Annotated in this window: 52 protein-coding genes (2 of these 52 only partly in view); 31 read left to right on the top strand and 21 right to left on the bottom strand. The window is 70.9% G+C overall.

The features are described from left to right. On the bottom strand, window positions 1-219 hold the 5' portion of the coding sequence (locus tag ACIBVP_RS19550) for a hypothetical protein (protein ID WP_396107569.1). It extends 432 nt beyond the left edge of the window; only the first 219 of its 651 coding nucleotides appear in the window; its start codon is at window positions 217-219; its stop codon lies off the left edge, out of view. A 106-nt stretch (window positions 220-325) separates the two neighbouring features. Here ACIBVP_RS19550 and ACIBVP_RS19555 point away from each other — a divergent pair, with 106 nt between their 5' ends. From ACIBVP_RS19555 to ACIBVP_RS19595, 9 genes are all read left to right on the top strand, one after another. Continuing rightward, window positions 326-586, top strand: coding sequence for a hypothetical protein (locus ACIBVP_RS19555; RefSeq protein WP_396107570.1), 261 nt, complete (start codon window positions 326-328; stop codon window positions 584-586). A gap of 17 nt (window positions 587-603) precedes the next feature. Beyond that, complete coding sequence (locus ACIBVP_RS19560) at window positions 604-744, top strand: hypothetical protein (RefSeq protein ID WP_396107571.1); 141 nt, start codon at window positions 604-606, stop codon at window positions 742-744. Between the two features lie 52 nt (window positions 745-796). Continuing rightward, window positions 797-982, top strand: a complete 186-nt coding sequence (locus tag ACIBVP_RS19565; RefSeq protein ID WP_396107572.1) for a PspC domain-containing protein — start codon at window positions 797-799, stop codon at window positions 980-982. A gap of 194 nt (window positions 983-1,176) precedes the next feature. Then, window positions 1,177-2,370, top strand: coding sequence for an ROK family protein (locus ACIBVP_RS19570; RefSeq protein ID WP_396107573.1), 1,194 nt, complete (start codon window positions 1,177-1,179; stop codon window positions 2,368-2,370). 149 nt (window positions 2,371-2,519) lie between these two features. After that, a complete protein-coding gene (locus tag ACIBVP_RS19575; RefSeq protein WP_396107574.1) occupies window positions 2,520-8,243 on the top strand; it encodes a ThuA domain-containing protein in 5,724 nt (1,907 codons plus the stop codon). A gap of 59 nt (window positions 8,244-8,302) precedes the next feature. Further along, window positions 8,303-8,944: a hypothetical protein gene (locus ACIBVP_RS19580; RefSeq protein ID WP_396107575.1), complete on the top strand. Its 642-nt coding sequence runs from the start codon at window positions 8,303-8,305 to the stop codon at window positions 8,942-8,944. Continuing rightward, complete coding sequence (locus ACIBVP_RS19585; protein ID WP_396107576.1) at window positions 8,941-9,450, top strand: hypothetical protein; 510 nt, start codon at window positions 8,941-8,943, stop codon at window positions 9,448-9,450. Before ACIBVP_RS19580 ends, ACIBVP_RS19585 begins: the two co-directional genes overlap by 4 nt. Window positions 9,451-9,515: 65 nt before the next feature. Next, window positions 9,516-10,478, top strand: a complete 963-nt coding sequence (locus ACIBVP_RS19590) for an anti-sigma factor RsbA family regulatory protein (RefSeq protein WP_396107577.1) — start codon at window positions 9,516-9,518, stop codon at window positions 10,476-10,478. Between the two features lie 177 nt (window positions 10,479-10,655). Then, window positions 10,656-11,042, top strand: a complete 387-nt coding sequence (locus ACIBVP_RS19595; protein ID WP_396107578.1) for a hypothetical protein — start codon at window positions 10,656-10,658, stop codon at window positions 11,040-11,042. Between the two features lie 67 nt (window positions 11,043-11,109). Here the strand turns inward: ACIBVP_RS19595 and ACIBVP_RS19600 are convergent, their stop codons facing one another. From ACIBVP_RS19600 to ACIBVP_RS19615, 4 genes are all read right to left on the bottom strand, one after another. Next, entirely contained in the window at window positions 11,110-12,357 is a 1,248-nt protein-coding gene (locus tag ACIBVP_RS19600; protein WP_396107579.1) for a cytochrome P450, read from the bottom strand. 22 nt (window positions 12,358-12,379) lie between these two features. Beyond that, window positions 12,380-13,138: an N-acetyltransferase gene (locus ACIBVP_RS19605; protein ID WP_396107580.1), complete on the bottom strand. Its 759-nt coding sequence runs from the start codon at window positions 13,136-13,138 to the stop codon at window positions 12,380-12,382. 107 nt (window positions 13,139-13,245) lie between these two features. Then, entirely contained in the window at window positions 13,246-14,235 is a 990-nt protein-coding gene (locus ACIBVP_RS19610; RefSeq protein WP_396107581.1) for an ABC transporter ATP-binding protein, read from the bottom strand. Further along, window positions 14,228-15,211, bottom strand: coding sequence for an ABC transporter ATP-binding protein (locus tag ACIBVP_RS19615; RefSeq protein ID WP_396107582.1), 984 nt, complete (start codon window positions 15,209-15,211; stop codon window positions 14,228-14,230). The genes ACIBVP_RS19610 and ACIBVP_RS19615 overlap by 8 nt, the downstream gene beginning before the upstream one ends. A 170-nt stretch (window positions 15,212-15,381) precedes the next feature. Here ACIBVP_RS19615 and ACIBVP_RS19620 point away from each other — a divergent pair, with 170 nt between their 5' ends. The 9 genes from ACIBVP_RS19620 (at window position 15,382) to ACIBVP_RS19660 (ending at window position 26,948) form a co-directional block, all read left to right on the top strand. Continuing rightward, on the top strand, window positions 15,382-16,590 hold the full coding sequence (locus ACIBVP_RS19620) for a dipeptidase (protein WP_396107583.1): 1,209 nt from the start codon (window positions 15,382-15,384) through the stop codon (window positions 16,588-16,590). Continuing rightward, window positions 16,587-18,206, top strand: coding sequence for an ABC transporter substrate-binding protein (locus ACIBVP_RS19625; protein ID WP_396107584.1), 1,620 nt, complete (start codon window positions 16,587-16,589; stop codon window positions 18,204-18,206). Before ACIBVP_RS19620 ends, ACIBVP_RS19625 begins: the two co-directional genes overlap by 4 nt. A 16-nt stretch (window positions 18,207-18,222) precedes the next feature. Next, on the top strand, window positions 18,223-19,188 hold the full coding sequence (locus ACIBVP_RS19630; protein WP_396107585.1) for an ABC transporter permease: 966 nt from the start codon (window positions 18,223-18,225) through the stop codon (window positions 19,186-19,188). Next, window positions 19,185-20,069 (top strand): ABC transporter permease, encoded by an 885-nt coding sequence (locus ACIBVP_RS19635; protein WP_396107586.1) that lies wholly within the window; start codon window positions 19,185-19,187, stop codon window positions 20,067-20,069. Before ACIBVP_RS19630 ends, ACIBVP_RS19635 begins: the two co-directional genes overlap by 4 nt. Then, window positions 20,066-21,244, top strand: coding sequence for a M24 family metallopeptidase (locus ACIBVP_RS19640; protein ID WP_396107587.1), 1,179 nt, complete (start codon window positions 20,066-20,068; stop codon window positions 21,242-21,244). The genes ACIBVP_RS19635 and ACIBVP_RS19640 overlap by 4 nt, the downstream gene beginning before the upstream one ends. Window positions 21,245-21,253: 9 nt before the next feature. Further along, entirely contained in the window at window positions 21,254-22,135 is an 882-nt protein-coding gene (locus ACIBVP_RS19645; RefSeq protein WP_396107588.1) for an alpha/beta fold hydrolase, read from the top strand. Beyond that, on the top strand, window positions 22,132-23,154 hold the full coding sequence (locus ACIBVP_RS19650; RefSeq protein ID WP_396107589.1) for an Lrp/AsnC family transcriptional regulator: 1,023 nt from the start codon (window positions 22,132-22,134) through the stop codon (window positions 23,152-23,154). Before ACIBVP_RS19645 ends, ACIBVP_RS19650 begins: the two co-directional genes overlap by 4 nt. 95 nt (window positions 23,155-23,249) lie before the next feature. Continuing rightward, window positions 23,250-25,649: a polysaccharide lyase family 8 super-sandwich domain-containing protein gene (locus tag ACIBVP_RS19655; protein ID WP_396107590.1), complete on the top strand. Its 2,400-nt coding sequence runs from the start codon at window positions 23,250-23,252 to the stop codon at window positions 25,647-25,649. 39 nt (window positions 25,650-25,688) lie between these two features. Continuing rightward, a complete protein-coding gene (locus ACIBVP_RS19660; RefSeq protein WP_396107591.1) occupies window positions 25,689-26,948 on the top strand; it encodes an MFS transporter in 1,260 nt (419 codons plus the stop codon). Here ACIBVP_RS19660 and ACIBVP_RS19665 read toward each other — a convergent pair. The 6 genes from ACIBVP_RS19665 to ACIBVP_RS19690 all read right to left on the bottom strand — a co-directional run bounded on the left by ACIBVP_RS19665 (window position 26,945) and on the right by ACIBVP_RS19690 (window position 33,456). Then, window positions 26,945-27,700: an ESX secretion-associated protein EspG gene (locus ACIBVP_RS19665; protein WP_396107592.1), complete on the bottom strand. Its 756-nt coding sequence runs from the start codon at window positions 27,698-27,700 to the stop codon at window positions 26,945-26,947. The genes ACIBVP_RS19660 and ACIBVP_RS19665 overlap by 4 nt on opposite strands. Further along, window positions 27,697-28,068, bottom strand: a complete 372-nt coding sequence (locus tag ACIBVP_RS19670; RefSeq protein ID WP_396107593.1) for a hypothetical protein — start codon at window positions 28,066-28,068, stop codon at window positions 27,697-27,699. The genes ACIBVP_RS19665 and ACIBVP_RS19670 overlap by 4 nt, the downstream gene beginning before the upstream one ends. Before the next feature lie 9 nt (window positions 28,069-28,077). Then, window positions 28,078-29,391, bottom strand: coding sequence for a hypothetical protein (locus ACIBVP_RS19675; RefSeq protein ID WP_396107594.1), 1,314 nt, complete (start codon window positions 29,389-29,391; stop codon window positions 28,078-28,080). A gap of 119 nt (window positions 29,392-29,510) precedes the next feature. Then, entirely contained in the window at window positions 29,511-31,589 is a 2,079-nt protein-coding gene (locus tag ACIBVP_RS19680; RefSeq protein ID WP_396107595.1) for an MMPL family transporter, read from the bottom strand. Window positions 31,590-31,666: 77 nt separating this feature from the next. Beyond that, on the bottom strand, window positions 31,667-32,356 hold the full coding sequence (locus tag ACIBVP_RS19685) for a response regulator (RefSeq protein WP_396107596.1): 690 nt from the start codon (window positions 32,354-32,356) through the stop codon (window positions 31,667-31,669). Then, window positions 32,353-33,456, bottom strand: coding sequence for a sensor histidine kinase (locus ACIBVP_RS19690; protein ID WP_396107597.1), 1,104 nt, complete (start codon window positions 33,454-33,456; stop codon window positions 32,353-32,355). Before ACIBVP_RS19690 ends, ACIBVP_RS19685 begins: the two co-directional genes overlap by 4 nt. Before the next feature lie 286 nt (window positions 33,457-33,742). Between ACIBVP_RS19690 and ACIBVP_RS19695 the strand changes: the two genes are divergently transcribed. The 3 genes from ACIBVP_RS19695 to ACIBVP_RS19705 all read left to right on the top strand — a co-directional run bounded on the left by ACIBVP_RS19695 (window position 33,743) and on the right by ACIBVP_RS19705 (window position 35,824). Then, window positions 33,743-34,330, top strand: coding sequence for a hypothetical protein (locus tag ACIBVP_RS19695; protein ID WP_396107598.1), 588 nt, complete (start codon window positions 33,743-33,745; stop codon window positions 34,328-34,330). After that, window positions 34,323-34,733, top strand: coding sequence for a hypothetical protein (locus tag ACIBVP_RS19700; RefSeq protein ID WP_396107599.1), 411 nt, complete (start codon window positions 34,323-34,325; stop codon window positions 34,731-34,733). Before ACIBVP_RS19695 ends, ACIBVP_RS19700 begins: the two co-directional genes overlap by 8 nt. Window positions 34,734-34,963: 230 nt before the next feature. Continuing rightward, window positions 34,964-35,824, top strand: a complete 861-nt coding sequence (locus ACIBVP_RS19705; RefSeq protein ID WP_396107738.1) for an MHYT domain-containing protein — start codon at window positions 34,964-34,966, stop codon at window positions 35,822-35,824. A gap of 34 nt (window positions 35,825-35,858) precedes the next feature. Here the strand turns inward: ACIBVP_RS19705 and ACIBVP_RS19710 are convergent, their stop codons facing one another. After that, window positions 35,859-36,491 carry a TetR/AcrR family transcriptional regulator gene (locus ACIBVP_RS19710; RefSeq protein ID WP_396107600.1) on the bottom strand — a complete coding sequence of 211 codons (633 nt, stop codon included), beginning with the start codon at window positions 36,489-36,491 and terminating at the stop codon, window positions 35,859-35,861. Window positions 36,492-36,590: 99 nt separating this feature from the next. On the opposite strand from ACIBVP_RS19710, the gene cysD reads away from it, so the two are divergent. Together cysD and cysC are read left to right on the top strand one after the other, a co-directional pair. Beyond that, window positions 36,591-37,487 carry a sulfate adenylyltransferase subunit CysD gene (gene cysD / locus ACIBVP_RS19715; RefSeq protein WP_396107601.1) on the top strand — a complete coding sequence of 299 codons (897 nt, stop codon included), beginning with the start codon at window positions 36,591-36,593 and terminating at the stop codon, window positions 37,485-37,487. Continuing rightward, a complete protein-coding gene (cysC, locus tag ACIBVP_RS19720) occupies window positions 37,487-39,289 on the top strand; it encodes an adenylyl-sulfate kinase (protein ID WP_396107602.1) in 1,803 nt (600 codons plus the stop codon). Before cysD ends, cysC begins: the two co-directional genes overlap by 1 nt. On the opposite strand, the gene ACIBVP_RS19725 is transcribed toward cysC, so the two are convergent. The 4 genes from ACIBVP_RS19725 to ACIBVP_RS19740 form a co-directional block, all read right to left on the bottom strand. After that, window positions 39,268-39,732 carry an SRPBCC family protein gene (locus tag ACIBVP_RS19725; protein WP_396107603.1) on the bottom strand — a complete coding sequence of 155 codons (465 nt, stop codon included), beginning with the start codon at window positions 39,730-39,732 and terminating at the stop codon, window positions 39,268-39,270. The genes cysC and ACIBVP_RS19725 overlap by 22 nt on opposite strands. Then, complete coding sequence (locus ACIBVP_RS19730) at window positions 39,729-40,505, bottom strand: SDR family oxidoreductase (RefSeq protein WP_396107604.1); 777 nt, start codon at window positions 40,503-40,505, stop codon at window positions 39,729-39,731. Before ACIBVP_RS19730 ends, ACIBVP_RS19725 begins: the two co-directional genes overlap by 4 nt. Before the next feature lie 61 nt (window positions 40,506-40,566). Further along, window positions 40,567-41,694, bottom strand: a complete 1,128-nt coding sequence (locus ACIBVP_RS19735; RefSeq protein ID WP_396107605.1) for a sulfotransferase family protein — start codon at window positions 41,692-41,694, stop codon at window positions 40,567-40,569. Then, window positions 41,691-42,758, bottom strand: a complete 1,068-nt coding sequence (locus ACIBVP_RS19740) for a DUF1214 domain-containing protein (protein ID WP_396107606.1) — start codon at window positions 42,756-42,758, stop codon at window positions 41,691-41,693. Before ACIBVP_RS19740 ends, ACIBVP_RS19735 begins: the two co-directional genes overlap by 4 nt. A gap of 87 nt (window positions 42,759-42,845) precedes the next feature. On the opposite strand from ACIBVP_RS19740, the gene ACIBVP_RS19745 reads away from it, so the two are divergent. Continuing rightward, entirely contained in the window at window positions 42,846-43,967 is a 1,122-nt protein-coding gene (locus ACIBVP_RS19745) for an acyltransferase (protein WP_396107607.1), read from the top strand. Here the strand turns inward: ACIBVP_RS19745 and ACIBVP_RS19750 are convergent, their stop codons facing one another. From ACIBVP_RS19750 to ACIBVP_RS19765, 4 genes are all read right to left on the bottom strand, one after another. Next, window positions 43,968-44,735 (bottom strand): phosphotransferase, encoded by a 768-nt coding sequence (locus ACIBVP_RS19750; RefSeq protein WP_396107608.1) that lies wholly within the window; start codon window positions 44,733-44,735, stop codon window positions 43,968-43,970. 13 nt (window positions 44,736-44,748) lie between these two features. Next, window positions 44,749-45,774 carry an SPFH domain-containing protein gene (locus ACIBVP_RS19755; RefSeq protein WP_396107609.1) on the bottom strand — a complete coding sequence of 342 codons (1,026 nt, stop codon included), beginning with the start codon at window positions 45,772-45,774 and terminating at the stop codon, window positions 44,749-44,751. 2 nt (window positions 45,775-45,776) lie between these two features. Next, on the bottom strand, window positions 45,777-46,208 hold the full coding sequence (locus tag ACIBVP_RS19760) for an NfeD family protein (RefSeq protein WP_396107610.1): 432 nt from the start codon (window positions 46,206-46,208) through the stop codon (window positions 45,777-45,779). Window positions 46,209-46,284: 76 nt separating this feature from the next. Then, window positions 46,285-47,115, bottom strand: a complete 831-nt coding sequence (locus ACIBVP_RS19765; RefSeq protein WP_396107611.1) for a hypothetical protein — start codon at window positions 47,113-47,115, stop codon at window positions 46,285-46,287. A 103-nt stretch (window positions 47,116-47,218) separates the two neighbouring features. Between ACIBVP_RS19765 and ACIBVP_RS19770 the strand changes: the two genes are divergently transcribed. After that, complete coding sequence (locus ACIBVP_RS19770; protein WP_396107612.1) at window positions 47,219-48,472, top strand: cation:proton antiporter; 1,254 nt, start codon at window positions 47,219-47,221, stop codon at window positions 48,470-48,472. A 214-nt stretch (window positions 48,473-48,686) separates the two neighbouring features. Here ACIBVP_RS19770 and ACIBVP_RS19775 read toward each other — a convergent pair whose 3' ends face one another. Then, entirely contained in the window at window positions 48,687-49,886 is a 1,200-nt protein-coding gene (locus ACIBVP_RS19775; protein ID WP_396107613.1) for an ROK family protein, read from the bottom strand. A gap of 144 nt (window positions 49,887-50,030) precedes the next feature. Here ACIBVP_RS19775 and ACIBVP_RS19780 point away from each other — a divergent pair, with 144 nt between their 5' ends. The 6 genes from ACIBVP_RS19780 to ACIBVP_RS19805 form a co-directional block, all read left to right on the top strand. After that, window positions 50,031-51,494 carry a sugar ABC transporter ATP-binding protein gene (locus ACIBVP_RS19780; RefSeq protein ID WP_396107614.1) on the top strand — a complete coding sequence of 488 codons (1,464 nt, stop codon included), beginning with the start codon at window positions 50,031-50,033 and terminating at the stop codon, window positions 51,492-51,494. Continuing rightward, window positions 51,491-52,555: an ABC transporter permease gene (locus ACIBVP_RS19785; RefSeq protein WP_396107615.1), complete on the top strand. Its 1,065-nt coding sequence runs from the start codon at window positions 51,491-51,493 to the stop codon at window positions 52,553-52,555. The genes ACIBVP_RS19780 and ACIBVP_RS19785 overlap by 4 nt, the downstream gene beginning before the upstream one ends. Continuing rightward, complete coding sequence (locus ACIBVP_RS19790; protein WP_396107616.1) at window positions 52,552-53,556, top strand: ABC transporter permease; 1,005 nt, start codon at window positions 52,552-52,554, stop codon at window positions 53,554-53,556. The genes ACIBVP_RS19785 and ACIBVP_RS19790 overlap by 4 nt, the downstream gene beginning before the upstream one ends. Before the next feature lie 12 nt (window positions 53,557-53,568). Continuing rightward, window positions 53,569-54,771 (top strand): substrate-binding domain-containing protein, encoded by a 1,203-nt coding sequence (locus ACIBVP_RS19795; protein WP_396107617.1) that lies wholly within the window; start codon window positions 53,569-53,571, stop codon window positions 54,769-54,771. A gap of 19 nt (window positions 54,772-54,790) precedes the next feature. Beyond that, window positions 54,791-55,642, top strand: a complete 852-nt coding sequence (locus ACIBVP_RS19800; protein WP_396107618.1) for a sugar phosphate isomerase/epimerase family protein — start codon at window positions 54,791-54,793, stop codon at window positions 55,640-55,642. Between the two features lie 83 nt (window positions 55,643-55,725). Further along, window positions 55,726-57,671 carry the 5' end (the start) of a ThuA domain-containing protein gene (locus ACIBVP_RS19805; protein ID WP_396107619.1) on the top strand. 4,057 nt of this gene lie beyond the right edge of the window, so the window shows 1,946 of its 6,003 coding nt (coding positions 1-1,946); it begins with the start codon at window positions 55,726-55,728; the stop codon falls past the right edge of the window.

Consider the following 57,671-nt stretch of genomic DNA (forward strand, 5'->3'; position numbering starts at 1 on the left):
GTCGTCGGCCCGGCCTTTTCGCGCGGACTGTTTGCTCTGCGCCACCCGGGCGGTCGACACGTTCGCCGAGCCGACCGCGTCCACGGCGGACCCGCCGACTCCGGTGCCACCACCGATTCCGCTGGCACTCAACACGAGGGCAACGCCGACGACCACGACACCACCGCCCCGGGGCTCCCACTTGCCGTCCGGTCCCCGCGGTTGATCAGGCTTTCCCATTCAGATTCCCCCAAACAATCCAATAGGATGGTATCGACTCGGGAAGCCGATTCAAGGTTTGTCAACTTTTTGACCATTGCCGGGCTGGGGGAAGGAACGTAGGTCGATGTTCACAATTCTGGGGGCTGTTCTCGTTGCCGCCGGGCTCGTGTTCGCGCCCGCCACGGCCGGTGCCACCCCGTCGTCCGGGGTGACCGGGACGATCATCGCGCGGAAGACCGTCGGGCAGACCGACTACGTGTTGCGCGAGATCACGATCGCACCCGGCGGGTACACCGGCTGGCACTCCCCCGACGGGACGCTCTACGCGTACGTCCGCCAGGCACGCTCACCCGCACCATGGCCGACTGCGCCACAACCGAGGTGAGCCCTGCGGGCAGCACCGTGATCGAGCGCCCCGTGCACGTGCACATCGGGCGGAGCCTCGGGTCGACGCCGGTCGTCCTCGACGTCCTGTACATCCTGCCCACTGGTAGCCCGCTGTCCCAGGACGCACCCGACCCCGGGTGTGACGACCAGGGCTGATCTCAGGGTTCTCCACCATGCGGGACAGCTCCGTGCGGGGGACCGTGGAGTCATGACCACGTTGACCAGACCTCAGAGCAAGAAGATGATCGCGGGCGTCTGTGCGGGCATCGCGGAGCGGTACGGGTGGCCCGTCGGCCGGGTGCGGCTCCTGTTCGTGGTGTCCTGCGTCCTGCCGGGCCCGCAGTTCGTCGCCTACCTGATCCTCTGGGCGCTCATGCCCAAACGGGCCTCCTGATCAGCCGTTCGGCCCAACAGCGCCACTGCCGACCGGGCTACCTGGACGAAACTTCCGACCAACCCATTGACGGCGATTTCACACCGCCCTAATTTGTCCGGCTAACGGACAAATTAGCGGGGCGGTGCTGCCTTGTGAACGCGTCTCGACCAGCCGGGCGCACGACCGGGCGGCAACCTGCCGACCAGGTCACGATGCGCCGTAGCAACCTGGCGCTCGTGCTCCGCCATGTGCGGGACGCAGGTCCGCGCAGCCGTGCCCGCATCGCGGTCGAGACCGGCCTCAACCGCGGCACGGTGTCGAGCCTGGTCGCGGAGCTGATCGACCGCGGGCTGGTCCGCGAGGGCGTCGTCGAGCGAGGCGGGTCCGTTGGCCGGCCGGGACAGGCCGTCGAGCTGGACGGGCGGGGCATCGGCGGCATCGGCGTGGAGATCAACGTCGACTACGTGACCGCGGTCGTGCTGGACCTGACCGACGCCGTCGTGTTCGAGCACCGGGTCGCGCTCGACGTGCAGGCACTCCCGGCCGACGCCGTGCTGGACGCGGTCACCGAGCTGGCCATCCGCGCACTCGCCGCCTGCGACGAACAGGACATCACGGCCGTCGGCCTGACGCTCGCCGTTCCCGCGCTCGTCGACACCGACGACGGCGTGGTCGCGTTCGCCCCCAACCTGCACTGGAAGGACGTCGACGCCGTCGGCGGGCTGCGGCGCAGGCTCGACCGGAAGGGCTTCGCCGTCCAGGTCGACAACGACGCGAACCTCGCCGCGCTCGCCGAGTTCGCCATGGGCAGCCGTGCGGGCACCGCCGACCTGGTCTACCTCACCGGTGAGACCGGCGTCGGCGGCGGCGTGATGGTCGACGGGCGCCTGCTGCGTGGCGCCGCCGGGTTCTCCGGCGAGATCGGGCACATGCCGCTCAACCCCGGCGGTGACCTGTGTGGCTGCGGCCGCCGCGGCTGCTGGGAGACCATGGTCGGCCTCGCCGCGCTGCTGCGCATGGCCGCCACCCCCGACGACCCCGTCTGCGACCCGTCGCTGGACCTCGAGCAGCGCCTGAAGATGCTCTCCGACCGCGCCGGGGCCGGTGACCCGCGCGTTCTCGACGCGCTCACGCTGGTCGGCGAGGCGCTGGGGCTCGGCGCGTCGATCCTGGTCAACGTGTTCAACCCGCGGGTGCTGGTGCTCGGCGGGTACTTCGCGAGCCTCGGCGACCACCTCCTCGGCCCCATGCTGGCCGAGCTGCACGCCCGCGTGATCGCGCCGGACGCGTGCGAGGTCGCGCTCTCCACGCTGGGTTTCACGGCCGCCGCCCGCGGTGGCGCGCACGTCGCCCTCGAAGCGGTCCTCGACGACCCGACCCTCGTCGCGTTGCGACATACGCCCTGATCGGGCCGTGGTGCGAGGCGTGGCAGCGCCGCGCACCACGGCAGGTGCACCACGGACGAAAGGAGGGATACGGAGATCCACACCTGTCGGGGAAGCAACGCCTAGTCACACCCCCGCCCGATACCGGGCACCTCTTGGGAGGTTAGTAGATGTCCCTGACCAACAGGGCGAGATCGTGGTTACGCAGATCCGGCAGACCGCTGGTGGCGGCCGCGATCGCCACCGCGGTCGTGACCACCATGGCCTCGGCAACGCAGGCCGAGCCCGCGGCGGCCGCAGCCGACCCGTTGTTCAAGGCCCTGGTCTTCTCCAAGACCACCGGCTTCCGCCACGACTCCATCCCGGACGGCATCGCCGCGATCCAGAAGCTGGGACAGGAGCACAACTTCGAGGTGACCGCCACCGAGGACTCCTCGGTGTTCACCGACGCCAACCTGGCCCAGTACAACGTGGTGATCTTCCTGTCCACCACGGGTGAGCCGGTCGGCGAGACGGCTCAGCAGGAGGCGTTCCAGCGCTACATCCAGCACGGCGGCGGCTACGTCGGCGTGCACGCCGCGGCCGACACCGGATACGCCTGGGAGTGGTACGGCGGCCTCGTCGGCGCCTACTTCAAGTCGCACCCGGCGATCCAGCAGGCGACCGTGAAGGTCGAGGACCCGGCGCACCCGTCCACCGAGAGCCTGCCGACGCGCTGGACCCGCACCGACGAGTGGTACGACTACCAGACGAACCCGCGGGGCACGGCGCACGTCCTCGCCTCGCTGGACGAGAAGACCTACACCGGCGGGTCGATGGGCTTCGACCACCCGATCACCTGGTGCCAGGACTACGACGGCGGCCGCTCCTGGTACACCGGCCTCGGGCACACCAAGGAGAGCTTCGTCGAGCCGCAGTTCCTGTCCATGCTGCTCGGCGGCATCCAGACCGCGGCGGGCGTGGTCCCCTCGGACTGCACCGCGTCGCAGGACACGAGCTTCGAGAAGGTCACGCTCGACGACAACACGTCGAACCCGATGATGCTCGACGTCGCCGCCGACGGCCGCGTGTTCTACATCGACCGGCTCGGCGACGTGAAGGCGGTCCAGCCGAACGGGTCGGTCGTCGCCTCGGCGCACCTGAACGTGTTCACCGCCAACGAGTCCGGTCTGCTCGGCGTCGCACTGGACCCGGACTTCGCGACCAACAACTGGATCTACCTCTACCACTCGCCGGCCTCCGGCGGGGACGTCGACCGGCTGTCGCGGTACGCCGTGAAGCCGGACTCCACACTGGACATGGCGTCGGAGAAGATCGTCCTCGACGTGCCGGTCCAGCGGTCGCAGTGCTGTCACCACGGTGGCGGCATGGTCTTCGACCACGAGACCGGCGACCTGTGGCTCGCGCTCGGCGACAACACCAACCCGTTCGCCTCCGACGGCTACACGCCGATCGACGAGCGCGCGGGCCGGTCCGAGTGGGACGCGCAGGGCACCTCGGGCAACACCAACGACCTGCGCGGCAAGGTGCTCCGGATCCACCCGGAGGACGACGGCACGTACACGATCCCGGCGGGCAACCTGTTCGCGCCGGGTACGGAGAAGACGAAGCCCGAGATCTACGCGATGGGCTTCCGCAACCCGTTCCGCGTCGGCATCGACCCGAAGACCCACAAGCTGATGGTCGCCAACTACGGGCCGGACGCGGGCAACCCGAACCCCAGCAGGGGCCCGGAGAACACGGTCGAGTGGGACATCCTGAACGAGCCGGGCAACTACGGCTGGCCGTACTGCATCGGCGACAACGTCCCGTACAACGACTTCGACTTCGCCACCAGCACGTCGGGCGCGAAGTTCGACTGCGCCAACCCGGTGAACAACTCGCCGAACAACACCGGGCTGACCAACCTGCCGCCGTCGATCGCGGCGACGGTCGACTACCACTACGCGGCCAACCCCGCGTTCCCCGAGCTGGGTGGCGGCGGCGCGCCGATGGCCGGCCCGGTGTACCGCTACGACGAGGCGCTCGCCTCGGACCGCAAGTGGCCCGCGTACTGGGACGGCAAGGCGATCTTCGCCGAGTGGAACCAGAACAAGCTGTACTCGTTCCAGCTGAACGAGGACGGCAGCGAGCTGACGGACATCAACCAGATCCTGAAGACGTTCACGATGCTCAAGCCGATGGACATGAAGTTCGGTCCGGACGGCGCGCTGTACATGATCGAGTGGGGTTCCGGCTTCGGCGGCGACAACGCCGACTCCGGCATCTACCGCATCGACTACGTGCAGGGCAACCGGGCGCCGATCGCGCGAGCGCAGGCGGACACGACGTCCGGCATCGCCCCGCTGGCGGTGAACTTCTCCAGCGACGGGTCGCTCGACCCGGACGGCACGCCGGTCACGTTCGCGTGGGACTTCACCGGTGACGGCACCACGGACTCGACTGCCGCCAACCCGTCGTACACCTACACGGCCAACGGGAACTTCAGCGCCACGCTGACGGTGACCGACGCCGACGGGCGCACGGCGACGGCGAACGTGCCGATCGTGGTGGGCAACACGGCCCCGACCGTGCGGCTCAACCTGCCGCCGGACGGCGGGTTCTTCGACTGGGGCGACCAGGTGAAGTTCTCCATCACGGTCACCGACCCCGAAGAGGGCACGATCAACTGCGACGACGTCCAGCTGCAGTCGATCCTGGGGCACGACACACACGGCCACCCGCTCGACCAGTACACCGGGTGCGACGGGACCGTGCAGACCACGCTGTCGTCCGGGCACTCGGACAGCGACAACGTGTTCGCCGTGTTCGAGGCCAGCTACACCGACAACGGTGGCGCCGGCGGCTCCTCGCCGCTGACCGGGCGGGCCGAGGCCATCCTCCAGCCGAAGCACAAGCAGGCCGAGTTCTTCACCGCCACCGGCCGCACGGCCGACGGCGCGGGCACCGGTGACCCCGGCGTCCAGGTGGAGACCACCGGCGACACGCAGGGCGGCTTCCGCAACATCGGGTTCATCGAGGACGGCGACTGGTGGTCGTTCGACCCCGCGAACCTGTCCGCTGTGGACTCGATCGGGTTCCGGGTGGCGTCCAACGGTGGTGGCGGCACCATCGAGGTGCGGTCCGGTAGTACGACCGGCACGCTCGTGGGTTCGGTCGCGGTGCCGGTGACGGGTGACTGGCAGAGCTACACGAACGTGACGCTCCAGCTCGACAACCCGCCGACGGAGTCCGCGCCGCTCTACATGATCGCGCGCAGGCCGTCCGGTTCCACCAACACCGGTGGCCTGTTCAACGTCAACTGGGTCGACTTCAACGGCAAGGGTGTCACCGACAACCAGCGCCCGGTGGTCACCGCGACGGCCACGCCGACCCGTGGCACGGCACCGCTGACGGTGGCGTTCCACTCGGAGGCCACGGACGCCGAGGGCGACAACCCCCTGACGTACCGGTGGAACTTCGGCAACGGCACGACGGCCGCCACGCCGGACGCGTCGTACACCTACACCACACCGGGCAACTACGCGGCGTCGGTCACCGTGACCGACTCGCGCGGTGCCGCGACGACCGAGCACGTCGACATCACCGTCGACAGCCCGAGCGTCACGTGCCTCACGGGCAAGTCCGACGACTTCCTCGGCACGTCGCTCGACTCGGGCCGGTGGAGCGTGGTGCGGCAGAACCAGGACCTCGCGGTCCGCGACGGCGCGCTGCACATCCCGACGTCCAACACCGACATCTACGGCACGGACAACAGCAACCCGACGCCGAACCTGGTCCTGCAGCCCGCACCGAGCGGGGCGTGGCAGGCCACGACGAAGGTGTCGCTGACCGCGCGGGACGCCTACCAGCAGGCGGGTCTGATCCTCTACGGCGACGACGACAACTACGCGAAGATGGTGCTGGAGGGCCGCGGCACGAACGACGCCAACGCCCGGATCTTCCAGTTCATCCGCGAGGAGAACGGCGTCCCGAACGAGGTCGCCGAGTCCAACACGCCGAACCTCGGCGCGGGCTACCCGGACACCGTGTACGTGCGGCTGGCGAGTGACGGCACCCGCCTCACCGCGTCGTACTCGGCCGATGGCCTGTCGTGGACGAACATGCCGGAGACGGACAAGCTGATCGCGGGCATCACGAACCCGCGCATCGGCCTGGTGTCGCTGTCCGGGACGGGTACCCGCCCGGTCATCGACGCCGCGTTCGACTGGTTCCAGCTGCTGCCGGACGACACCGCCACCGCGGCCACGCCGAACGACGAGTTCGACGGGTCCGCTCTGGACGGTTGCCGGTGGACCACGGTGATCCGGCCGGACGCCACGATGACCAGGGTGACCGGTGGCAACCTGGAGATCGACACCAGCCCCGGTGACATCTACGGCGGCGACAACACCGGCCCGAAGAACTTCACCCTGCAGACCCCGCCCGCCGGGGACTGGACGGTGGAGACGAAGGTCGACGCCAGCGCGCTCAGCCAGTCCTACCAGCAGGGCGGCCTGATCGTGTACACCGACGACGCGAACTACGTGAAGCTGGACGTCGTGGCCGACAGCGCCACGGCCAAGCGGATCGAGCTGCGCAGCGAGATCGGTGACGCGGTGCAGGACCCGCAGCCGTCGGTGAACAACCTGACGCAGGGTGTCTGGTACCTGCGCCTGGCCAAGAGCGGGAACACCTACCAGGGTTCCTACTCGGCCGACGGTGTCACGTGGACCGACATGGCCCAGACGGTCACCAACGCGGCCGTGGCGAACGGGAAGGTCGGGCTGTTCGCCTTCGGCACCAGCGCGACCCAGCTGGTGACGGCGAAGTTCGACTACTTCCACGCGTCGTGGGCGCAGCAGGCCGACGAGACCGCACCGGAGACCACCGCGACCACGAACCCGGCGGCGCCGGGCGCGAGCGGCTGGTACACCGGACCGGTCACGGTCACGCTGGCGGCCACCGACGAGGGCAGCGGCGTCGACCGCACCGAGTACACAGTGGATGGTGGGGCCTGGACCCCGTACACCGCGCCGTTCGTGGTGAGCGGGGACAAGGACCACGCCGTCCAGTACCGGTCGGTGGACGTGGCGGGCAACGTCGAGGAGGCCGGGACCCTCGCGGTCAAGGTCGACGCGACCGCGCCGCTCACGACCGCGCAGTTCGCGCCACCCAACGACAACGGGTGGAACAACGGCGGGGTGCCGGTGACGCTGGCGGCCACGGACGCGGCGTCCGGCGTGGTGAGTACCGAGTACTCGCTCGACGGCGGCCCGTGGACGGCGTACACGCAGCCGGTCGACGTGTCCGGGGACGGCACCCACGAGGTGGCGTACCGGTCGAAGGACGCGGCGGGCAACACCGAGACCGAGAAGGCGGCCACGATCAAGATCGACGGCACCACGCCGACGGTCCTGATCTCCGGCATCGCCGACCGGCAGGTCTACGGCGACAGCCAGGACCTGCGGATCAGCTGGCAGGCCGTGGACTCGACGTCCGGGGTCAGGACGCTGACCGGTGTGCTCGACGGTGACGCGTTCTCCTCCGGCGCGCTGCTGCCGCTGTACACGCTGCCACTCGGCACGCACACGCTGACCGTCACGGCCACCGACGGCGCGGGCAACCGCACCGCCCAGACGGTGACGTTCGGCGTCGGCACCTCCACCCGCGACATCTCGAACCTGATCGACCGGTTCAAGGCGGTGGGTTGGCTCAACCAGGCCACCCAGAAGTCGCTGCAGGAGAAGCTGACCAAGGCGCGGCAGGCCGAGGCGAAGGGCAAGGACGCCAAGGCGGTCACGCTGCTGCGCGAGTTCCGGATCCTCGCGACCGACCCGGCGAAGGTCACGGTCGCGGAGGTGCGGGAGGTGCTGGCCAGGGACACCGACGACGTGATCGCCCGGCTGAGTTGACGGACGCGGGGTGCCCCGGGTTTCCGTTCGGGGCACCCCGCACTTCCCCAGGAGGATGCATGAGTCCCCGCACCACGGCGCCCGCCCGGCGCCGCACCCGGTCCTTCCGCCTCGGCGAACAGCAGGAGGAGACGCCGCTGTGGCGTCGTGTCCTGCCCGCCGTGCTGGCGTTCGTCGTGGGCGCCGTGGTGTTCGGGGTCGGCGGCTACCTGGTCGGCCGCCCGAGTGAGGAAGCACAGATGGCGTCGGACATCCGCGCGGCGGACGCCGCCCGCGACAAGGTGCAGATCAAGGAGCTGACCGAGCTGGCCCGCGAGACCAAGGACGACCTGGCACCCGTCGTGGCGGGGCTCGCGGCACACACCGGGGACGGGGCCGCCTGGCAGCGGACCGTCGACGCTGCCGCCAGGTCCTTCGACGACCCGCCGTCCGGCGCCACCGCGACGAACGTCGCCCGCGGCACGCTCACCACCGCGATCGACCAGCTCGCCCTCGCCGTCACCGCCCACCAGAAGGGCGACCACGACCTGGCGACCAGGCAGCGGGACCTGGCGGTGACCACGTGGTCGGTCGGCGCGACCCAGCTCGACCAGATCAACGTGGACGCGGGCTACGGCCACCAGCACGTGTACCTGCAGTCCGAACCGGGTGGGGAAGCCTTCACGCCGGACGGCGAACCGGAAGGACATGGACACAAATGATCCGCAGACTCGTGGTCGTCGCGGCCACTCTGCTCGCGGCGGTGCTGCTCGGCGCCACCCCGGCATGGGCCCACGGCGGGCCCATCCAGCTCGACGTCCGCGGCGACGGGGGGCAGGGCGTCACGGCGTCGGTCACGTACGTCAAGGACGGCCACGCCGTGCCGGGCGAGGTGCGGATGACGTACACGGCGGTCTCGTCCACGGACGGCACGGTCGTCGGACCGGTGGCCATGCGGGCCGCCGCGGAGGGGCAGGCGTTCTACCAGGCGCAGGAGCCGCTCCCGCTGGGCGAGTGGACGGTGACGGTCACCGCCACCCACCCGTCCGCGGCGACGAAGACCATCACCGTGAAGTCGGCGGAACTGCCCCAGCCTGCCGCGGCGAGCACCCCGGCACCGAGCGGCACCTCCACCGTGACGCTCGTCGTGGTGCCGGTCGCGGTGGCCGTCGTGGCCCTCGCGGTCACGTTCTACCTGCGCAGACGGCGGTTGGCGCGGGTCGGCTGAGCCCTCGTCAACACGGGGTGGCCGCGTGATGCGATCCTGGATGGCGTGCGTCACGTGGATGGCTTATGAGCACTGGGATGCTCTCGGGGCAGACCGGGTACTACCACGAGGCGCTCCGCTACGGCTCGGACGAGGAGCTGCTGGACGTCGTCGTCCCGTTCCTGCTGGGCGGGGTCGCCGCGAGGGAGCCCACGATCGCCGCGCTGTGCGAACCGAACGCGGCGCTCGTCCGCGAGGCGCTCGGCGACGACACCCCCGTGGTGTTCCAGTCCGGTGGCGACACGTACGCCCGGCCGGCCGCCGCCATCCGCGCCTACACCGACGTGTTCGCCGGGTACGCCGCGGACGGCGCGCGGCAGATCCGCGTGGTCGGTGAGCTGCCCCCGGAGGTGCTCGGGGCGACGTGGGACTGGTGGGCCCGCTACGAGTCGGCGATCAACGAGGTCTACGCCGAGTTCCCGCTGTGGACCGTGTGCGCCTACGACGAGCGGACCGCCTCGCCCGAGGTGCTGGCCGACGTGGCCCGTACCCACCCGCACGTCACGCGTCCCGGCGACACGCACCTGCCGAGCGCGGAGTACGTCGAGCCCGGCCGGTTCCTGCGCCACGACCTGCCGCCGGCTCCGGACCCGTTGCAGCACACCCCGCCCGCGGTGGAGCTGGTGAACCCGGTGCCCGCGCAGGCGCGGTCGGTACTCGCGGGTGTCATCGACGGGGTGCTGACCACCGACGCGCTCAACGACCTGCGCATCGCGGTCACCGAGACGGTCACGAACGCGATGACTCACGGCAGGGCACCGATCGTGGTCCGCTACTGGCCGGGCCCGGACCGTGTGGTCGTGACCGTGACCGACCGCGGCACGGGCCCGTCGGACCCGTTCGCAGGCCTGCGTGCCGCCGCGCACGCGCCGACCGGCGGGCTGGGTCTGTGGCTGACCCACCAGCTGTGCGACCACGTGTCGATGAACGCGGACGCCGAGGGCTTCACGGTCCGCATGATCAGCGGTAACCCGAACCACCGCGCCTGACGACGTTTCGTGCCTGTCCCGCGGACACGATAGGAGGACCGGACCCCGGTCGGCTCGCGAGGGCACATCCGACAGGCCCGGTCCTCAGCACACCGGAACGGCCCTGCTTCCGATCCGGCCACCAATGGCCTACCCGTTCACCCGCACGGGCAAACCGGGGACCGCTAGGTTTTGGGTATGGGGATACGGGGCAGGTGCGTGGCGGTGGTGTCGGTGCTGGCGTCGGTGCTGGTCGTGGCCGGTTGCGCGGAGGTCGGCGAGGCCGTGGACGAGGCGAACGCGGTGACCGACCGGGCAGCGGTGTGCGCGGAGGCGCTCGGTCTCGCGGACCTCAACCCGCTCGTGGACGAGGAGCGGTTGCGGCAGCGGGCGGAGGACAAGGAACGCAGACTGCGCGAGCTGGCGGACGACGTGGCCGACGAGGACGTGAAGGCGTCGCTCCTCGGGCTCGCCGACTCGTACCTGCAGGTGCAGAAGGAACGCCTGGACGACGCCGGGGTCGTCGCCCGCTGGGTGCAACGCAACACCGAACGCCTGGACGATCTCCGGGTGGCCTGCACCTGAGCCCGGCCACGCGACGAGACCCGTCATCACGCTGGGTGCGATGACGGGTTCTCGTGCGAAGCGACCGTCAGGCGGCCCTGGCGGCTTCGTGCCGGAGCAGCACCGGGAGTGCCGCCACGTCGTTCGCCATGAAGGAGCGCAGCGGGGGCACGTCCTCCGGGGCGACCGCGAGCGCCAGGCCGGGGTAGCGGGCGAAGAGCGCGGGCACCGCCACGTTGGCCTCGAGCCGGGCGAGGCGGGCGCCGGGGCAGAAGTGCGGGCCGCCGCCGAACGCGATGTGTTCCTTGTTCTCGCGGTCGATGTCGAAGACCTCCGGGTTCGGGAACACCTTCGGGTCGCGGCCGTGTGCCAGGTAGCTGATCATGATGGCGTCGTACTTCCTGATGACGACGCCCTCGCCGAGGTCGATGTCCGCCTTCGCCCACCGCATCGGCAGGTGCCCGACCGGGCACTGCAGGCGCAGGGACTCCTCGACGGCGTCCGGCCACCGGCTCGGGTCCGCCTGCACCTTGGCGAGCTGGTCGGGGTTGGCGAGCAGTTCGCGGACGGTGTGGTCGATGAGGGACACGGTGGTCTGGCTGCCGCCGCCGATCAGCAGGATCAGCATGTCGACCAGTTCCTGCTCCGACAGCGGCTCCTCGCCGTCGACGCGGGCGGCGATCAGGTAGCTCGTCAGGTCGTCGCCGGGCTCGCGGCGCTTGCCCTCGATCAGGGTCCGCATCGCGACGCCGATGTCGACGAACACCCGCGCGGACTCCTCCTCCGGCACGTTGTCGGTGTTCAGCACGATGCGCAGGATCCGCAGCACCTCGGGTCGCAGGTCCTCCGGCACGCCGAACAGGTCGCAGATCATCCTGGTCGGCAGCTGCTGCGAGAACCGGACGTGCAGGTCGACCGGTTCGTCGCCCGGCTGCGTCGTCAGGTCGTCGAGCAGCTTCTCGGCGATGGCCTCGAGGTGCGGTTTCATCAGGTCGATGCGCTTGGGCGTGAGCGCCGGCGCGATCAGCTTGCGCAGCCGCTGGTGCTCGCGGCCCTCCGCGGTGGACATGGACTCCACGTCCACCCACGGCGAGAGCCACGGCACCTCGCCCGGTACGTACATCGGCACGTTGTTCTTGAGGTTGCGGGACACGTCCGGGTGACTCAGCAGCTTCTTGACCACGTCACCACGGGTGATCGACCAGACCACGACGCCGTCGGGCAGCTCGACGGCCACCGCGGGCGCGGACTCGCGGAACCGGTCCAGCTGCGCGTACATGCACTTGCCGCCGCCGCTGTCGATCGTCTCGCTCGGCTTGGTGCTGAACGGGATCATGTCGTACTCCTCCGATGTCTACTCAGTTGCCGAGCCGGTGTCGGATCCACACGTTGGGTTCGACGTAGACCGCGCGGTCGTGCGCGACGTTGACCTCCACGGGGGTCAGCGCGCCGGGCACCACGACGGGACCGTCGGTGTCGAACGGCAGACCGGTCCACTCGCGCCACTGGGCGAGGCTGCCCGCGATCGCCATCGAGGCCGGGCAGATCCTGACGACCTGGCCGCCCTCCCGGACGTGCACCCGCAGCCAGGCGTCGGCGGGCAGCCCGTCCTCCCGGGTGCGCGTGGCGTACTCGGTGATCGGCACGTGGGGTTCGGCGTGCTTGTTGCTCGGCCGGACCGGCGCCACGAGGTCGGCGAAACCGAGGCGTCGCGCGTTGTCGTTGAGTGCCACGAGCGTCCGGCTGGACAGGTTCCGGTCCTGCCTGCCCGGCACGACGGCGATCTCGAGGGCACAGACGGCGGTCAGCTCACGTCCCGCGTAGGTGTCCAGCATGCTCTGGCGGAGCACCTCGTCCCAGCCGGTGTCCGGCAGGCTGTCGAGGTCGCCGTCCCACGCGAACGGCACGCTTGCCGCTCTCGCGATGACCTGCTCGTCGTCGCCCTCGCCGTCGAGCACGACGAGCTGGTGCTCGGCGTGCCGTTCGAACGCCCAGTTGACGAGCAGCGGCTCGGCCCGGACGTACGCGGGCCAGGTCGACTCCATGGTCAGCATCGCGGACGCCAGGTCGGGACGTTCGGCGAGGCTGACGACGCGCAGGTTCGTGACGACCGACATGGTGACTCCTTACGGCAGGGGGTCGTCAGGAAGTGTCAGCCGGCCGTCTTGCGGATCACCCGCACCGCACTCGTCGCGCGGGAACCGAGCGGGAACCAGCCGCTCACTCAGCCCTTCTGGGCCACCACCTCCGCGGCGGCGTCCTCCGCGAAGTGGCAGGCGGTCAACCGGCCGTCGACCTCCCGCAACGCGGGCACCTCCGTGCGGCAGCGGTCCTGTGCGAGCCAGCACCGCGGGTTGAACCGGCACCCGCCCGGCGGGTCGATCGGCGACGGCGGCTCCCCGCTCAACACCCGTCGCCGCGCCAACCGTCCCCGGGACGCCCGGTCCGACGACGGCACCGCCGACAGCAGCGCGCGCGTGTACGGGTTGGCCGGCGCGTCGTAGATCCGCGACGTCGGCCCGATCTCCGCGATCCGCCCCAGGTACATCACGGCGACCCGGTCCGCGAGGTGCCGCACCACCGACAGGTCGTGCGCGATGAACACGATCGCGACGTCCAACCGTTTGCGCAGGTCCGCGAGCAGGTTGATCACCTGGGCCTGCACCGACACGTCCAACGCCGACACCGGCTCGTCCGCGATCAGCACCGACGGGTCCAGCGCCAGCGCACGCGCGATCCCGATCCGCTGCCGCTGCCCTCCGGAGAACTGGTGCGGGTACCGGTTCATCAGCTCCGGCGCCAACCCGACCAGCTCCAGCAGCGACGCCACCTTCGCCCGTCGCGACGCGCGGGTGCCCTGGCCGGTCGCCGCCAGGGGCTCTGCCACGATGTCCAGCACCGTCATCCGCGGGTCCAGTGACGCGTACGGGTCCTGGAAGATCATCTGCACGCCACCCCGAAGCCGCGCGCGGTCGCCGGAGGTGACGTCGGTGCCGTCGTAGTGGAGCCGGCCCTCGTCCGGACGTTCCAACCCGACCAGCATCCTGGCGAGTGTCGACTTGCCGCAGCCGGACTCGCCGACGATGCCCAGCACCTCGCCCCGCCGCAGCGACAGGCTCACCCCGTCGACCGCCGACACGTGCCCACGGCGCAGGAGCGACCCCACCGAGTACCTGCGGACCAGCGAGTCCGCCACCAGCACGTCGTCAGACACCGAGCATCACCTCCGACTGGTGGCAGGCCACGGTACGGCCCGCCAACGGCACCAGTTCCGGCCGGACCGAGGAGCACTCGTCCACCACGCGGTGACAGCGCGGGTGGAACGGGCACCCGGTCGGCACGCGCGCCGGGTTGGGCGGCGAGCCGGGGATCGTGAACAGGTCCGCGCCGTGGTGGTCGAGCTCCGGCACGGACTTCAGCAGCGCCTCGGTGTACGGGTGGGACGGTCGCGACAGGACGGTGTCGGCGTCGCCCGCCTCCACGACCCGGCCCGCGTACATCACCGCCAGGTGGTCGGCCACCTCGCTGACCACCGCCAGGTCGTGGGTGATCAGCAGGACGCCCATGTCGAGCTGGGTCCGCAGTGAGCCGAGCAGGTCCAGGATCTGTGCCTGCACGGTCACGTCGAGTGCCGTGGTGGGCTCGTCCGCGATCAGCAGGTCCGGCTCGAGTGCGATGGCCATCGCGATCAGGATGCGCTGGCGCATGCCGCCGGAGAACTGGTGCGGGTAGTCGTCGACGCGTTTGGCGGGTGCGGGGATCCCGACCATGCCGAGCAGCTCGGCGGCCCTGGCGCGCGCGGCCTTCTTCGATGCTCCACTGTGGACCCGGAACAGCTCGCCGAGCTGGTCGCCGATCGAGAGGACGGGGTTGAGGGCGGACAGCGCGTCCTGCAGCACGAGGCTCATCCGGGTGCCGCGGAACTCGCGCAGCTGCCGCGCCGACGCGGTGCGCAGGTCGGTGCCCGCGACGGTGATCTCGTCGGCGGCGACCGTCGCGCCGGGACCGGCGAGGCCCATCACGGCACGCGCGGTCACCGACTTGCCGGAGCCGGACTCGCCGAGCAGCGCGACCAGCTGTCCGCGGGGGACGTCGAGGTCGACGTGCCGGACGGCCGCCACCGGACCGGAGTCCATCTGGAACGAAACAGACAGGCCGCGGACGCGCAGCGCCAGGGGTGGACTGTTCACGACTCCATCCTCACATGCGGCGGGTTGCCGATAAGTTTCATCTTGTGACCGATCCTGCCTGGTTCTGACACATGCATTGACAAGCATGCCGGATATTGATGACACTCTGCGGCATTCCACAGGAGACAGTCAACTGGTACCGCACACCACGCGGAGACAGGAGTGGCAGCGTGCTGGAGCCCGCATCCCGCTACACCGGCTACACGGCCTACGAATACCTGGAGTCCGGAAAGGACTACCGAGGGTTCACCTACGCCAAGCAGATCGGCCGTGTTCCCGCCTACGAGGGGCTCGGCCTGACAGGAGAGCAGGAGGAGCGGACCAGGCGGCTCCTCGCCGAGGAGACGGTGATCTCGCTGCACGAGCACGTGCAGGTGTTCCCCGAGGACATGACCGACCTGCGCGAGCACATCCGCCAGGGCCGCGAACCAACGGGCTACGAGGGCCTGTCGCGGTCCGGCCTGACCGCCGTGTTCGACAACGGCATGGACGGCACCTGCTGCATCAGCTCCGACGCGGGTTGGAAGTACCAGGACGTCCTGTTCGACCTCGGTGTCCGGATGGCCGACCTGGCCCACCAGGACTTCGTCATCAAGGCCGAGTCGGTCAAGGACATCGAGTACGCGGCGGAGACCGGCCGCATCGCCCACATCTTCGCGCTCGAGGCGGCGACCCCGATCGAGAACGAGATCGACCGGCTCGACGTCCTGTACGGGTTCGGCGTCCGGCAGATGGGCATCGCGTACTCCGAGGCCAACCTGCTCGGCGGCGGCCTGAAGGAGCGCGGCGACGGCGGCCTCACCTACCTCGGCGACCGCGCCGTGGAGCGGATGAACAAGCTCGGCATCGCCATCGACATCTCGCACTCGGGTGACCGCACCGGTCTCGACGTGATCAAGAAGTCGAAGGTGCCGGTGTTCATCACCCACGCCGGTTCGCGGACCGTCTGGCCGACGAACCGGATGAAGGACGACGAGACGATCAAGGCGTGCGCGGAGCGCGGCGGCGTGATCGGCATCGAGGCCGCGCCGCACACGACGCTGTCGCGCGAGCACCCTCGGCACTCGCTCGAATCCGTCATGGACCACTTCACGTACTGCGTCGAGCTGGTCGGCATCGACCACGTGAGCTTCGGCCCGGACACCCTGTTCGGCGACCACGTCGGGCTGCACGACACGTTCGCGGCGAACCTGTCCCTCGGGCAGGCGCACGGCGGGGTCGAGTTCCCGAAGGTCGAGTACGTCGACGGCCTGGAGAACCCGGCGGAGGGCTTCTTCAACATCATCGGCTGGCTCGTCAAGCACCAGTACAGCGACGACGAGATCCGCAAGGTCATCGGGGGTAACACGCTACGAGTCCTCAAGGAGGTCTGGGTTTGACGTCCCGTCCCCGGCTGACCGCGGCCAAGGCAGTTGCCGCCGCCGCGGTCTCGATCGCCACGTTCGCCGCCTGCGCGCCGAGCGCCCCCACCGAGGGTGGTGGGGGCGCGGCGGTCACCGACGCCACGCTGACCATCGCGACCACGACCGACGTGGTCAACTACAACCCGTTCGTCGGCAACAGCCGCAGCGACTACTGGATCACCAACCTGATGTACCCGCACCTGCTCTCGATCGGCGCGGACGGCGAGAAGGCGCCCGAGCTGGCCGAGAAGTGGGGCTACGTCGACGACACCACCGGCTTCTACGAGATCCGGTCCGGCATGAAGTGGTCGGACGGCAAGCCGCTGACCGCGAAGGACGTCGCGTTCTCGCTCAACGCGGTGAAGCGGGACAAGCCGGCGGGCACGCTGACCGGCCAGCTGACGAACTTCAAGTCCGCGACCGCGGTGTCCGACACGCGCGTGGAGATCACGCTGTCCGCACCGGACTCGACGCTGATCCCGGAGATCGGCTTCTGGGGCAACGTCGTGCCCCAGCACGTGTTCGAGCCAGCCGGTTCGGTCGCCACGTTCGCCAACGACGGGAAGAACGGCGGCTGGGTGAGCGCCGGTCCGTACGTGCTCACCGAGGTCCAGCGTGGACAGAGCTACACGATGGAGCGCGTGGACAACTACCCGCTGGTCGAGGGCGGCAAGCCCAAGGCGGCCAAGGTCGTCTACCGCGTGTACCCGGACGTGAACACCGAGATCCTGGGCCTGAAGAACGGTGACGTGGACGTCATCGCGAACACGCTGCCGCCCTCGCAGGTCAAGGGGTTGCAGAACACGCCCGGCATCACGGTCGAGGAGGTGCCCGGCCTCGGCTACGCGCACATGACGTACAACATGACCAAGCCCGACCTGGCCAAGAAGGAGGTCCGGCAGGCGCTCGCGCACGCGGTCGACTACGAGGCCATCCGCAAGGTCGTGCTGCAGGGCCAGGCCGTGTCGACCGGGTCGAGCCCGATCATGCCGGTGCTGAAGGACTTCCACGACGACGCCATCAAGGAGTACGAGTTCGACGTTGAGAAGTCGAAGCAGCTGCTCACGGACGCGGGCTACCCCACCGACGGGTCGCTGAAGTTCCGGCTGATCTACTCGCTGCAGGACCCGGTGACCACGCAGTGGGCGGCGCTCGTGAAGGACAGCGCGGCCAAGGCGGGCATCACCATCGAGCTGCAGGGCCTGGAACGGAACACGTACCTGGCGAAGACCGACGCGGGTGACTTCGACATCTACGCGGGCAACTTCGCGATCATGGACGATCCGGCGACCAACATGGCGCTGACCTACCTGCCGGACGGCGTGATCAACTACACCCATGTGGACGATCCGCGGCTGTCGTCGCTGATCGAGCAGGCCCGGGTCACGTTCGAGCGCGAGGAGCAGCGGCCGCTGCTGCAGCAGGCGGCGAAGATCGTGCGGGACAACGTGTACGACAACGTCATGTACACGCAGAACCTGTACGTGGCGCACCGCAGCGACTGGAGCGGGTTCGTCGTGAAGCCCTCCGAGCTGTTGTCCATCGTCAACCCGATCTCGGTCGCCTCGGCGACCAAGTCCGAGTCGCAGTGAGAGCAGGGCCGCCCGGATGTCGTTGTTCTTGTTCGTGCTCAAGCGGGTGGGCCGCGGCCTGCTCACCATCTGGTTCGCCGTGACGGTCACGTTCCTGCTCCTCCGGTTGCTGCCGGGGGACCCGGTGCTGGCCGTGGCGAACCCGAACATGACACGGGAGACCCGGGCGGCCCTGCTCACCGACTACGGCCTGGAGGAATCACTCCCGGTCCAGTACGTGAAGTACCTGTGGCAGTTGCTCCAGGGCAACCTCGGCATCTCGTTCCACCAGAACACCGAGGTCACGACCGTCCTGATGGACCGGTTGCCGTGGACGCTGCTGCTGGCCGGGTCGTCGCTGCTGGTGACGGTCGCGGTGGGCATCCCGCTCGGGGTGCTCGCCGCGTCCCGGCGGGGCGGGCTCGCCGACCGGTTCGTGCAGATCGTCGCCGTCACCGGGCAGTCGTTGTTCGTGCCGAGCCTCGGCATCCTGCTGTTGTACGTGCTGGGGCTGAAGCTCAACTGGTTCCCGATCGGCGGCGCGTACACCGACGGCACCTACGGCGGCGAGTGGTACCTGTCGGTGCTCTCGCACCTCGTGCTGCCGTGCCTGTCGCTGGTGTTCGCCCAGCTCGGCGCGTACGTGCTGACCATGCGGTCGTCGCTGATCGACGCGCTCGGCGAGGACTACGTGGTGCTGGCGAACGCCAACGGGCTGCCCGCGCGGCGGGTGCTGTGGAAGCACGCGCTGCGCAACGCGTTGCTGCCGACCACGACGCTCGTCGGGCTGCAGCTCGGGTTCGTGGTCGGTGGCGCGGTGCTGATCGAGACCGTGTACGCCTACCCGGGCATCGGCCGCGGCATCTACGAAGCGGTGACACAGCTGGACTTCCCGGTGCTGCAGGGCGCGTTCCTGCTGCTCGCGGTGACCGTGGTGGCCGTGAACATGGTCACCGACATCGCCTACGGGATCCTCGACCCACGCGTGAAGGCGGCATCATGACCACCACGGAGGCACAGCTGGCGGAGGCCGTGTCCGTCGACGCGCCGCCCAGCGCGGCGCGGAACACGTGGCGCCGGTTCCGGCGGGAGCCGCTCGGCATGGCCGCGCTGGTCGTGCTGGTGCTGCTCGTGTTCGTCGCGGTGGCGGCGCCGCTGCTCGCCGCCTACCCGTCCGGGTACGGCGACACGGTGCTCGCGCCGCCGTCCGGCGCGCACTGGTTCGGCACCGACAGCCTCGGGCTCGACGTGTTCGCCGAGGTCGTGTGGGGCGCGCAGCAGAGCCTCCTGGTCGCGGCGGCCGCCTCGCTGATCGCGATCGTGTTCGGCACGCTGCTCGCCGTCATCGGCGCGTACTTCCGCCGGATCGACTCCGTGATCAGCGTGATCGTCGACCTCACGTTGTCGCTGCCGATCCTGCCGCTGATGATCCTCGTCGCCGCGCTCGTCGGCCCCAGCACGATGACGATCATCCTCGTGATCGCCGCGTTCTCGTGGCCGGAGGTCACCAGGGTGGTGCGCTCGCAGGCGCTTTCGGTCGTGCGGCTGCCCTATGTGGACGCGGCGCGGCTGATGACCGGCTCGCCGGTGTGGATCATCCGGCGGCACGTGGTGCCCGCGGTGATGCCGCTGGTGCTGGTGTCGGTCGTGCTCACGTCCTCGCGCGCGGTGCTGTCGGCGGCGGGGCTGGCGTTCCTCGGCCTCGGCGACCCGAACACGTGGTCGTGGGGCCGGATCCTCTACGAGGCGCAGCAGGCGGGCGCGATGTCCACCGCGTGGTGGCTGCCGCTGTTCCCGTCGCTCGCGATCTTCCTGCTCGTGCTGGCGTCGACGCTGTTGTCCACGGCGTACAACGACGCCCGTAACCCAAGGCGGAACAAGTGACGTTTTCCCAACGGCTCGACCGCGCGTTCTTCGAGCGCGTCCAGGACCGGGTGCGTGCCCGGGCGTCCGAAGCCGGGTTCGACGCGATCCTCACCGACGACCCCGAGGACGTCGCGTACCTGACCGGGTTCTTCCACCACCCGTGTGAACGGCCGGTCGCGGTGTGGCTGCCCGTCGACGGCGGCGCCACGCTGCTCCTGCCGGAGCTGGAGCGGGAGCACGCGGAGGCCCAGCACGCGATCGCGGACCTGGTGGCCTACCCCGAGTACCCGGGCGTGGTGCCGCCGTTCGCGGTGCTGGCCGGTGCGGTGGGTGCGGGGCACCGCACGGCGGGCCACACCACGTCGATGAGCTACGCCCGGCTGAGCGCGGCCGCCGCCGCGTTGTCCACTGTGGACCTCGTGCCGACGGACATCGTGACGGTCACCCGTTACGTCAAGGAACCCGGTGAGATCGCGCTGCACCAGGAGGCCGCGCGCATCACCGACGTGATGCTGACCGAGGGCGTCGAACTCGTCACCGACGCGCTCGCCACCGGCGCCGAGCTGCCCAGCGAGGCCGAGCTGGCCGCGCACGTCGGCCGCGTCGGCACGTCCACCATGTACGGCGAGCACACCGACGTCGTCGTCGTGTCCTTCCTCGCGGGCGGGCTCGTGTACGCGGGCGCCAACTCCTCCTACCCCCACGGTCTGCCGTCCGGGTACCGGCTGCGGCCCGGCGACACGTTCATGCTGTCGCTCGGCTGCGCGGTCGGCGGCCGGTTCGTCGAGGGAGAGCGGACGTTCGTGCTCGGCGAGCCGTCGGACGAGCAGCGCCGCTACCACGAGACCATCCGCCTCGCCCAGGAGGTGGGCGGGCACGCGATCAAGCCGGGCGCCGAGTGCCGGTCCGCCAACGAGGCGTGCCTGTCGGTCGTCAGGGAGGCCGGGCTCGGCCGCTACCTGCGGCACCGGCAGGGCCACGGCATCGGCCTCGGCATGCACGAGCCGCCGTGGCTGGAGGACGGCGACGCGACCGTGCTCGAGCCCGGGATGATCGTGTCCAACGAGCCCGGCATCTACGTCCCGGGCCACGCGGGCTACCGCATCTCGGACTCCATGCTGGTCACCGACGACGGCGCCCGCCCCCTCACCTCGTACCCGCGCAGCCTCGACGACTGCGTCATCCCCGTCTAAGGAGTGTTCGTGAACGACGTGTCGCCAGAGTTCGCCGCCGCCACCACCGAGGCGACCATGGTGCAGATCAACGGCAACCGGCTCGCGGTCGAGGTGCTCGGCCCCGAGGGCGCACCCGTGCTGATCGCACACCACGGCGCGCCCGGGCTCGGGTCGCGGGCCGAGCCGAGGGCGAGCTTCGGCAGGCTCGCCGACACCTACCGCGTCGTGGTGTTCGACGCGCGTGGTTCCGGGCAGAGCGAAGGCAAGGGCACGTTCAGCCACGAGCAGTGGGCCGCCGACATCGACGCGCTGCGCGAGTGGATCGGCGCCGAGCAGGTCATCATGGCGGGCGGCTCGTACGGCGGGTTCATGGCGATGGAGTACGCCACCCGCTACCCGGACCGCGTGCGTGCCATGGTCCTGCGCGACACCTCGCCGGACAACTCGCACGAGGAGAAGGCGCTCGCGAACGCGCTGGCCACCACCCGCGTGGAGATCGACCGCGACAAGCTCGACCGGATCTTCGCGGGCACCGTGCGCGACAACGACGACCTCCGCGACTGCTGGCGCGAGATCCTGCCGCTGTACGACTACGTCTACGACCCCGACGCGGTCGAGAAGAAGGTCGCCGCCACCCCGTACCGCTACGAGGCCCACAACCACGCCTTCCAGGTCAACATCCCGAACTACGACCTCAAGCCGGTGCTGCCGCAGGTCACCGCGCCCACGCTGATCACCGTCGGCCGCACCGACTGGATCACGCCCGTGGCGTGCAGCGAGACGATCGCTAGTCTGATCCCCGGCTCGCGTCTGGTGGTGTTCGAGAAGTCGGGCCACTCACCGCAGATCGAGGAGGCCGAGGCGTGGACGAAGGTGGTGCGCGAGTTCCTGGCGGACGTCGTCACATGAGACCGCTCGACGACCTCGACCGCCAGATCATCGTCGCCCTGCAGGGCGACGGGCGGGCCAGCTGGACGTCGATCGCCACGACGTGCGAGACGTCCGTGCCGACGGTGGCGCGGCGTGCCCAGCAGCTCATGGCGGACAACCTCCTGAAGGTCGCGGTGCTGCCGAGCCTCGGCAGCACCGGGCCGGTGGAGACGTTCTTCACCCGCATCGGCTGCCGTCCCGGCACGCAGCTGGATGTGGCCGAACAGCTGGTCGCGCGCCCGGACGTGCGGTGGGCGTCGCTGATCACCGGCTCGTACGACATCGGCATCGAGCTGGTCGTGAACTCCGGGCCCACCCGGTACCCGAAGACCATGCTGGAGCTGCAGCAGATCGACGGGGTGCAGCGCTGGTACAGCGACCTGCTGCTGCATGTCTACAAGGTCTCGCACGACTGGTACAAGCAGCTGCTCGACGACCGCGAGGCGCTGCCGCCCGAGGTGCCGCTGTGCTCGCCGGACCACTTCGACAAGGTCGACTGGGCGATCCTCGACCACCTGCGGGACGACGGCAGGGCGAGCTTCCGGACCATCGCGGACGCGTTGGAGCTCAACGAGTCCACGGTCCGCCGCCGCTTCGAACGGATGATCGGCGACCGGTGCGCGGCGGTGTTCACGATCGTGCCCGCGCAGGCGCTCGGGCTGGAGGCGGAGACCCTGATGTGGGTCACCGTGGAACCGTCGAAGCTCAACGAGGTCGCCGCCACGCTCGTCCGGCACCCGTCCGTGCGCTACCTCGGCGCCACGCTCGACGGGAACTCGTTGCTGTGCGAGGTGATCTCCGAGTCGACCCGCGGCCTGTTCGAGTTCACCACGGACACGCTCGCGAAGATGGCGGGTGTGATCGGGTGGAGCGCGTCGGTGGAACTGCTGTCGCTCAAACGCGGCTTCGTCGAGACCCCGTGGTGGCGCGAACAACTCGCCGAACACCACGCGGACGCGCTGGTCCTCGGCCCGGGCGCCGCGGTAGGCGACGGCTGACTGGTCCGTGCCGCTCCGGTAGCCGTGCAACCCCTTGATCCACGGCGGCGAAACCGCGATCATCCAGGGGATACCGGCCTGTGAACGGGGGTCCCATGGAACTGTCACGCCGTCAGGTTCTGAGTATCGTGCCCGCCGCCGTGCTCCTGGCACGCGCGGTGCCCGCGAGTGCCGACCCGGTCGCCGACCTCGGCAGGCTGCGGGCGAACACCGTCGACGTGTTCGCCGGTACCGCCGAGTCGAACGCACGTCCCGAGGTCGCCCCGAAGCTCGCGGCGATCGAGCGCACGGCCAGGGCACGGCTCGCGGACATGGACGCCGCCGGGGACGGCGAACTGTTCGCGAACCTGCCGCTCGGCACGAACGACGCGAACCTGAACCGCGCTTTCCAGAACCTGTACGAGATCGCGCTGGCCACCCGCGCGCCCCGGTCGGCGCTGTTCGGTGACGCCGCCGTGCGGCAGCGGGTGCTCGACGGGCTCGTGTGGCTGCACACCCACCACTACGGCGACCAGGCCGCCGGGTACTACGGCAACTGGTTCAACTGGGAGATCGGCATCTCCACGAGCGCCACGAAAGCCCTGCTGCTGCTGGACGCGCCCGCCGACCTGGTGTCGACGTACGTCGCGTCGATGGACGCCTACCTGCGCAACGGCAAGGACGGCGACGTCGACCTCGACTCCCGCTTCCACACCGGCGCGAACCTCGCCGACATCACCACGAACAGGATCCTGCAGGGCGCGCTGCTCGCCGACGAGGCGCGGGTGACGAAGGCCGTCGCGGACCAGAGCACGGTGTTCGCCACCGTCGACCCGTACCACCTCCAGCACGGCGTGACCGACGGGTACTACGCCGACGGGTCGTTCATCCAGCACCATTCCGTGGCCTACACCGGCTCGTACGGCAGGGCGTTGCTGTCGCGGGTCGTGCAGGCGGTGAAGATCCTCGACGGCACCGCCTACGCGGGCGACGCCGGGTTGATCGACACGGTACGCGGCTGGGTGGTGAACGGGTTCGCGCCGCTGATCTTCGAAGGCTGGCTGATGGAGGTCGTCAAGGGGCGGGCCGTGTCCCGGTCGACGACCGGGTACGGCGACGTCACGTCCATCGTGGAGGCGATCGTCGACCTCGCCGACTACGTGGCGGACCCGGTGCCGCTGCGGGCCTACGTGAAGTTCCTGCGGTCGGCCGCGATCGACCCGGCGGCGTTCGTGTCGCCGGTGAGCGTGCGCCGGTACGCCGACGTCCTCGCCTCGCCGGTGCCCGCGGCGGACCTGAACCCGCCGTCGCGTTCGGTCGCGTTCAACGCGATGGACCGGACCGTGCACCGCAGGCCGGGCTACGCGTTCGCGCTGGCCAGGAGTTCCGACCGGATCAGCAAGTACGAGTACATGAACGGCGAGAACCTGCTGCCCTGGTTCCAGGGCGACGGCGCCTACTACCTGTACCTGTCCGGCCAGGACCAGTCCGATTCGTTCGGAGTCGACTACTACACGACCGTGTCGCCGTACCGGCTGTCCGGCGTGACCGTGCTCGCGGAGGACCGGAGGACGATCCCGGAGCTGTACGGGCGGTTCTGGTACGAGAACCCGGCCGCGGGGTTCACGTCGTCGTCGGAGGCGCAGAACAAGTACGTGTACTTCCCGCGCGGCACCAACGAGTTCTCCGGCGGCGCCACGCTCGGGCCGTACGGCGTCGCGGGCATGGTCACCTCGGACGACGTGCCCTATGTGGACAAACGGGCCGGGCTGCTGCCGGACGACTTCGTGGCGTACCCGAACGTGCGGGTCACGAAGTCGTGGTTCCTGTTCGACGACGAGATCGTGGCGCTGGCGGCCGGGATGCCGGACGCCGCCGTGACCACAGTGGACAGCAGGATCGCGGCTCCTGACGACGACGTGGTGTTGTCGTCGGGTGACGGCTGGCTGCGGTACGCGAACCGGACGACCGGCGCCGCGGTGGGTTACCTGTTCCTCGACGGGCAACGCCCGGTGGCCGACCGGTCGACGGTGACGCGGAGCCGCCGGGTGGTGCGCGCGGCCAACCAGGACACACCGGTGACCAAGCAGGTCGTGACCGTGACACTCCGGTCGTCGTCGGCCGCGTACGCGTTGGTGCCGCACGCGTCCGAGTCGCGGCTGCGGTCCGCCGGCGGGCCGGCCGTGCTGGCGAACACGACGGCCGTGCAGGCGGTGGCGCACCGGGGCCTGCGGCTGACGGGCGTCAACGCGTTCACCGACGGCTGGCACCGGGCGGGCCCGCTGTCGGTGCACGGCCCGGCGTCGGTCCTCGTGCGTCGCGGCGACGGGGTGCGGGTCGCGGTGTCCGACCCGACCATGCGGCGCACGGACGTGTCGGTGCTGCTGCGCGGTACCCGGCTGCGGGTCGTAGACGCCGACGACGGGGTCGAGGTCCGGCCGGTGCCGGGCGGGACCCTGGTGCGGGCGCGGACTTTCCAGGCCCACGGCGCGACCTTGCACGCGACGCTGCGGTAGACGCGCGAAAACGGCTTGCTCGCCCTTCGTAGAGTGGGTGTGACTGACCCACGGGGGGAGCGGGGATTGCCGAGCACGCTCGAGGTGGCGGTCGCGCCGCGGGTTCGCAGGTGGAACAGGAACTTCTGGTTGTTCCTCGTCGCGCGCGGCGCCGCACGGCTCGGCGACATGATGCTGCCCGTCGCGCTCGCCGCCGGACTCGTCCAGTACGGGCACGGCGCGGGGGCGGTGGGTGCGGCCATGGCGTCGTACTCGGCGTGCGTGGCCGGGTTCGTGGTGTTCGGCGGGGTGATCGCCGACCGTGTCGACACGCGTGTGCTGATGGTGCTGGCGGACGTCGTGCGGGTCGGCACGCAAGGACTCGTCGCCGCCATGTTCTTCACCGGGCACGTGGTGCTGTGGCAGGTCTGCGCGGTCGGCGCGGTCAACGGGATCTGTGCCGCGCTGTTCCAGCCCGGCGTGGCGAGCACGATCCCCAGGATCGCCGACGACGTGCAGGGCGCCAACGGGGCGATCCGGACCGCCGAGTCGGTCATGACCGTCGCGGGACCCGCGGTGGCCGGTGCGCTGATCGCGGTCACCTCGGTCGGCGGGGTGTTCGTCGCGCACGCGCTCACCTACGTGGTCAGCGCCGCGTGCCTGCTCGGCCTGCGGCTCGGCAGGGCGGTGGCCAGGACAGGGGCCTCGTTCGGCCTCGACCTCGCGGAGGGCTGGCGGGAGTTCCGGGCACGGACGTGGATGTGGAGCGTCATCCTCGCGTGGATGACCCTCATGATCACCACCTTCGGGCCGACGGCGCCGCTCGTGGCCACCGCACTCGTCGTGGACCACGGGTCCACGGCGTTCGGGCTGGTCAACGCCGTCGGCGGGGTGGGCATGGTCGTGGGCGGGCTGATCGCCATGCGCCTGCGCCCGAACCGTCCGCTGCTGGCCGGCGCGCTGGCGCTGCTCGGGTTCGCGGCGCAACCCCTTTCCGTGGCACTCGGTCTACCGGTAGCCGTGATCGCCGCGGGGTTCGCGGTCGCCGGGGCGGCACACGCGTTCTGGGGTGTCATGTGGGCCACCAGCGTGCAGACCCAGGTGCCCGGCACGATCCTCAACCGCATCCACGCCTACGAGGTGGCGGGGTCGCTCGCGATGATGCCGGTGGGCCAGGCACTCGCCGGTCCGGCGTCCGCGCTGCTCGGCACCTCGTCCGTGCTCGTGGTGAGCGGGGTGGGTGTGGTCGTGGTGATCACGGCCCTGCTGATGGTGCCCGCGGTGCGCGACCTCCGCCGGGTCGATCGGGCGGCGGTCTAACGGCGGAGCGCCTCGACCAGGTCCTCCGCCGCCGAGCGGAGTGTGCTGGGGGACAACGGGTTCACGCTGATCCACCCGTCCGGCTCGTCGGCGGCCGGGGTGGTGACGCGTACGCGGCCGGTCGGGGTGTCCAGCCAGCACAGCTCCGGGACGGTGCGGGTGTCGCGGACGTCCCCGCCGTCGCGGGTGGTGGCGGTCGCGCCGAGCTGGCCGCCGCCGTCGACGGCGCTGACCAGTTCGGTGAGGTTGTCCAGCTCGTCGGGGTTGCCACCGTGCTCGGTGACGACGTGGCGGTGGCCCGCGGTGACGAGTGCCGCGGCCGCCGGCAGCCGGACGGGCATGGCGGGCGCGGGGACCAGGTCCGGCACGAGCGCGGTCAGCGCGGACGCCACCGCGCTGAGCGGGATGCGGCGCACGTCGACGAGCCGGTCACCGGCGAAGTCCTGTTTGCACACCACGGCGTGCTTGCCGTAGACCATCGCGACCGCGCCGCGTTCCCCGCCAGGGCCGCGGACCACGAGGTCCACGGTGCCGCGCCGCCTGGCGAGCGCGGCGACGACGTCCGCGGCGAGCCCGGCGGGCCCGTCGGCACCGGCGAGGCCACGTACCTGCAGGGCCTCGGCCGCGGCGGCGAACAGCTCGTCCCGTTCCGCCGGTACGCGGCCGAAGGACGGCACCCGCAGCGGGTACGGGATCGTGGCGCCCGCGTGGGTGGCGAGCAGGTCCAGCTCGACGAGCCCGAACCGGGTCACCTGGCCTCACCGAGGCGGGTGAACGTGCTCTCGTTGTCGCCTTCCGTGGCGCGGTAGTCGGCCGCGCCGGCCCGGGTCTCCCCGCCGAGACGGGTGAGCCCGTCGGCCCACTCCCGCAGCACGGTCGGGGTGCCCTCCGGCCCGGTGAGCCGTGCGAGCTTGGCCGCGAACCACATCGCGGGCGGTGACGAGCCCATCCGCAGCGGCTGCACGTCCGCCGCCCGCACCCGCTCGTGCAGGTCCTCGCCCAACCGGACCAGCTCGTCGGCGTGCCGCTCCACCTCGTAGGGACTGACGAACACGGCGGCACCCGCCCTGGCCAGCGCGCCCTTCGTGCCGGCGGGGTCTTCCTCGGAGTCGACGTACATGGTGGCTCCCTATGCCCCGATCACGGGCGGTGGTGTCGTCTCGTCGAGCGTGAACAGGTTGTCGGCGCGTGGCATGCGGTTGTGGTGCTCGCGGTCGTCGTCCCGGCGGCTGTGCGCGGGCACGGGACCCGGAGCGGCCGTGGCGCGGGCGGGGCTGTGGTCGGCGTTGGTCAGCAGGCCGGGGACACCGCCCCGGCCGACGAGGTCGTGCCACGCCAGGGGGCGGCCAGTGGCCCGCCCGTCCGGCCCGCTCGCCCACCCGGAGGACTCAGGTGCCCGGCGACCGGTGGCCACGCTCGGAGGGGCGCCGAGCGGGTTGGCGCCCGACGGGCCGGTGCCCGGGGACGGGCCGCCCGCCGCAGCAGGCGAAACCAGAGAACCGGGAGCCCCGGAGGCGACGGTGGCGGCGGCCGCCTGATGGGGACCGGCAGGGCCGGGCATGGCGGCGGCACCGGACGGTGCCAGGCTTGACTTGTTGGTGGTGGCGGAGGCGGGCGTGACGGCGGAGTTGGAGGTCGCCGGGCCGCGGGGGGCCGAGCCTGCCGTGCGGGCTGCCGTGCGGGGGATCGGGGCGGCCGCGGCGACCGCGGCCACCTCCGGCCGGGGCGCGGGGAGCGGCACACCGCCCGGCACGCCCGGCGGGAGCTTCGTGGGTGCCTCCGGCGGGTCCGCCGCGTTGAGGCTCGCCTCGAACGTCTGCATGACCTCGACGGCCTCCGCCTTCTTGTTCGCCGCCGCCAGCGACGCGGCGAACCAGCTCGCGCCCGCACCCGTGACGGCGCCGAGCGCGAAGTTCGGGCCCGGTGCCGCGGCGGCGCCGTACGAGGTCGTGGCGGCGACGTCCACCGGGTCCGGCATGGCCGCCTGCGCCCGGCTCAGCGCCTCCGACGCCCGCAGAACCGCCGCGGACAGCGCCGCCGCGTGTTCCGCCATTGCGGCGCCGCCCGCGCTGTGCTCGTGGAGGGTGCTGCCGAACGCGGCCGACGCGCGGCCCTCCCAGACCTCGGCCACCTGGCCGCGGCGCGCGGACAGGTCCTCCGCCGCGTCGGCGGCGCCGCGGCCGAGGCCGTCCAGCACCGCGGCCTGTGCACCGACCTGGCCAGGGTCCGCGCCGGTGTTGACCATCGCGAACAGCTCCTCGTGGCTGTACGCGTTCCAGTTGGTGCCGCCGGGCATGGTGGGGGAGCCGAACACGCCGTGCCAGGTCTGCGTCAGCTCCCGGCGCAGCGTCGCCGCCGCCGCGCCGGCCGTGTCCGCCACCGGCGCGAGCACCGCCCCGACAGCGTTGTCGATGCCACCCGTCACCGTGTCGAGAAAATCCACCGCGACTCCCAGCTCGGTCGATTCGGCGAACCGACATTACACGAGCAGCGAACCACCGCGCGATGGCACTTTTCACCGGAGCCGCAAGGAAAGTCACCCGTTCGGAGCAGTCGTCGCAATTAATTCGAACGTGTGAATTCCACCGTTTTCGAATGCGATTCCGGCGGTTCGAGCGCCACGTTGGGCAACGCTTTGTCCAGCCACCGGGGCAGCCACCACGCCCGCGTGCCGAACAGCCGCATGACCGCGGGCACGACGAGGCACCGGAGCACGAGCGCGTCGACCAGCACCGCGACCGCGAGCCCCAGACCGAACTGCCGCAGCATCCGGTCCGGGCTGAGCACGAAGGCGCCGAACACCACGACCATGATCGCGGCCGCCGCGGTGATCACGCCGCCGGTGGTCGCGAGGCCCTCCCGCACCGCGCCGGACGCGTCGCCGGTCCGCCGCCACTCCTCGTGCATGCGGGAGACGAGGAACACCTCGTAGTCCATCGACAGGCCGAACACGATCGCGAACACCAGCACGGGCACGAACGCCTCGACCGGCCCCGTCGGCGCGAACACCAGGGTCACGACGCCGAGCGACGCGCCGATGGACAGGAGGTTCAGCAGCGCGGCCTTGAGCGGGATCAGCAGCGACCGGAACACCGCCATCAGCAGGATGGCCGACAACCCGACCACGACCAGCAGGAACAGCGGCAGCCGGTCGGACACGGCCGCGGCGAAGTCGTCGGCCGCCGCGGTGGACCCGCCGACCAGGTACGTCGCGCCGGTGTCGGTTTCCAACGGTGGCAGGACGTCCGTGCGCAGCCGTGTGACCAGGTCGCTCGTCGCCTCGTCCTGCGGTGCGCTGTCCGGGAACACGAGCAGCATGCCGAGGTCGTCGCCGAGCCGTTGCGGCGCACCGACCCCGGCGACGCCGTCGGTGCCGTCGAGCGCGGTGGCCAGCTCCTCCGTGCCGCCGCCTTCCGACATGATCACGAGCGGCCCGTTGACGCCCGGCCCGAACCCCTCGGCGAGCAGGTCGTACGCCTGCCTGCTGGTGGCGGACTCGGCCTCGGTGCCCGCGTCGGCGAACCCGAGCTGCATGCCGAACGCGGGCACGGACAGCGCACCGAGCGCCGCGAGTGAGACGACGAGGGCGGGCACCGGCCTGCGCTGCACGGTGTCGCTCCACCGCCGCCACCGCGCGCCGGAGCCGCGGTTGGGCCGCTTGCGCACGGCCTTCTCGATGCGCTTGCCGAACACGGTCAGCAGCGCGGGCAGGAGCGTCAGCGACGCGACCATCGTGAGCAGCACGGTCAGGGTGACCGCGAGCGCGACCCCCTGCAGGGAGCCGAGTCCGAGCGCGAGCAGGCCGAGCAGCGCGATCATCACGGTGGTGCCCGCGAACAGGACGGACCGGCCCGCGGTGTCGAGCGCGGTGCGCGCGGCCCGCGCACGGTCGGCGCCCATGCGCAGCTCGCCGCGGAACCGGGCGAAGACCAGCAGCGCGTAGTCGATGCCGACGCCGAGACCGACGAGCATCATCAGCGGCGGCGCGTAGCCGGGCAGCGCGGTGAGGTGGCTCGCCAGCATGATCACGCCCAGCGTGCTGCCGACCGCGAACACGGCGGTGACGAGCGGCAGGCACGCGGCGAGGAACGACCCGAACATGAGCACGAGGATCACCAGCGCGGCGAGCATGCCCGCGCCTTCCGCCGCGCCACCCGGTGCCTCCTCGGCGGCGCGGACCGGGTCCCCGCCGAGTTCGACGCGCAGGTCGCCGTCCCGCCCGGCGGTGTCGATGACGCGCCGCACGTCCTCGGCGGGCACGTCGGCGCCGTCGAAGGTGACCGTCGCGAAGGCGACCGTGCCGCGCTCGGACTCGGTCAGGCCCGACACGTCCGCGACCCTCGGCAGTCGCTCCACTTCGGACAACACGGCGGCGGCGCCGTCCCGCGCGCCCGCGATCCCCGCGTCGCGCTGGAACACCACCCGCACCGAGTCGGGTTGCCTGCCCTGAGCGGCGAACGCGTCGGCGACCTGTTGTGACTCGGTGCCGGGCAGGGTGTGGTCGTCGCGGTAGTCCGAACCGACGGCCTGCGCGGCGACGGTGATGCCGCCGAGCACGGCCACCCACAGCGCCAGCGCGAGCCAGTGCCGCCGCTGCGCCCAGCCCGCGAGCCGGACCATTCTGGATGGAGGAGAAGTCATGCGGGAAGGCTCGCGTGCGACGGGGGTCGCCGTCGTCGGGCCGAAGTGGTCAGTTGGCTCGCAACTCCGGTTGTCCCCTAAGGGTGATGCCGTACTACCGGGGTTGTGGGTCCGAGCCAGCGTGGGGTGACCATGGCCGACTCGTAGGCGAGCACCACCAGTTGCGCGCGGTCCCGGACGTCGAGCTTGGTCATGATCCGGCTCACGTGTGTCTTCGCCGTGGCCGGGCTCAGCACGAGCCGCTCGGCGATCTCGTCGTTGGACAGTCCGGCCGCCACCAGCGTCGTCACCTCGCGTTCGCGCTCGGTCAGCGACGCGAGGCGGGGGCTGGGTGCCGGGCGTTCGACGCGGCCCGCGAACTCGGCGATCAGCCGTCGCGTCACCGACGGCGCCAGCAGCGCGTCGCCGCGGGCGACGACCCGCACGCCGTGGAGCAGCTCTTCCGGTTCGGTGTCCTTGACGAGGAACCCGCTGGCCCCGGCACGCAGCGCACCGTAGACGTACTCGTCGAGGTCGAACGTCGTCAGGATCACCACCCGCACGTCCGGCAGCGACGCGATGATCTCCCGCGTGGCGGCCAGCCCGTCGAGGTGCGGCATGCGGATGTCCATCAGCACCACGTCCGGACGCAGTGCCGCCGCGGTCCGCACGGCGGCGGCACCGTCCCCGGCCTCGCCGACGACCTCGATGTCGTCCTCACCGTCCAGGATGGACCGGAAGCCCGCGCGGACGAGGGTCTGGTCGTCGGCCAGCAGCACCCGGATCACGACGCGCCGCCGAGCGGAAGCCGTGCCAGCACGCGGAATCCGCCGTCGTCGCCGGGACCGGTGTCGAGCGTGCCGCCGACCGAGGTCGCGCGCTCGGTCATGCCGAGGATGCCCGACCCGGCGCCGCCGCCGTTCGGTCCGCGTCCGTCGTCGGCCACCCGCACCTCCACCTCGCGTTCGCGGTACGCGACCGACACGTCCACCCGTGACGCGGACGCGTGCCGCGTCACGTTCGTCAGCGCCTCCTGCACGATCCGGTACGCGGCGACGTCCACGGACGGCGGGACCTCACGCACCGCACCGGTCACCGACCCGTGCACCGCCAGCCCGGCCTGCCGGGACCGGTCGAGCAGGTCCGGCAGTGCCGCGAGCCCGGCGGGCGGGGCGAGCGGCGCCGGTTCGTCCACCTGCCGCAGCACACCGAGCGTGCGCCGCAGCTCTTTCAGCCCGCGGCCACTGGCGTCCTTCACCGCGGCCAGTGCGTCCCGTTGTGGTGCGGTGTCGCCCTTGTCCATGCGCCGCAGCGCGGCGCTCGCCTGCACGTTGATCAGCGACAGGTCGTGCCCGAGCGCGTCGTGCAGCTCGCGGGCGATCCGCAGTCGTTCGCCGGTCGCCGCCGCCCGCTGCGCCTCCCGCAGGTACGCTCGCCGCGTCCGCACGACCCCGCCGACCGCGACCGACGCGACGAGCCAGCCGAACAGCAGGAACAGGGAGACGTCGTCGAGGTGCCGCCTCTCGCTGGCCGCCTCGCCGACCACGACGAACCCGAACGCGAGCGTGCCGAACCCGGCCGCGACCCACAGCCTGCCCGTCTCGCCCGCGCCGAACATCGCGGCCATGAACGTCAGCATGATCGGGCTGCCCGGACCGGTCAGCGGGTAGTACAGCGCGCACGCGAGCAGGGTGTACGCGGCCACGGCGACGGGGTGGCGGCGCCGGTGGTACAGCGCCGCCGACGCCGTGCCCACCAGCAGCCAGCTGACCACGCCGACGTCGCCGTGCGTGGTCGACAGCACTGTCGAGCCAAGCACGAACGCACCTACCGCACCCGCGACCAGCGCGTCGGCGAACCGCCCCCGCGGCGGCCACGACCACTCCATGCGGCAAGCATAGGGACGAACCGGTCAGGGAGCCGGGACCGCGCGCCCCATCGCGGGCGCGCCGACCGGACACCGCGACCGGCCGAGTTCCGCTGCCCCTCTCGCAGCTGCCGGACGTGCCGCCGACACCGGAAGCGGCGCGCACCGTAAGTGCCGGGTGACATTCGGCGACCGGCGCACATGGCCGACGCGGTTGCTCCATCCGGGGCAATCCCGGGGTGGTGCCGTTTCGGTGCGACGCCTGCCGGGCACGTCCGCCGGCGAGTTCCCTCGAAAGGAGCGCGTGATGTCGACCGCAGCAACGGTGATCCTGGTGGTCGTCCTGGTCGTGGTGTTGATCGCGGCGGGCTGGTTCCTCGTCCGGCAGGCGCGGAGCCGCAGGCTGCGCGACCGGTTCGGGTCCGAGTACGACCGCCACCTCGAGAACACGCAGAAGCGGCGCGTTGCCGAGCGTGAGCTGACCGAGCGGGAGAAGCGGCACGCGAAGCTGTCGCTGCGTCCGCTGTCGGACACGGCGCGTACGCACTACGCCGAGCAGTGGACACGGGTTCAGGAGCACTTCGTCGACGCCCCCGCCGAGGCCGTCGCGGGCGCGGAGGACCTGGTGCACCTCGTGATGCGGGAACGCGGTTACCCGATGGAGGGTTTCGACCAGCAGGCGGCCGACCTGTCGGTCGAGCACGGCGACGTCGTCGACGGTTACCGTGCCGCGCACGAGATCCGCGGCAGGCAGGCGACCACCGAGGAGTTGCGCACCGCGCTGGTGCACTACCGGACGACGTTCCGCGAGCTGCTCGGCCACGGTGACCGCGTACCGGTCCAGCGCGACGGGCAGGCCGTGGACCGCGGTGACCGGGAGGCGCGCCATGCGTGACGCCGAGCACCGCGACGACGTTGCGGCGCAACCACTTCCGGCTCAGCGTGTCCCGTCCGCCACAGACGGGACCGAGCCCATCCCGGTGGACGAGGCCGGACTGGAGACGGGCGACGGCCGCGCCACGGGCGTCGCGCCGCCCCCGACGCAGGACAACGAACTGTTCGCCGGTGACGCCGCCGACCGGCTCCGTGCGCGCTGGCGTGAACTGCAGGCGGACTTCGTCGACGACCCGCGGGGCGCCGTGCGCGAGGCCGACGTGGTGCTCGACGAGGTGGTGCGAACCATCACCGAGCACCGTGCGCGGCTCGCGGGCGAATGGCAGGGGCACACCGACACCGAGCACCTGAGGCTCGCGCTCCGCGAGTACCGCTCGTTCGTCGACCGGCTGCTGCCGCGCTGATTCCCAGAGCGTGACCGTTGCGATCTGCAAGATGCAGATACGCGGCGGTCACGCTTTGCTTATGTGGCAACACCTTCCTTGACACAACGACCAAAGTGGATTTCCATTCACGTTCGTGCGCGGGATGAGCCACCCGCGCGCGTTTTCGGCGCTGTTCGGGGGAAGCGCGCCAGGCGTGAACGGGGGACCCCGCTGTGTCCGTTGCCGTCGGCCACGTCCATCACTTCGCCATGGGCGCGTGGCTGCCCTTCTTTGCCTACGTGGTCTCCGTCGTCGGCTCGGTCGTCGGCCTCGCGTGCACGCTGCAGGCGCGGTACGCGGGTGACGCCGGCCGGCCGCGTTACGGCTGGCTGGTGCTCGCCGCCGTGTCGATCGGTGGGGTCGGCATCTGGCTGATGCACTTCATCGCCATGCTGGGTTTCGACACGCCGGGTTCGCCCGTGCGCTACGACGTCGGCCGCACCGCGATCTCCGCGGTCCTGTCGATCGGCGCGGTGTTCCTGGGGCTCGTCGTGTTCGGCGTACGCACCCGGTTCTCGTTGTGGCGGCTGCTGCTCGGCGGGCTGATCACCGGTCTCGCCGTGAACCTCATGCACTACACCGGGATGTGGGCCGTGCAGGTGCAGGGCACGATCACCTACGACCCGGTGGCGGTGTGGCTGTCCATCGGCATCGCGATCGTCGCGGCCACCGCGGCGTTCTGGTTCACCGTGCTGATCGAGCACCCCGGCCTGCGTGTGCTCGCCGGTCTGGTGATGGGGCTCGCCGTGACCGGCATGCACTACACCGGCATGGCCGCGGTCGAGGTGCACCTCGACGACACCGCCCCGGCGCCCAGCGGTACCGAGGTGTTCACGTTCCTGTTCCCGGTCTTCGTGTTGTCGGTCGTCGCGCTCGCCGTGCCGATCTACGCCGTGCTGATGGCGTCCACGTGGTCCGAGAGCGACGACGAACCGAGGCCGGCGCCGTTGCCCGTCGCGCCGTCACCGCTACGCGACCGTCCGATGGCCAACCCCGAGGTGGGGCCAGGCCTGCGCGGCTTCGGCAACCTCGCGGCACGCTACTCGACCCGACCGGACGATGACCGCTAGGGAGCGGGGTTTGCGAAGCGAACCATCGAGCGCGTCACGCCCGGGCAGGCGGACCGGCTATGATGCCGCGTTCGATGGCTTCGGTCGCGAACTCGACGAGCTTGCCCGCCGAAACGCGGGCCTGCAACGAGCCGCCGTGCACGAGGTCGTCGGCGACGCCGATCAACGAGTCCCACACCCAGTAGGCCATCGCGGGGTGGGCGACCAGCGCCACGCCCTGCGTGGCGGCGGCCTCCCGCAACGCCTTCTCCAGTGACCGCGCCATGCGGCGGAACACCGTCGCCGACGCGACGGTCCGCTTGCCCTTCGGTCCACCCGCGAGCACCTTCGACTCCCACTGCTGCGCGGATCGCCCGAAGAGCCGCCACAACTCCCGCACCTGCGGCAGGATCGCCGCCAGCACGCCGGTGACGCCGACGTCGCGGTCCAGTTCGTCGAGCGTGGTCGTGAGCTCGGAGAGCCGGCCGGACATCAGCGCGACGAACACGTCCTCCTTGCCGTCGAAGTACTGGTACACGGTGCCGGAGCTGACGCCCGCGCCGACCGCGATCGCGCGCATGGTCAGCGCGGCGTAGCCGGAGTCGGCGAGCAGCTTCTCCGCGGAGCGCAGGATGTCACGCCTGCGGCCCTGCGCGTCACCCCAGGCGGTCGGTTCGGTGCCGTCCACGCCGACAGCATATCGAACGTTGTCCAATTCGCGGAGCTTGCGGAGCGAACATCGACACCGCGTTCTGGACAACGTTCAAAATGGCCCTATCCTTGGGTCATGCCGACCCATCTCGACCGGCTCGAGGCGGAGAGCATCGACATCCTGCGCGAGGCGGTCGCCGAGAGCGAGCGCCCGGTCCTGCTGTACTCGATCGGCAAGGACTCCTCGACCCTGCTGCACCTCGCGCGCAAGGCGTTCCACCCGTCGACGCCGCCGTTCCCGCTCCTGCACGTGGACACGACGTGGAAGTTCCGCGAGATGATCGCCTTCCGCGACCGCACGGTCGCCGAACTCGGGCTCGAGTTGATCGTGCACCGCAACCCGGAGTGCCTCGCGCTCGGCATCAACCCGTTTGACCACGGTTCCGCGAAGCACACGGACATGTGGAAGACGCAGGGCCTGCGGCAGGCACTCGAAAAGCACCGGTTCGACCTCGCTTTCGGCGGTGCCCGCCGCGACGAGGAACCGGTGCGTGCCAAGGAACGCGTGTTCTCGTTCCGCACCGCGGACCACCGCTGGGAGCCGCGCGACCAGCGTCCCGAGCTGTGGCGGCTGTACAACGCACGCACCGCGCCGGGGGAGAGCATCCGCGTGTTCCCGCTGTCGAACTGGACCGAGCTGGACGTGTGGCGCTACGTCGAACGCGAGCGGATTCCTGTGGTGCCGCTGTACTTCGCGGCACCACGACCGGTGGTCGAACGCGACGGCGCGCTGATCATGGTGGACGACGACCGCATGCCGTTGCGGCCCGGCGAGGAACCGGAGTCGCGGACCGTTCGTTTCCGCACCCTCGGCTGCTACCCGCTGACGGGCGCGGTCGAGAGCACGGCCGCGACGGTCGCCGAGATCGTCGCCGAGACCGAGGCGGCGGCCACCTCCGAGCGGCAGGGCCGGGTGATCGACCGCGACCAGTCCGGGTCGATGGAGCGCAAGAAACGAGAGGGCTACTTCTGATGGACCTCCTGCGTTTCCTGACGTGTGGTTCCGTCGACGACGGGAAGAGCACGCTGATCGGCCGCCTGTTGTACGACACCCGTGCCCTCCGCACCGACCAGGTCGCGGCGCTCACGTCGGCCGGGCTGGACTTCGCGTCGCTGGTCGACGGCCTGCTCGCCGAACGGGAACAGGGCATCACGATCGACGTGGCGTACCGCTACTTCGCCACGGCGGCGCGGAGTTTCATCGTCGCCGACACCCCCGGCCACGAGCAGTACACCAGGAACACGGTGACCGGCGCGTCCACCTCGGACGCCGCCGTGCTGCTGCTCGACGCCCGTGCCGGGCTGCTGCGCCAGACCCGCAGGCACAGCCACGTGGTCGCGCTGCTCGGCCTGCGGCGGGTCGCGCTCGCCGTGAACAAGATGGACCTGGTCGACTTCGACCCCGCCAGGTTCACCGAGATCGCCGGCGAGTACCGCGAGTTCGCCGCGGGGCTGGGCATCGAGGAGGTCACGTGCGTCCCGACGGCGGCGGTGTCCGGCGCCAACGTGGTGCACCGATCCGGTGACACCCCGTGGTACGACGGGCCTACCCTGCTGGAGTGGCTGGAGACCGTGCCGGTCGAGGCGCGGCCGGGACCGTTCCGGATGATCGTGCGCTGGGTGAACCGCCCGGACCCGTCGTTCCGCGGCGCGTCCGGGATCATCGTGGGCGGCGCGGTGCGGGTGGGGGACCGCGTGCGGGTGCTGCCGGACGGCACGGAGAGCACGGTCGCGCGACTGGTGACGTTCGACGGCGACCTGGCGTCGGCGGAGGCGGGGCAGTCGGTGACGGTGGTGCTCGCCGACGACGTCGACGTGTCCCGCGGTGCGGTGCTCGCCGCGGCGGACCCGCCGAGCGTGGCCGACGCGTGCCAGGCGGACCTGATCTGGATGTCGTCGCAGGAGATGCTGCCGGGCAGGCGGTACCTGGCGAAGGTCGGCGCCCGCACGGTGGGCATGACCGTCGACCCGCCCAAGCACCGCGTCGACGTCGACACCGGTGCCCGGCTGGCGGCGAGGACGTTGCGGCTCAACGAGATCGGCGTCGGCAACGTCCACTTCGACCAGCCGGTCGCGCTGGACCCGTACGGCGTCAACCGTGATCTCGGCGGCTTCATCGTGATCGACCGCCTGACGAACGCGACGGTCGGTGCGGGACTCGTCCGTTTCCCCCTGCGCCGGGCGTCGAACGTGCGGTGGCAGCCGATGTCGGTGACCAAGCGGATGCGCGAGGAACTCAACGGCCACCGGGGTTGTGTCGTGTGGTTCACGGGGTTGTCCGGGGCGGGCAAGTCGACGATCGCGGACCTGCTGGCACAGCGCCTGCACGCGGCGGGCAGGCACACCACCGTCCTCGACGGCGACAACGTGCGGCACGGCCTGAACGCGGACCTCGGGTTCACGGACGTGGACCGCGTGGAGAACGTGCGGCGCGTCGCGCAGGTCGCGGGCCTCATGGTCGAGGCCGGGTTGATCGTCCTCGTGTCGTTCATCTCCCCGTTCCGCGCCGAACGTGCGCTGGCCCGCGGGATCGTCGCGGGGGACGAGTTCTGCGAGGTGTTCGTCGACACCCCGCTGCACGTGGCGGAGGAGCGCGACCCGAAGGGGTTGTACGCCAAGGCGCGACGCGGGGAGCTGCCGAACTTCACCGGGATCGACTCGCCGTACGAGGCGCCGGAGCACGCGGAGCTACGCCTCGACACGACGACGTTGACGGCGGACGAGGCCGCGGCAGCGGTACTGGCGCGGTTGGGTCAGCTGGGTGTGGTGCCCTGACCGAGTGCTTCCGCCCTGGCCTGCAACGCGATGGCCACGGAGTCGAAGCCGGCCTTCACCCAGTCGCCGGTCATCTCCATGACCTTGTCCGCGTACTTGCCGCTGATCGTGTCCGTGGTGTGGTAGGTGCACCGCTTGTCGTCCAGCGGCGTGACCCACTGGTCCCGCACCGCGAAGATCCCCGGCATCTCCGACGCGGTGTCGTAGCGGAGGTGGTGCGGCGGCTCGACCACCCGCACCCACTCGCGGTTCACGAACGTCCCCGCCGAGCCGTCCGGGTTCGGGAGCGTCAGGTCGATGGGCGTGCCGATCTCCAGCGTGCTGGTCACCGCCACCGTGTACGGGTTCCACTGTGGATAGTGCGCGAAGTCGGTCAGCACGGCCCAGACGACCGACGCTGGTGCGGCGATCTCCACCGTCACCGAGGTGATCACGTGGCTCACGACGGCATGTGCTCCCCGCCGTTGACGTCCAGCACGGCCCCCGTCACCTCGGATGCCAGGCGGGACAACAGGAACAGGATCGCCCCGGCGCACGCGTCGTCGGTCGGGATGCGGCCGAGGGGGTTGCGGGACGCGATCTCGTCGTACACCTCCTGCTCGGTGACGCCGCGCTGCTGCGCCGTCATCGTCAGGTAGAACCGCACGCCCGGCCCGTCCAGCCAGCCCAGCACGGCCTGGTTGACGCGAATGCCGCGATCGCCCAGTTCCAGCGCGAGGTACTGAGACGCGCAGCCCATCGCCGCCTTCGCGACCGCGTAACCACCTTCGCCGCGCATCGGTTCGCGGGTCGACATGGTGCCCACGTTGACGATCGAACCGCCGTCGGTCATGTGGGGAACCACCGCACGCGTCATGCCGAGCGCGCCGTGCAGGATGATGTCCATCGACCGGCGCAGCTGCTTGTCGGGCGTGGCCAGCAGGTCGTGGAAGCCGGGGTGCGAGTACGCCGAGTTCACCAGGCCCGTCACCCGGCCGAACCGCTCGACCGCGGTGCCCACCACCCGCTCGACGTCCTCGGCCTTCCGCACGTCACAGGGCACACCGACCGCCTCGCCGCCCGCCGCCGCGACCTCCTTCGCCACCTGGTCCATCACCTGCGTCGACCGGGCGGCCATCACGACCTTCGCACCCTCCGCGGCCGCACGGGCCGCGAGCTTCGCGCCCAGCCCGGCGCCCACACCGGACACGATGACGACCTCGCCCTCCAGGATCACGATGCCCCCTCGCAGGCTCCGGGGCCTCGTCGCCACCCATGGTTCGCTCCGCAAGCTCCGCTCATGAAGCCACCTCCTCGTAGAACGCGAAGTCCCGCGCCAGCCCGTCCTCGGTCAGCCCGAAGTCCTCGGCCGTGTACGTGTGCTTCCCGTGCCGCTGCGACCGGTTGCGGGCCACGTACCCCGCGAACGCGCCGGGGTCCACGGCCAGCCCCAGCTCCGCCGTCACCCGCACGGCCTCCGCCACCGGGTCGGCCACCACGTCGGCGAACCGCACGTCCACGAACCGGTCCGGGGTCTCCCGCCGCGCCTCGGTGTACTCCCGCAGCGTCCGCGCGAACCGGGCCGACCAGTACCGGCCGATCTCGACCGGGTCCACCTGGTCGCTGTACTGGCCGGTCATCGACACGACCATCGACGCGTACGACGGCACGGCCGACGCGGGCGAGCGGTGCGTCATGACGATCCGGCAACCGGGGAACTCCGCCAGCACCGTCCGGACCGCCGTGAGGTGGTGCGGCGACTTCAGCACCCACGGCAAGCCCTTGCGTGCCGGGTTCTGCCACTGCAGCACCTGCAGCCACTCCCGCAGCTCCCGGTACGCGGGCGCCTGGTCGAACCCGCGCAACCACGTCCCGTACGACGGCACCCGGTAGAAGGAGTCGAAGCTCATCGACGTGAACGTGCGGTCGAGCAGGATCACGTCCTCCTCCGGCCCGTCCCACTCGATCGTGTGGATGTCGCCGAAATCGGGTGACATCCGCAGGAACAGCTCCGCGCGTTCCCGTGCACGCTGCTTGCGCTGCGCCGCGTCCGGGCCCTCGCCGGGGAACGGCAGCGGGTACGACGTCTCCCACGACAGCGTCGACGTGACGTGCCGCGAGGCGGCGAGCAGCCGGTGCAGCAGCGTGGACCCGGTTCGCGGCAGCCCGCAGATCTCGGCCGCGACCGTGACCTGCTCGTCGCGCACCTCGGGGTGGTCGGCCTGGAGCCGCCGCAGGCGCAGCCGGTCCGACAGCAGCGCGACGAGGCGGCGCCGGGTGAGGGCCAGCCCCACCTCGGACAGGCGGGCCTCCTCGTGCAACGCGGTGACCAGCACCGACAGCGGTTCGGTGAACCACTCGTCGCCGAAGTCGGTGAGACCGGTCTTGCCCCGCGCGGCGGCGAGCAGCTCGTCTACCGTGATCACGTGTCCTCCAGGTCGACCACCCGGCACTCGGGGATCGGGTGGTGGGTCGCGCCGAGCCAGCGCAGCAGCGCGGTGCCGCTGGAGTGGCCGCACGTGTCGATCCAGTTGCCCCAGCCGGGATCGCGTGGCGCGGCGACGATCGTGAGGCGATCGCCGTCGAGGGTGGCGGTGTGCTTGTTGACGGTGATCCGCCTGCCGTGGTCCAGCGACTCCATCCACCAGTTGTCCAGCTGGAAGTTCCAGTACGGGCAGTCGGGCACGGCCGTCTCGATCACCCACGCCTGGCCGGGTTCGAGGCGCCAGTAGCCGTGCAGGTAGAAGATCTCCGGATCGCCGCCCGCCCGCTGGAACATGTCCTGCCCGAAGTCCGGCAGCTCGTTCGGTCGGGTCATGAACAGCTCGGTCCAGCCGGCGAACGTGGCCGCCGTCCCGTGCACGGACAGCGCCGCGCGCCGCAGCGCCTTCGCCAGGAACTCGGGTGACAGCTCACCCGGCCGGGCTGGGCCGCCGACGCACTCGATCCGCCACCGGCCCGGCACCTCGGTGGCGCGGTCGAGGTAGGTCTGGCGCACCACGAGCCCGGTCGAGTCGGGTGCCAGCGGTAACCAGTTCTTGTCGTGCGGGGTGGCGCTCGCGACGATCTCCACGGTGCCGTCGGGCTCGACGACGAGGTCGGCGTCGGACAGTTCGCCGGTGGAGGCCATGGTGCCGTCCCTGGCGTACCGGTTGGCCTTCGAGCCGATGGAGAAGTAGGCGATCGTGCCGCGGGTGCCGGTGATCCGGTACGTGCGGTCGCCGCGGACGTTCGCGGACAGGTACACGTTGTCCGGGTTGTCAGCACCGATCTTGACGTGGTCGAGCTCGTGCAGGCGCGGGAAGTCCGGGTCGGCGTTCTCGACGGTGGCGTACAGCATCTCGCGCACCAGGCGGGTCAGGTACCGGTAGCCCTCCGCGCGGTCGAGCGGGGTGGCGGGTGCCTCCTCGCGCAGCACGACCTCGCCCGCCCGTTCCAGTGCGCGGCAGAACTCGGTCCACGCCTGCCCGGAGAGGACCTCGTCGGCCATGTACACCTCCGTGAATCTAGAACACGTTCTATCAGAGGTGGCAGTTTCGGACAACGTTCAGAATGACGGCTGTCCTAGGCTGGACATATGACCGGGCACCGGATGTCGCAGGTGGACAACCTGCGCACCGTGATGGTGGCGTGGGTGATCGGCGCGCACGCCCTGATGGGCTACGCGGCCGTGGGCGGCTGGGCGTACGACGAGGTCAACGAGACCACGTTCAGCCCCGGGTTCGAGCTCGTGCTGACGGTGCTGGTCGGCCCGTCCGGACTGTTCGTGATCGGTGCGTTCTTCTTCGTGTCCGGCCTGTTCACGCCGTCGTCGGCGCGGCGCAAGGGCCGCCGCGCGTTCGCGGTGGACCGGCTGGTGCGGCTCGGCCTGCCGTGGGCGGTGTCCGCGCTGGTCGTGTGGCCGCTGTCGGTGTGGCTCGCCTACCGCGCGGCGGGCCGCGACGGCACACCGTGGGGGCTGATCTTCCAGCGCTCACCCGTGTTCGACTCCGGCGCGCTGTGGTTCGCGCTGGTGCTGCTCGTGTACTCGCTCGGATACGCGCTGGTGCCACTGCGCCTCGGCGCCTCCAACGGCTATCACCTGGTGCTGGCGGCCGCCGGGATCGCCGTGTGCAGCTTCGTGACCAGGCTGGCGTTCCCGGCGCGCAGCGGGCAGCCGGGTGACCTGCACCTGTGGCAATGGCCGCAGTGCCTCGGCATGTTCCTGCTCGGCCTCGCGGCCGCGCGGTCGGGGTGGGTGCGTGCGCTGCCCGAGCGCGTCTACCGGCGCTGCGGCGTGGTCACGGGCCTCACGCTGGTCTTCGTGCCGGTCGCCGGGCTGACGCTGGGCATCACGGAGGTGGCGTCGGGCGTCGACGAGTTCCTCGGCGGCTGGCACTGGCAGGCGGCCCTGACCGCGGCGGTCGAGGGCGTGCTCGTGGTGTTCGGCTCGGTGTGGCTGCTGGGGCTGGCGCAGCGGCGGTTCACCTGGTCCGGGCCGTTGGCCACCGCGTGCGCCCGCGGTGCCTTCCCGGCGTTCGTGCTGCAGGGCCCCGTGCTGCTCCTGCTCGCGATCGCGTTGCGCCCACTGGCGATCCCGGCCGAGGTCAAGGCCCCGCTGCTGCTGGTCGTCGCACTGGCGACGAGTTTCTGGCTCGGCAACCTGCTGACCGCCCGGGGCACCCGCATGGCGCCGGTCGCGCGTCCCGCGGAGTCCTGATCAGCCGCCGAGGATCACCGCGCGTTCGGTGCGCAGCCAGGCCTGCTCGGCTTCCATCTCGGTCACGTCGCCGCGCGCGAGGAACGTCGCCCACGGCTCGTCGCCCCGCGTGCCGAGCCGTTCGATGCGTGCGGCCTCGCGCGACTGGAGGGCGTCCAGCGCGTCCAGAACGTCTGCCGGGGCCGCCTCGTAGGCGTCGCACAGGGCGGTGAGGCGGCTCGTCAGGGCGGTCTCGTCGATCTGTGCTCGCCGCTGCTGGTCGACGGGCCGCAGCGGCACGGCGTACCAGGCGAGCTGCGCGACGTCGTCGATGGCGTGGCCGGGTGCCGCGAAGTCCCAGTCGATGAACCCCGCCAGCCGCTCGCCGTCCCAGACGGAGTTCCACGGCCCGAGGTCGCCGTGCCGGATGACCATGCCCGGCCGCCACTCCTCCTCCTGGCCCCGCCACCGCGCGCCCGTGGGCGGCCGAAAGCTCAGGACGGCGTCGTGGTACTCGCGCAGCCAGACCCCCAGGCCGCTGATCCCCTCGGCCGACCGCAGGACCGGCGGCCACGGCGAGAACGCCGGTTCGCCGTGCAGCAGCGACAGCACCTCGTCGGTGCCATCCGTGCCGAGGACACGCGGTGCCCGGGTGAAGCCCGCCGACTCCAGGTGCCTCAGCAAGGCGTGCACCGCGGGCGTCCACTCGCCGGCGGGCCTGCGGATCGTGTCGCCGACCCGGTGCACCGTGGTCACGCTGCCCCGGTCGGTGGCCCCGTCCTCGATCACCCGGTCAGCGTAGTCAGCGTTGCCCGTCGGGGTTGCGGGCCGGCTGGGCCTCCGCCGCGTCGGCCACCGCTTCCTTGGCCGCGTCCGCCGCGCGGGCCGCGTCGGCGGCAGCCTCCTCGACCACCTCGGGCGTCGCTTCCTCCCGCGTCGCGGGCGACTTCGGCAACGCCTCCGTGAACGCCTTCGACACCCCCGACAACGCCGACGTCACCTCGCTCGGGATCACGAAGAACGTGTTGTTCGGCCCCTGCGCCAGCTGCGGCAGCGTCTGGAGGTACTGGTACGCGAGCAACTTCGGGTCCGGGTCGTTGCGGTGCACCGCCTGGAACACGGCCTCGATCGCCTTCGCCTCGCCCTCCGCCTTGAGGATGCGCGCGGTGCGGTTGCCTTCCGCGCGCAGGACCGCCGCCTGCTTGTCGCCCTCCGCGGTGAGGATCTGCGACTGCCGCTGGCCTTCCGCGCCGAGGATCGCCGCGCGCTTGTCCCGTTCGGCGCGCATCTGCTTCTCCATGGCGTCCTTGATGGTCTTCGGCGGGTCGATCGCCTTGATCTCCACGCGGTTCACCCGAATGCCCCACCGGCCGGTCGCGTCGTCGAGCACACCGCGGAGCTGGCTGTTGATCGTGTCGCGGGACGTGAGCGTCTTCTCCAGGTCCATCGAGCCGACCACGTTGCGCAGCGTCGTCACCGTCAGCTGCTCGACCGCCTGCAGGTAGTTCGCGATCTCGTACGCGGCCGCGCGCGGGTCGGTCACCTGGAAGTACAGCACCGTGTCGATCTCGACGACCAGGTTGTCCTCGGTGATGACCGGCTGGGGCCGGAACGACACGACCTGCTCGCGGAGGTCGATCGCGGTGTAGACGCGGTCGATGAACGGGATGACGAAGTTCAGGCCCGGCTGCAGCGTCTTGTTGTACCTGCCAAGGCGTTCCACGTTCCGTGCCCTGGCCTGCGGCACGATCCGGACCGCCCGGAACACTGTGAACACGACCAGCAGGACCACCAGGATCGTCACGACCAGTGCGGCGGAGATTTCCATGCTCACTCCATCGGGTAGACGTAGGCCGTGGTGCCGCTGATGCGCATCACGTTGACCGCCGCGCCTTCCGGGATGACCGTGACGTCGTCGAACGTCCGCGCGGACCACTCCTCGCCGTCGATGCGCACGAGGCCGTCGCGGTCGCTCACCTCACGGAGCACGAAGGCGCGTTTGCCGACGAGCGCGTCGACACCGAACCGTTCCAGCTGGGGCTGTTTCATGTGCCGCAGCGCGATCGGCCGCACCAGCAGCACGCCGAGCGTCGCGGCGGCCGCGAACGCCACCAGCTGGAACACGAGCGGCAACCCGAGCGCGGCGATCACCGCGGGGACCGCGGCGGCGGCACCGAGCACGCCGAGTGCCGCGGTGAGTGTGAAGATCTCCGCGACGCCGAACACCACCGCGACGACCAGCCAGATCAGCCACAGCTCCATGCGGCCTCCCAGTGCGCGGCGGACATCCCTGCCGACCAGACTTCCCGGCGCACCTTGTCACCCACAGTAGCACCGCCTAGCCGGACAGGGTGGCGCCTTCCGGCACGTCGTCCGCGGCGACCGTGAAGGTCACCAGGTTGTACTCGGGCGCCTCGCAGTTCACCCGCGTCTCCGGCTGGACCGCCTCCGCCGTGACGTGGTCCGGCCCGAGCACGAGGACGGCGTCCGCCACCTGGCAACCCTGGACCACGAACGCGAACACCCGCTCGTCCTCACGCACCGGCCGGTCCAGCGCCTCGGTCACCTCGTCGGCGTGTCGCGGGCGCGCGGCCAGCACACCCGCCCGCAACGCGGCGAGCGCGTCGGTGCCGAACTCGGCGGGCGGCACGGGGCCGAACCGCCCGGCGCCCAGCGGCACGTTGTCCACGAGCTTCCCGGGACCGGCCGGGTCGCGCGGCACCTCCCCGTTGACGGTCCGCACACCCTCGACCGCGTCGGCGGGCAGTGCGAGGTACGCGCTCGGCCCGACGTGCCGCGCGCACTCCTCGTAGTCGGCGCCGCCGACGAACAGGAACCGCAGCTCGTCGCCCTCGCGGAACAGCTTGATCCCATCCGGGACGCGGCAGCCCGTGTTGCCGGTGACCGCGAGGTAGACGGAGCCGGGCGGTGCCTCGTCCGTGGTCTCCTCGAAGTGCTCGGCGTCCGCGCCCCGGCCGTACCAGGAGGCGAACGCCCCGAGGTGGATGGGCGAGTCGCTGAGCACGACATACCGTGCCGGCGCCCAGCCGCCCGCGTCCATGGCGAGCACCGTCACCTCGACCGGCTGCGCGGGATCACCCTGCGGCGTCGCGGGGTCGCCACAGCCCGCGAGCACGCCCGCGAGCGCTCCCACCACGACCAAGCCCATGCGCTTCATGCCAGGTCGGACGGGCCGTGGTGGGCGCCGGTTCCGTTTGCGGTGATCGGCGGCCGGGTACGACTGGCGCGGCTGATCAGGTCTGGAGGAGCACGTGGCGGAACCCGCGGCGGTCGTCTACGTGGCGGCGGGCGCGGCGACGCTCGCCGCCGCGCTGCTGCCGCGGTTGCTGGGCCGCGCGCCGGTGTCGATGCCGATGGTGTTCCTGGCGGTGGGGGCGTGCGCGTTCGCCGCGATCGGGCCGCTGCCCGCACCCGACCCGCGCGTACACGGGTCGGTCACGCTCCACCTCGCGGAACTGTGCGTGATCATCTCGCTGATGGGCGCCGGTCTGGCGCTCGGCCGACCCGTCGGCCTGCGGCGGTGGGGCACCACGTGGCGGCTGCTGGGGATCACGATGCCGCTCACCATCCTCGCGGTCGCCGTCCTCGGCTGGGCCGTGCTCGGTCTCGGCGCGGCGGCCGCGTTGCTGGTCGCCGCCGCCATCGCGCCGACCGACCCGGTGCTCGCGACGGAGGTGCAGGTCGGGGAGCCGACCGAGGAGCCGGAACAGGACGGGGACGAGGTGCGGTTCTCGCTCACCTCGGAGGCGGGGCTCAACGACGGGCTCGCGTTCCCGTTCACGTACGCGGCCGTGGCCGTGAGCGTCGCCGGTCTGGCCCCGGGCGGCTGGCTGGGCCACTGGCTCGCGGTCGACGTGGTGTGGCGTCTGGTGGCGGGGGTCGTCGTCGGGCTGGCGGCGGGGTGGTTGCTGCGCAAGCTGTTCTTCGCGGCACCGTCGGAACGGTTTCGTCTCGCCGAGCACGCCGAGGGGTTCGTCGCGCTGGCGGCCACGTTTCTCGCGTACGGGGCCGCGGAGGTCGTCGAGGGGTACGGGTTCGTCGCGGTGTTCGTGTGCGCGTTGACGATCCGGGCGGGTGAGCGTTCGCACGGGTACCACCGGGTGCTGCACCAGTACGTGGAGCAGGTCGAGCGGATGCTGACCGTGCTGGTGATCTTTCTGCTCGGTGGGGCGGCGGCCACCGGGTTGCTCGCGGGGACGACATGGCGGGAGGTGCTGGTCGCTCTGCTCGTGCTGGTTGTCGTGCGGCCGCTCACGAGTGTGGTCGCGTTGGCGGGTAGTGACGCCGGGCCTCGGGAGCGGGCGGCGATCGCGGTGTTCGGGGTTCGGGGGGTGGGGTCGGTGTTCTATGTCGCTTACGGGCTGGAGGCTGGGGATTTCGTGGTCGGGGACCAGGTGTGGCGGGTGGTCGCGTTGGTGATCATCGGGTCGATCGTGTTGCACGGGGTCAGTGCGACTCCGGTGATGCGGCGATTGGATCGCATTCGGGACGGGTCTCGGGCGTAGTTGCGGGGGTGCCCTCCGGGGGCCTCGTCGGACGGGCTGATCTCGGGGAGGGGCCTTCCGAGTTGGTCTCGGGGTTCTTTGGCGAGGGCAGGCAGGCCGTCTTTGTGGGCTGGCGCCCGGCTTGTGCAGGGGGCTGGGGGCCCGCTTCGCGGGCCTGATCACCGAAAAGGGAGATCCTTGCTCGTATGAGGGCGGGACGTTCCCAAAAAGACGATCATGGTTCGCCGACTTTGAAGATGTGGGATTCCACTTGTGCCGGGGCCAGTGCGTGGTCGATGACCATGACCGCGGCGCCGATGATGCCTGCTCGGTCGCCGGTGCGGGACTGCACTATTCGCAGGTCCTGTGTGGCCAGTGGTAGCGATCGTCGGTAGACGACCTCCCGGACGCCTGCGATCAGGTGCTCGCCCGCCTGCGACAGTGACCCGCCGATCACGATGATCGACGGGTTGAACAGGCTGACCGCCGCGGCCAGGACCTCGCCGATGTCGCGGCCTGCCTGGCGGACCAGGTGCAGTGCCTCGACCGAACCGCCGCGTGCCAGTGCCACCACGTCCTGGCTGGACTTGGCGGGCAGGCCCTGCTCGGTGAGCTTGGCCGCGATGGCCGCGCCGCTCGCGACCGCCTCCAGGCAGCCGGTGTTGCCGCACCGGCACACGATGTCGGCGCCGTGCGGCAGTTGCAGGTGGCCCATGTCGCCCGCCGCGCCCTGGGCGCCGCGATGGAGCCTGCCGTGGCTGATCAGGCCGCTGCCGATGCCCGTCGCGACCTTCACGAACATCATGTGCTCGGCGGTCGGCCACTGCGTGAAGTGCTCGCCCAGCGCCATGATGTTCACGTCGTTGTCGACCAGCGCGACGACGCCCAGGTGCTCGGTCAGGTGTCCCTGCACGTCGAAGTTGTCCCAGCCGGGCATGATCGGCGGGTTCACCGGCCTGCCGGAGGAGTGCTCGACCGGGCCCGGCAGGCCGATGCCGACGCCCAGCAGGTCCTTCGGTGTCCTGCCGATCCGGGCGAGCAGCTCGTGTGACGTGGCGACCACCCACTCGAGTACCGGCTCCGGGCCCAGCGCCACGTCGAGGTCGTCGCGGTGCTCGGCGAGGATCTCGCCCGCCAGGTCGGTGGCGGCCATCCGCGCGTGCGTGGCGCCGATGTCCGCCGACAGGGCGACGCGGGCCGCCGGGTTGAACGCGAACTGCGTCGGCGGGCGGCCACCCGTCGACGTGGCCTCGCCGACCGGCACCACGAAGTTCGCGCCGAGCAGCGCCTCCACCCGTTGCGTGATCGTCGAGCGGGCGAGCCCGGTGATGGCCGCCAGCTCGGAGCGGGTGCGTGGTCTGCCGTCCCGCATGAGCCGCAGCAGTGCGCCAGCGCCGGCATCCGTGACGCCGTTCGTGACCGGGCCTTCCACCATCTATCCAGTGAAACACACCGTAGTTCCGTTGGCCCCCGGAACATACCTTGGCAACAGAATCGCAACTTTTGATTGTTAACCGTCAAAAGTCGGGTTAGGTTCAGCTCCATGGCAGTGGCGCCGCTCACAGACACGGTGTTGCGGATGCGAGGCATCCAGAAGTCGTTCCTCGGCGTGCGCGTGCTCCACGGCGTCGACCTGGAGCTACGGGCCGGCGAGGTGCACGCCCTCATGGGCGAGAACGGCGCGGGCAAGTCCACGTTGATGAAGGTGCTCGCCGGGGTCTACCAGGCCGAGGAGGGCACGATCGAACTTGACGGGCGTCAGGTTTCGTTCACCCACCCGCTGCAGGCGCAGCAGGCCGGCGTGTCGACGGTGTTCCAGGAGTTCAACCTGCTGCCCGAGCGCACGGTCGCGGAGAACGTGTTCCTCGGCCGCGAACCGCGCAGGCGCGGGATGGTCGACGCCGACCGCATGAACGCCGACACCGCGGCGCTGCTGGGCGACCTCGGCCTCTCGTCGATCAGTCCCCAACGCCCGGTGCGCACGCTGTCCGTGGCGGGGCAGCAGATCGTCGAGATCGTGAAGGCGCTGTCCTACGACGCGCGGATCATCTCGATGGACGAACCGACCGCCGCGCTCGCGGACGAGGAGGTCGAGCTGCTGTACGGGCTCGTCCGCACGCTGCGGGAGCGCGGGGTGGCGATCCTGTACGTCTCCCACCGGCTCAAGGAGATCTTCGACCTCTCCGACCGGGTCACCGTCCTCAAGGACGGCGCGCTGGTGGACACCGTGCCCACCGCGGACATCACGCCCGACGAGCTCGTGCGCAAGATGGTCGGCCGCCCCATCACCAGCTTCTTCCCGGAGAAGCTGCCGGGCACCGAGGCCGGTGACGTCCGGCTGCGGATCAGCGGAGGCGGCAACGAACAGCTCGACGGCATCGACCTCGAGGTCCGCGCCGGTGAGATCGTCACGCTCGCCGGTCTGCAGGGCAGCGGCCGCACCGAGATCGCGCACGCGTTGTTCGGCGTCGCCCGGTTCACGCGCGGGACGGTCGAGGTCGACGGGCGTCAGGTTTCGCCCCGTTCGGCCCGGCAGGCCGTGCGGGCCGGGCTCGCGCTGGTGACCGAGGACCGCAAGGCCGAGGGGCTCGTGCTCAACCAGTCCGTGGCCGCGAACGCCCGGCTGGTGCTGGACGCGGTGCTGCCGCGCCAGTCCGGCCGTGGTGCGAAACGGATCCCGGGGATCCTGTCGTCGCTGGAACTGGTGTCGCGTGGCGGTGACCAGGAGGTCCGGTTCCTGTCGGGTGGCAACCAGCAGAAGGTCGTGCTCGCCAAGTGGCTCGCGACCGACCCGGCCGTGATGGTGCTCGACGAACCGACGCGCGGCATCGACGTCGGGGCGAAACAGAAGGTGTACGCGCTCATGCGGGAACTGTCCGCGCGCGGCGTCGCGATCCTGATGATCTCGTCGGAGCTGCAGGAGGTCATCGGCATGGCCGACCGGATCGTGGTGCTGCGGGACGGCCGGATCGCGGGCGAGCTGCCCGCGGGCGCCGACGAGGAGGCGGTCATGCGGGTCGCGACGGGCCAGGGGGCGTCATGACCATCGTCGACAGACAACGGTTGCGGCGGCTCGGCAGCACGGAGCTGGTGTACCTGGCGTTGGCCGGTGTGCTGGCGGTCGGTGCGGTGCTGGTGGCCGTCGACGGCGGGAACCTGTTCGGCACGGCGAACCTCGTCGACATGCTGACCCGGTCGAGCCTGCTGGGCTTCGTCGCGTTGGGACAGACGTTCGTGATCCTGTGCGGGTCGCTGGACCTGTCGGTCGGCTACGTCATGGCGCTGTGCAGCCTGATCGGCGCGACCACCATGGCCGGTGATCCCGCGAAGGTGCCGCTGGGCATCGCGGCCGTGCTGGTGGTGGCGGCGGGGATCGGGCTCGTGAACGGCCTGATCGTGTCCGTGCTGAAGGTGAACCCGTTCATCGCGACGCTCGGTGTCGGGTTGATCGTCAAGGGCTATCTGGACACCAACTACAAGGGCCCCGCGGGCGAGGTGCCCGGGATGTTCCAGCAGTTCGGGTACAGCCGCATCGGGTTCCTGCCGGTGTCGACCGCGGTGATGCTCGTGGCGGTGGTGCTGGGAATCCTGTACCTGCGCCGGTCCCGCACCGGCTACCACATGTTCGCGATCGGCGGGAGCCAGGAGGTGGCGCGCCTGTCCGGCATCCGGACGGGCCGCGTCATGGTGACCGCGCACGTGCTGTGCGCGGTGGCGGCGGGGATCGCGGGCCTGCTGATCGCGGCGCGGTTCGGCACGGGCAGCGCGCTGGTCTACGGCTCGGGCTACGACCTGGACTCGATCGCGGCGGTCGTGCTCGGCGGGACGTTGCTCATGGGTGGCCGGGGGAGCATCGCGGGCACGCTGGGCGGCGTCCTGATCCTGGCGGTGCTGGACACGGTGTTCAACATCCTCGAGGTCGACCCGTTCTTCAAGGACGTGCTCCGCGGCGTGGTCATCATCGCGGCGGTCGCCATCTACGCGCGGCGGCAGATCGACCGCCGTGCGAGCAGACCGCGGTTCGGACCGGGTGGAAACGGTGGCCTGCCACGAGATCCGGCCCCCGACGAACCGGTGCCCGCGGGACAGGGGGCGGACCGTTGACCACCACCGCTCCCCAGAAGCCCAAGCCGGGCGCGGCCTTCGCGGCGCGGTTGTTCGGTGGGGGCAGTGCCACCGTGTTCGCGCTGCTGGCGCTCGTCTTCGTGGTGATCCTGTTCCTCAACCCCAGCTTCTTCGAGCCGCCGTCGTTGATGGCGTTCGCGAAGAAGGCGGCGCCGCTCGTCGTGCTGGCGGTGGGCCAGTACGTCGTGATCGTGTGCGGCGAGCTGGACCTGTCCGTCGGCTCGCTGGTCGGCGCGCAGGTCGTGATCGCGGCCGCCGTGATCGACGGGCGGGAGAGCATGACCCTGCCCGTGCTGCTCCTCATGGTGGCGTTCGGCGTCCTGGTCGGGCTCGTGAACGGGCTCGTGGTCACCGTCCTCAAAGTCCACTCGCTGATCGCGACGCTGGGCATGATGCTCGTCCTCTACGGCGCGATCCGCCTGTGGACCGGCGGTGCGCCGACGGGCGCGCTGTCCGAGGGCTTCCGCGAGATCGGGCGCGGCGGGATCGACATGCCCGTGCTGCGGCAGCTGCCGTGGGCGTTGCTGGTGGCCGTCGCGGTGGTGGTCGTCGCGGCGGTCATGATGCGCAAACCCTTCGGTCGCACGCTGGTCGCGGCCGGGGACAACGAGAAGGCGGCGGCGTTCGCCGGTGTCCGGGTGTGGTGGGTGCGCACGATCGCGTTCGTGCTGTCGAGTGTGCTGGCCACGCTCGCGGGGGTGCTCATCGGCGGGTACGCGGGCGTCACCGCACAGGTCGGCGAGGGCCTTGAGTTCACCGCGATCACCGCGGTGGTCCTCGGCGGCGTGGTGCTCGGCGGTGGCCGCGGCACCGTACTGGCCGCGATGGGCGGCGCACTGACCCTCGAAGCCCTGTTCACCCTGTTCACCCAGCTGGGCCTGCCGTCGACCATCCGGCCGACGTTCCAGGGCCTGATCATCATCGCGGCCGTCGCGTGGGCCGCACGGGAGCGGCGCAAGCCGTTCATTCCCCAGTCCTAGAAGGAGATACCGATGCGGAGAACGCGTGTCCTCGTCGCCGGATTAGCCGCCGCGGCGCTCACGCTGACCGCCTGCACCACCGACGCCCCGACCGAGCAGGCGCCGGCGGGCGGTGGTGAGACGGAGCAGGAGCAGTCCTCGGACGGCGAGTGGTTCGTCCAGGCGGAGTACGACAAGCAGCTCGCCCAGCGCGACAAGGAACCCGAGGGGCCTGCCGACCAGCCGTGGCTGCAGGCGATCGAACCGGAGATGGTCGACACCGCGGAGTACAAGCAGGACGGCAAGACGCTGTGCTTCTCCAACGCCTCGGTGTCCAACCCGTGGCGCGTCACCGGCTGGATCACCATGCAGCAGCAGGTGGAGGTGCTCAAGGAAGCGGGTGAGATCAGCGAGTTCCGCGTCTCCGACGCCGCCGACGACGACAACCAGCAGATCTCCGACATCCAGGCGTTCGTGGATGCCGGTGACTGCAACGCGATCATCATCTCGCCGTCCACCACCGCGACCCTCACCCCGGCCGTCGAGGCCGCGTGCGAGAGCGGCGTGCCGGTGATCGTGTTCGACCGCGGCGTGAATACCGACTGCATGGTCACGTTCATCCACCCGATCGGCGGCTACGCCTACGGCGCGGACGCGGCCGAGTTCCTCGTCGACAAGCTGGAGCCGGGCTCGAAGGTGCTCGCGCTGCGCATCCTGCCCGGCGTGGACGTGCTCGAGCACCGCTGGGCCGCCGCGCAGAAGATCTTCGGCGACAGCGACCTCGAGGTGCTCGGCGACGAGTTCACCGGCGGCGACGGCGCGAAGATCAAGGACATCGTCACCCAGTACCTGCAGCGCGGCGACGTCGACGGCATCTGGATGGACGCCGGTGACGGCGCGGTCGCGGCCGTCGAGGCGTTCGAGGACGCGGGCAAGGACTACCCGGTGATGGCGGGCGAGGACGAGCTGTCGTTCATGCGCAAGTGGAAGGACACCGGCATGACCGCGATCGCGCCGGTGTACTCGAACTTCCAGTGGCGCACGCCGATCCTGGCCGCGGTGAAGATCTGGAAGGGCGAGCAGGTGCCGAAGGAGTGGGTGCTGCCGCAGGACCCGATCACCGACGCCGACCGCGACGAGTTCCTCGACCGCAACAAGGACATGCCCGCGCTGCACTACGCCAAGTTCGGCGGCGAGGACCTGCCCGGCTTCCCCAACGCCTGGAAAGATCGCTGAGGACCGCGGAGAAAACACGATGAGACACGCGCTCGGGGTCAACACGTGGGTCTGGACGTCCCCGCTCACCGACACCGCACTCGCCGAGCTGGCACCCAGGATCGCGGGCTGGGGGTTCGACGTCGTCGAGCTGCCGGTCGAGAACCCGGGTGACTGGGACCCCGGGCGCGCCGCGTCGCTCCTCGCCGATCTCGGGCTGGCCGCCTCGGTCGTGCTCGTGATGGGCGAGGGCCGCGAACTGGTGGCGGCGGACGCCACCACCGTGCTGTCCACACAGGACTACCTCCGCCACGTGGTCGACGTGGCGGAGGTGGTCGGTGCCCCGGCGATCTCCGGTCCCGCGTACGCGTCGGTCGGCCGCACGTGGCGGATGTCCGACGAGGAGAGGAAGATCCGGTGCGCGGAGCTGCGGGACGGGCTCATCCCGGTGGCCGAGCACGCGGCCGCGGCGGGCGTGCGGATCGGCGTCGAACCGCTGAACCGCTACGAGACGAGCCTGATCAACACCGTCGACCAGGCGCTTGACGCGCTCGACGGCCTGCCGGACACGGTGGGCATCGCGCTCGACATCTACCACATGAACATCGAGGAGACCGACGTCGCCGCGGCCGTCCGCAGGGCGGGCCCGCGGCTCGCGCACGTCCAGGTGTGCGCCAACGACCGCGGCGCGCCCGGCGCGGACCACCTCGACTGGCAGGGTTTCCTCGCCGCGCTCGACGACACGGGCTACCGGGGTCCGCTCGTGATCGAGTCGTTCACCGCCGAGAACGCGACCATCGCCACCGCCGCCTCGGTGTGGCGGCCGCTCGCCCGAACCCAGGACGCCATCGCCACCGACGGCCTCGCCTTCCTGAAGAAGGTGATGCCCTAGGCACGAGCTCCCCGACGGCGCTGGCACGCCGCGCGGGTCATGACACGCCGAACACGTCTCTCAGTGGAGAGGGCACCACGCTCATGAACCTACGCAGATCCCTGGCCGTCGCCGTCGCGGGCGCCACGGCCATCTCCATGCTCGGCGCGGCGCCCGCCGTCGCCCACCCGGGCGAGCACGGCGACGCGCACGTCCTGATCTTCACCAAGACCACCCAGTTCCGGCACACGGAGGCCATCGAGCAGGGCGTGCCCGTGCTCACGCAGGCCTTCGCGGACGCCGGCATCACCTCCGAGCACACCGAGGACTCGTCGGTGTTCAACGACGAGTCCCTGTCGCACTTCGACGCGCTCGTCATGTTCCAGGCCTCCGGCGACCCGTGGAACGCCGAGGAAAAAGCCGCCTTGGAACGTTACATGCAGGGCGGCGGCGGCATCGTCGCGATCCACAACGCGACCGACATGCGCGGCAACTACACCTGGTGGGACAACATGATCGGCGCGCTCATGCCCGGTCACGCCGCCACCGGCACGAGCCCTGGCCTCCCGGGCACGGTCCGCGTCGAGGACCGCACCCACCCGTCGACCAAGCACCTGCCGCAGCGCTGGGAACGCGCGGACGAGTGGTACAACTTCTCGGCCAACGTCCGCGGTGAGGCCCACGTGCTGGCCACGATGGACGAGTCGACCTACGACCCCGGCTCCAACGGCATGGGCTACGACCACCCGATCTCGTGGTGCAAGCCGTACGACGGCGGCCGTGCGTGGATGACCGGCATGGGCCACTTCGGCGCGCACTACACGCAGGAAACCGGGCTGGTGCAACACATCCTGGGCGGCGTGAAGTGGGCGGCAGGCCTGGAGGCGGGTGACTGCGGCGGCACCGTGTGGGACCAGTTCGAACGCGTGCCACTGGACCAGAACACCAGTGCGCCGTACGCGATCGACGTCGCACCGGACGGCCGCGTCTTCTTCACCGAGTTGGTCCGCGGCCAGATCCGCGTGTACGACCCGGCCGCGCGGACCACGTCGACCGCGATCACCATCCCGGTGTACTCCGGCGGTGAGGACGGCCTGCTCGGCATCACACTCGACCCGAACTTCGCCGACAACGGCTGGCTGTACGTCTACTACTCACCGGCGAGCGACGACGACACGAACCCGGACAACTTCGTCAACCGGTTGTCCCGCTTCACGGTCGGCGAAGGCTCGCAGATCGACCCGGCGTCGGAGAAGGTCGTGCTGGAGGTGCCCGCGCGGCGCCTGCCCGACGAGCCGGGCCACACCGGCGGCGGTCTCGACTTCGGTCCGGACGGCACGCTGTACCTGGGTGTCGGCGACGACGTGAACCCGCACTCCGAGCCGTCCGGCGGCTACGCGCCACTGTCGGAGCGGGACGGCACGTTCCACGACGCGCGCGCCACCTCCGCCAACACCAACGACCTGCGAGGCAAGGTGCTGCGGATCAAGCCGGAAGCGGACGGCACGTACACCATCCCCGCGGGCAACATGTTCCCGCCTGGCACGGAGAAGACCCGTCCGGAGATCTACGCGATGGGCTTCCGCAACCCGTTCCGGTTCGCGATCGACCCGAAGACCGGCGCGCTCGGCGTCGCCGACTACGCACCCGACAACGGCAGCGACAACCTCGCGACCCGCGGCCCCGCGGGCATCGTGGAGTGGAACCTCATCTCCGAGCCCGGTTTCTACGGCTGGCCGCTGTGCATGGGGAACAACGAGCCGTTCCGGGACGTCGACTACCGCACCAACCCGGTGACCGTCGGCGCGTTCTTCGACTGCGCCAACCCGGTCAACGACTCGATCCGCAACACGGGCCTGGTGAACCTGCCGCCCGCGAAGCCCGCGCAGCTGTGGTACGGCTACCAGCGGTCGTCGGTGCCGGAGGTCATCCCGGCGGGCGGCGGGCTCGCGCCGATGGGTGGCCCGTTCTACGACTACGACCCGGACCTGCAGTCGGACACCAAGTTCCCGTCCTCGTACGACGGCAAGGCGTTCTTCTACGAGTGGTC

It is taken from the genome of Actinophytocola sp. NPDC049390 (assembly GCF_044466355.1).
Lineage (GTDB): Bacteria > Actinomycetota > Actinomycetes > Mycobacteriales > Pseudonocardiaceae > Actinophytocola.

Excerpts from the sequence above, each read along its gene's own strand:
- ACIBVP_RS19555 (WP_396107570.1), top strand. The coding sequence starts at position 326 with ATGTTCACAATTCTGGGGGCTGTTCTCGTTGCCGCCGGGCTCGTGTTC.
- ACIBVP_RS19565 (WP_396107572.1), top strand. The coding sequence starts at position 797 with ATGACCACGTTGACCAGACCTCAGAGCAAGAAGATGATCGCGGGCGTC.
- ACIBVP_RS19570 (WP_396107573.1), top strand. The coding sequence starts at position 1,177 with ATGCGCCGTAGCAACCTGGCGCTCGTGCTCCGCCATGTGCGGGACGCA.
- ACIBVP_RS19575 (WP_396107574.1), top strand. The coding sequence starts at position 2,520 with ATGTCCCTGACCAACAGGGCGAGATCGTGGTTACGCAGATCCGGCAGA.
- ACIBVP_RS19580 (WP_396107575.1), top strand. The coding sequence starts at position 8,303 with ATGAGTCCCCGCACCACGGCGCCCGCCCGGCGCCGCACCCGGTCCTTC.
- ACIBVP_RS19585 (WP_396107576.1), top strand. The coding sequence starts at position 8,941 with ATGATCCGCAGACTCGTGGTCGTCGCGGCCACTCTGCTCGCGGCGGTG.
- ACIBVP_RS19590 (WP_396107577.1), top strand. The coding sequence starts at position 9,516 with ATGAGCACTGGGATGCTCTCGGGGCAGACCGGGTACTACCACGAGGCG.
- ACIBVP_RS19595 (WP_396107578.1), top strand. The coding sequence starts at position 10,656 with ATGGGGATACGGGGCAGGTGCGTGGCGGTGGTGTCGGTGCTGGCGTCG.
- ACIBVP_RS19600 (WP_396107579.1), bottom strand. The coding sequence starts at position 12,357 with ATGATCCCGTTCAGCACCAAGCCGAGCGAGACGATCGACAGCGGCGGC.
- ACIBVP_RS19605 (WP_396107580.1), bottom strand. The coding sequence starts at position 13,138 with ATGTCGGTCGTCACGAACCTGCGCGTCGTCAGCCTCGCCGAACGTCCC.
- ACIBVP_RS19630 (WP_396107585.1), top strand. The coding sequence starts at position 18,223 with ATGTCGTTGTTCTTGTTCGTGCTCAAGCGGGTGGGCCGCGGCCTGCTC.
- ACIBVP_RS19635 (WP_396107586.1), top strand. The coding sequence starts at position 19,185 with ATGACCACCACGGAGGCACAGCTGGCGGAGGCCGTGTCCGTCGACGCG.
- ACIBVP_RS19650 (WP_396107589.1), top strand. The coding sequence starts at position 22,132 with ATGAGACCGCTCGACGACCTCGACCGCCAGATCATCGTCGCCCTGCAG.
- ACIBVP_RS19655 (WP_396107590.1), top strand. The coding sequence starts at position 23,250 with ATGGAACTGTCACGCCGTCAGGTTCTGAGTATCGTGCCCGCCGCCGTG.
- ACIBVP_RS19670 (WP_396107593.1), bottom strand. The coding sequence starts at position 28,068 with ATGTACGTCGACTCCGAGGAAGACCCCGCCGGCACGAAGGGCGCGCTG.
- ACIBVP_RS19680 (WP_396107595.1), bottom strand. The coding sequence starts at position 31,589 with ATGACTTCTCCTCCATCCAGAATGGTCCGGCTCGCGGGCTGGGCGCAG.
- ACIBVP_RS19690 (WP_396107597.1), bottom strand. The coding sequence starts at position 33,456 with ATGGAGTGGTCGTGGCCGCCGCGGGGGCGGTTCGCCGACGCGCTGGTC.
- ACIBVP_RS19695 (WP_396107598.1), top strand. The coding sequence starts at position 33,743 with ATGTCGACCGCAGCAACGGTGATCCTGGTGGTCGTCCTGGTCGTGGTG.
- ACIBVP_RS19700 (WP_396107599.1), top strand. The coding sequence starts at position 34,323 with ATGCGTGACGCCGAGCACCGCGACGACGTTGCGGCGCAACCACTTCCG.
- ACIBVP_RS19705 (WP_396107738.1), top strand. The coding sequence starts at position 34,964 with ATGGGCGCGTGGCTGCCCTTCTTTGCCTACGTGGTCTCCGTCGTCGGC.
- cysD (WP_396107601.1), top strand. The coding sequence starts at position 36,591 with ATGCCGACCCATCTCGACCGGCTCGAGGCGGAGAGCATCGACATCCTG.
- cysC (WP_396107602.1), top strand. The coding sequence starts at position 37,487 with ATGGACCTCCTGCGTTTCCTGACGTGTGGTTCCGTCGACGACGGGAAG.
- ACIBVP_RS19740 (WP_396107606.1), bottom strand. The coding sequence starts at position 42,758 with ATGGCCGACGAGGTCCTCTCCGGGCAGGCGTGGACCGAGTTCTGCCGC.
- ACIBVP_RS19745 (WP_396107607.1), top strand. The coding sequence starts at position 42,846 with ATGACCGGGCACCGGATGTCGCAGGTGGACAACCTGCGCACCGTGATG.
- ACIBVP_RS19755 (WP_396107609.1), bottom strand. The coding sequence starts at position 45,774 with ATGGAAATCTCCGCCGCACTGGTCGTGACGATCCTGGTGGTCCTGCTG.
- ACIBVP_RS19760 (WP_396107610.1), bottom strand. The coding sequence starts at position 46,208 with ATGGAGCTGTGGCTGATCTGGCTGGTCGTCGCGGTGGTGTTCGGCGTC.
- ACIBVP_RS19765 (WP_396107611.1), bottom strand. The coding sequence starts at position 47,115 with ATGGGCTTGGTCGTGGTGGGAGCGCTCGCGGGCGTGCTCGCGGGCTGT.
- ACIBVP_RS19775 (WP_396107613.1), bottom strand. The coding sequence starts at position 49,886 with ATGGTGGAAGGCCCGGTCACGAACGGCGTCACGGATGCCGGCGCTGGC.
- ACIBVP_RS19780 (WP_396107614.1), top strand. The coding sequence starts at position 50,031 with ATGCGAGGCATCCAGAAGTCGTTCCTCGGCGTGCGCGTGCTCCACGGC.
- ACIBVP_RS19785 (WP_396107615.1), top strand. The coding sequence starts at position 51,491 with ATGACCATCGTCGACAGACAACGGTTGCGGCGGCTCGGCAGCACGGAG.
- ACIBVP_RS19795 (WP_396107617.1), top strand. The coding sequence starts at position 53,569 with ATGCGGAGAACGCGTGTCCTCGTCGCCGGATTAGCCGCCGCGGCGCTC.
- ACIBVP_RS19800 (WP_396107618.1), top strand. The coding sequence starts at position 54,791 with ATGAGACACGCGCTCGGGGTCAACACGTGGGTCTGGACGTCCCCGCTC.